49 protein-coding genes are annotated in these 48226 nt (G+C 64.5%); 22 read left to right on the top strand and 27 right to left on the bottom strand.

All coding sequences use genetic code 11. The annotated features are described in order from the left end of the window. Positions 1 to 85: 85 nt before the first annotated feature. Positions 86 to 1684: a phosphoglycerate dehydrogenase gene (gene serA / locus ACFWPX_RS12680; protein WP_378927546.1), complete on the bottom strand. Its 1599-nt coding sequence runs from the start codon at positions 1682 to 1684 to the stop codon at positions 86 to 88. A gap of 135 nt (positions 1685 to 1819) precedes the next feature. Between serA and ACFWPX_RS12675 the strand changes: the two genes are divergently transcribed. Continuing rightward, complete coding sequence (locus ACFWPX_RS12675) at positions 1820 to 2623, top strand: DNA polymerase beta superfamily protein (RefSeq protein ID WP_378927545.1); 804 nt, start codon at positions 1820 to 1822, stop codon at positions 2621 to 2623. 76 nt (positions 2624 to 2699) lie between these two features. Here the strand turns inward: ACFWPX_RS12675 and ACFWPX_RS12670 are convergent, their stop codons facing one another. Then, entirely contained in the window at positions 2700 to 2903 is a 204-nt protein-coding gene (locus tag ACFWPX_RS12670; RefSeq protein ID WP_056812000.1) for a cold-shock protein, read from the bottom strand. A 417-nt stretch (positions 2904 to 3320) separates the two neighbouring features. On the opposite strand from ACFWPX_RS12670, the gene ACFWPX_RS12665 reads away from it, so the two are divergent. Together ACFWPX_RS12665 and ACFWPX_RS12660 are read left to right on the top strand one after the other, a co-directional pair. Beyond that, the gene (locus ACFWPX_RS12665; protein WP_378912473.1) at positions 3321 to 4103 is read left to right on the top strand and encodes an MHYT domain-containing protein; all 783 of its coding nucleotides are present in this window, start codon (positions 3321 to 3323) and stop codon (positions 4101 to 4103) included. 46 nt (positions 4104 to 4149) lie between these two features. Further along, positions 4150 to 4458: a hypothetical protein gene (locus tag ACFWPX_RS12660; RefSeq protein ID WP_378927544.1), complete on the top strand. Its 309-nt coding sequence runs from the start codon at positions 4150 to 4152 to the stop codon at positions 4456 to 4458. Here the strand turns inward: ACFWPX_RS12660 and ACFWPX_RS12655 are convergent, their stop codons facing one another. Further along, positions 4459 to 4662 (bottom strand): cold-shock protein, encoded by a 204-nt coding sequence (locus tag ACFWPX_RS12655; RefSeq protein WP_378927543.1) that lies wholly within the window; start codon positions 4660 to 4662, stop codon positions 4459 to 4461. It lies immediately after the preceding gene. A 170-nt stretch (positions 4663 to 4832) separates the two neighbouring features. Here ACFWPX_RS12655 and ACFWPX_RS12650 point away from each other — a divergent pair, with 170 nt between their 5' ends. Continuing rightward, positions 4833 to 6128, top strand: coding sequence for a hypothetical protein (locus ACFWPX_RS12650; RefSeq protein WP_378927542.1), 1296 nt, complete (start codon positions 4833 to 4835; stop codon positions 6126 to 6128). Here the strand turns inward: ACFWPX_RS12650 and ACFWPX_RS12645 are convergent. Further along, positions 6118 to 6561 carry an NUDIX domain-containing protein gene (locus tag ACFWPX_RS12645; protein ID WP_378927541.1) on the bottom strand — a complete coding sequence of 148 codons (444 nt, stop codon included), beginning with the start codon at positions 6559 to 6561 and terminating at the stop codon, positions 6118 to 6120. The genes ACFWPX_RS12650 and ACFWPX_RS12645 overlap by 11 nt on opposite strands. A gap of 76 nt (positions 6562 to 6637) precedes the next feature. Between ACFWPX_RS12645 and ACFWPX_RS12640 the strand changes: the two genes are divergently transcribed. Continuing rightward, a complete protein-coding gene (locus tag ACFWPX_RS12640) occupies positions 6638 to 7285 on the top strand; it encodes a hypothetical protein (RefSeq protein WP_378927540.1) in 648 nt (215 codons plus the stop codon). Between the two features lie 57 nt (positions 7286 to 7342). Here ACFWPX_RS12640 and ACFWPX_RS12635 read toward each other — a convergent pair whose 3' ends face one another. Next, entirely contained in the window at positions 7343 to 7633 is a 291-nt protein-coding gene (locus ACFWPX_RS12635) for a hypothetical protein (protein WP_378927539.1), read from the bottom strand. Positions 7634 to 7804: 171 nt separating this feature from the next. On the opposite strand from ACFWPX_RS12635, the gene ACFWPX_RS12630 reads away from it, so the two are divergent. Then, entirely contained in the window at positions 7805 to 8323 is a 519-nt protein-coding gene (locus ACFWPX_RS12630) for a hemerythrin domain-containing protein (RefSeq protein WP_378927538.1), read from the top strand. 56 nt (positions 8324 to 8379) lie between these two features. Here the strand turns inward: ACFWPX_RS12630 and ACFWPX_RS12625 are convergent, their stop codons facing one another. Beyond that, the gene (locus ACFWPX_RS12625; protein WP_378927537.1) at positions 8380 to 9144 is read right to left on the bottom strand and encodes a hypothetical protein; all 765 of its coding nucleotides are present in this window, start codon (positions 9142 to 9144) and stop codon (positions 8380 to 8382) included. Between the two features lie 126 nt (positions 9145 to 9270). Between ACFWPX_RS12625 and ACFWPX_RS12620 the strand changes: the two genes are divergently transcribed. Beyond that, positions 9271 to 9921 (top strand): Uma2 family endonuclease, encoded by a 651-nt coding sequence (locus ACFWPX_RS12620; protein WP_378912484.1) that lies wholly within the window; start codon positions 9271 to 9273, stop codon positions 9919 to 9921. A 247-nt stretch (positions 9922 to 10168) separates the two neighbouring features. Here ACFWPX_RS12620 and ACFWPX_RS12615 read toward each other — a convergent pair whose 3' ends face one another. After that, positions 10169 to 10393 carry a hypothetical protein gene (locus tag ACFWPX_RS12615; RefSeq protein WP_378927536.1) on the bottom strand — a complete coding sequence of 75 codons (225 nt, stop codon included), beginning with the start codon at positions 10391 to 10393 and terminating at the stop codon, positions 10169 to 10171. A 345-nt stretch (positions 10394 to 10738) separates the two neighbouring features. Between ACFWPX_RS12615 and ACFWPX_RS12610 the strand changes: the two genes are divergently transcribed. Beyond that, positions 10739 to 11311 (top strand): HD domain-containing protein, encoded by a 573-nt coding sequence (locus ACFWPX_RS12610; protein ID WP_378927554.1) that lies wholly within the window; start codon positions 10739 to 10741, stop codon positions 11309 to 11311. Here the strand turns inward: ACFWPX_RS12610 and ACFWPX_RS12605 are convergent. Next, the gene (locus ACFWPX_RS12605) at positions 11293 to 11760 is read right to left on the bottom strand and encodes an NUDIX hydrolase (protein ID WP_378927535.1); all 468 of its coding nucleotides are present in this window, start codon (positions 11758 to 11760) and stop codon (positions 11293 to 11295) included. The genes ACFWPX_RS12610 and ACFWPX_RS12605 overlap by 19 nt on opposite strands. Positions 11761 to 11770: 10 nt before the next feature. Beyond that, positions 11771 to 12508 carry an XRE family transcriptional regulator gene (locus ACFWPX_RS12600; RefSeq protein ID WP_378927534.1) on the bottom strand — a complete coding sequence of 246 codons (738 nt, stop codon included), beginning with the start codon at positions 12506 to 12508 and terminating at the stop codon, positions 11771 to 11773. Between the two features lie 158 nt (positions 12509 to 12666). Between ACFWPX_RS12600 and ACFWPX_RS12595 the strand changes: the two genes are divergently transcribed. The 4 genes from ACFWPX_RS12595 (at position 12667) to ACFWPX_RS12580 (ending at position 15333) form a co-directional block, all read left to right on the top strand. Further along, positions 12667 to 13560, top strand: a complete 894-nt coding sequence (locus ACFWPX_RS12595) for a radical SAM protein (RefSeq protein ID WP_378912490.1) — start codon at positions 12667 to 12669, stop codon at positions 13558 to 13560. A 163-nt stretch (positions 13561 to 13723) separates the two neighbouring features. Then, entirely contained in the window at positions 13724 to 14176 is a 453-nt protein-coding gene (locus tag ACFWPX_RS12590; protein WP_378927533.1) for a hypothetical protein, read from the top strand. After that, on the top strand, positions 14109 to 14789 hold the full coding sequence (locus ACFWPX_RS12585) for a class I SAM-dependent methyltransferase (protein WP_378927532.1): 681 nt from the start codon (positions 14109 to 14111) through the stop codon (positions 14787 to 14789). Before ACFWPX_RS12590 ends, ACFWPX_RS12585 begins: the two co-directional genes overlap by 68 nt. After that, a complete protein-coding gene (locus tag ACFWPX_RS12580; protein WP_378927531.1) occupies positions 14779 to 15333 on the top strand; it encodes a class IV adenylate cyclase in 555 nt (184 codons plus the stop codon). The genes ACFWPX_RS12585 and ACFWPX_RS12580 overlap by 11 nt, the downstream gene beginning before the upstream one ends. A gap of 121 nt (positions 15334 to 15454) precedes the next feature. Here the strand turns inward: ACFWPX_RS12580 and ACFWPX_RS12575 are convergent, their stop codons facing one another. The 4 genes from ACFWPX_RS12575 to ACFWPX_RS12560 all read right to left on the bottom strand — a co-directional run bounded on the left by ACFWPX_RS12575 (position 15455) and on the right by ACFWPX_RS12560 (position 19902). Beyond that, complete coding sequence (locus tag ACFWPX_RS12575; protein ID WP_378927530.1) at positions 15455 to 16066, bottom strand: hypothetical protein; 612 nt, start codon at positions 16064 to 16066, stop codon at positions 15455 to 15457. Positions 16067 to 16117: 51 nt separating this feature from the next. Beyond that, on the bottom strand, positions 16118 to 17503 hold the full coding sequence (locus ACFWPX_RS12570; protein WP_378927529.1) for a PIN-like domain-containing protein: 1386 nt from the start codon (positions 17501 to 17503) through the stop codon (positions 16118 to 16120). Between the two features lie 159 nt (positions 17504 to 17662). Continuing rightward, positions 17663 to 19033 (bottom strand): DNA cytosine methyltransferase, encoded by a 1371-nt coding sequence (locus ACFWPX_RS12565; protein WP_378927528.1) that lies wholly within the window; start codon positions 19031 to 19033, stop codon positions 17663 to 17665. 185 nt (positions 19034 to 19218) lie between these two features. Continuing rightward, entirely contained in the window at positions 19219 to 19902 is a 684-nt protein-coding gene (locus ACFWPX_RS12560; RefSeq protein ID WP_378927527.1) for a hypothetical protein, read from the bottom strand. 146 nt (positions 19903 to 20048) lie between these two features. On the opposite strand from ACFWPX_RS12560, the gene ACFWPX_RS12555 reads away from it, so the two are divergent. From ACFWPX_RS12555 to ACFWPX_RS12545, 3 genes are read left to right on the top strand one after another with little or no spacing between them, the layout of a single operon-like run. Continuing rightward, entirely contained in the window at positions 20049 to 21458 is a 1410-nt protein-coding gene (locus tag ACFWPX_RS12555) for a hypothetical protein (protein ID WP_378927526.1), read from the top strand. Next, a complete protein-coding gene (locus ACFWPX_RS12550; RefSeq protein ID WP_378927525.1) occupies positions 21455 to 23284 on the top strand; it encodes a DEAD/DEAH box helicase in 1830 nt (609 codons plus the stop codon). The genes ACFWPX_RS12555 and ACFWPX_RS12550 overlap by 4 nt, the downstream gene beginning before the upstream one ends. Then, the gene (locus ACFWPX_RS12545; RefSeq protein WP_378927524.1) at positions 23268 to 24113 is read left to right on the top strand and encodes a protein NO VEIN domain-containing protein; all 846 of its coding nucleotides are present in this window, start codon (positions 23268 to 23270) and stop codon (positions 24111 to 24113) included. The genes ACFWPX_RS12550 and ACFWPX_RS12545 overlap by 17 nt, the downstream gene beginning before the upstream one ends. A 42-nt stretch (positions 24114 to 24155) precedes the next feature. Here the strand turns inward: ACFWPX_RS12545 and ACFWPX_RS12540 are convergent, their stop codons facing one another. The 4 genes from ACFWPX_RS12540 to ACFWPX_RS12525 all read right to left on the bottom strand — a co-directional run bounded on the left by ACFWPX_RS12540 (position 24156) and on the right by ACFWPX_RS12525 (position 28556). Next, on the bottom strand, positions 24156 to 25325 hold the full coding sequence (locus ACFWPX_RS12540) for a DUF262 domain-containing protein (RefSeq protein ID WP_378927523.1): 1170 nt from the start codon (positions 25323 to 25325) through the stop codon (positions 24156 to 24158). Between the two features lie 976 nt (positions 25326 to 26301). After that, a complete protein-coding gene (locus ACFWPX_RS12535) occupies positions 26302 to 26643 on the bottom strand; it encodes a hypothetical protein (protein ID WP_378927522.1) in 342 nt (113 codons plus the stop codon). Between the two features lie 257 nt (positions 26644 to 26900). Next, a complete protein-coding gene (locus ACFWPX_RS12530; protein ID WP_378927521.1) occupies positions 26901 to 27896 on the bottom strand; it encodes a type IV toxin-antitoxin system AbiEi family antitoxin in 996 nt (331 codons plus the stop codon). A 159-nt stretch (positions 27897 to 28055) separates the two neighbouring features. Further along, positions 28056 to 28556 carry a hypothetical protein gene (locus ACFWPX_RS12525; RefSeq protein ID WP_378927520.1) on the bottom strand — a complete coding sequence of 167 codons (501 nt, stop codon included), beginning with the start codon at positions 28554 to 28556 and terminating at the stop codon, positions 28056 to 28058. Between ACFWPX_RS12525 and ACFWPX_RS12520 the strand changes: the two genes are divergently transcribed. After that, positions 28539 to 29681 carry a hypothetical protein gene (locus tag ACFWPX_RS12520; protein WP_378927519.1) on the top strand — a complete coding sequence of 381 codons (1143 nt, stop codon included), beginning with the start codon at positions 28539 to 28541 and terminating at the stop codon, positions 29679 to 29681. The two genes, ACFWPX_RS12525 and ACFWPX_RS12520, sit on opposite strands and share 18 nt — an antisense overlap. A gap of 32 nt (positions 29682 to 29713) precedes the next feature. On the opposite strand, the gene ACFWPX_RS12515 is transcribed toward ACFWPX_RS12520, so the two are convergent. Further along, a complete protein-coding gene (locus ACFWPX_RS12515) occupies positions 29714 to 30670 on the bottom strand; it encodes a helix-turn-helix transcriptional regulator (protein WP_378927518.1) in 957 nt (318 codons plus the stop codon). 89 nt (positions 30671 to 30759) lie between these two features. On the opposite strand from ACFWPX_RS12515, the gene ACFWPX_RS12510 reads away from it, so the two are divergent. Then, positions 30760 to 31287 carry a DinB family protein gene (locus ACFWPX_RS12510; protein ID WP_378927517.1) on the top strand — a complete coding sequence of 176 codons (528 nt, stop codon included), beginning with the start codon at positions 30760 to 30762 and terminating at the stop codon, positions 31285 to 31287. On the opposite strand, the gene ACFWPX_RS12505 is transcribed toward ACFWPX_RS12510, so the two are convergent. Further along, positions 31247 to 33736, bottom strand: a complete 2490-nt coding sequence (locus tag ACFWPX_RS12505) for a tetratricopeptide repeat protein (protein WP_378927516.1) — start codon at positions 33734 to 33736, stop codon at positions 31247 to 31249. The two genes, ACFWPX_RS12510 and ACFWPX_RS12505, sit on opposite strands and share 41 nt — an antisense overlap. A 177-nt stretch (positions 33737 to 33913) precedes the next feature. Here ACFWPX_RS12505 and ACFWPX_RS12500 point away from each other — a divergent pair, with 177 nt between their 5' ends. Both ACFWPX_RS12500 and ACFWPX_RS12495 read left to right on the top strand, forming a co-directional pair. Continuing rightward, positions 33914 to 34369: a carboxymuconolactone decarboxylase family protein gene (locus tag ACFWPX_RS12500; protein WP_378912507.1), complete on the top strand. Its 456-nt coding sequence runs from the start codon at positions 33914 to 33916 to the stop codon at positions 34367 to 34369. Positions 34370 to 34397: 28 nt separating this feature from the next. Then, complete coding sequence (locus ACFWPX_RS12495) at positions 34398 to 34853, top strand: nitroreductase family deazaflavin-dependent oxidoreductase (protein WP_378927515.1); 456 nt, start codon at positions 34398 to 34400, stop codon at positions 34851 to 34853. A gap of 35 nt (positions 34854 to 34888) precedes the next feature. On the opposite strand, the gene ACFWPX_RS12490 is transcribed toward ACFWPX_RS12495, so the two are convergent. Genes ACFWPX_RS12490 through ACFWPX_RS12480 form a run of 3 tightly spaced genes read right to left on the bottom strand, consistent with a single transcriptional unit; the run spans position 34889 to position 37887 of the window. Then, complete coding sequence (locus ACFWPX_RS12490; RefSeq protein ID WP_378927514.1) at positions 34889 to 36268, bottom strand: VWA domain-containing protein; 1380 nt, start codon at positions 36266 to 36268, stop codon at positions 34889 to 34891. Continuing rightward, entirely contained in the window at positions 36265 to 37152 is an 888-nt protein-coding gene (locus ACFWPX_RS12485; RefSeq protein WP_378912510.1) for an AAA family ATPase, read from the bottom strand. The genes ACFWPX_RS12490 and ACFWPX_RS12485 overlap by 4 nt, the downstream gene beginning before the upstream one ends. A gap of 21 nt (positions 37153 to 37173) precedes the next feature. After that, positions 37174 to 37887: a TetR/AcrR family transcriptional regulator C-terminal domain-containing protein gene (locus tag ACFWPX_RS12480; protein ID WP_378927513.1), complete on the bottom strand. Its 714-nt coding sequence runs from the start codon at positions 37885 to 37887 to the stop codon at positions 37174 to 37176. 103 nt (positions 37888 to 37990) lie between these two features. Here ACFWPX_RS12480 and ACFWPX_RS12475 point away from each other — a divergent pair, with 103 nt between their 5' ends. Continuing rightward, the gene (locus ACFWPX_RS12475; RefSeq protein WP_378927512.1) at positions 37991 to 38653 is read left to right on the top strand and encodes a hypothetical protein; all 663 of its coding nucleotides are present in this window, start codon (positions 37991 to 37993) and stop codon (positions 38651 to 38653) included. On the opposite strand, the gene ACFWPX_RS12470 is transcribed toward ACFWPX_RS12475, so the two are convergent. The 5 genes from ACFWPX_RS12470 to ACFWPX_RS12450 all read right to left on the bottom strand — a co-directional run bounded on the left by ACFWPX_RS12470 (position 38623) and on the right by ACFWPX_RS12450 (position 44884). Beyond that, on the bottom strand, positions 38623 to 39981 hold the full coding sequence (locus ACFWPX_RS12470; RefSeq protein WP_378927511.1) for a DUF2252 domain-containing protein: 1359 nt from the start codon (positions 39979 to 39981) through the stop codon (positions 38623 to 38625). The genes ACFWPX_RS12475 and ACFWPX_RS12470 overlap by 31 nt on opposite strands. A 140-nt stretch (positions 39982 to 40121) precedes the next feature. Then, positions 40122 to 41201, bottom strand: a complete 1080-nt coding sequence (locus ACFWPX_RS12465; RefSeq protein ID WP_378927510.1) for a DUF4185 domain-containing protein — start codon at positions 41199 to 41201, stop codon at positions 40122 to 40124. Positions 41202 to 41361: 160 nt separating this feature from the next. Continuing rightward, positions 41362 to 42363 (bottom strand): ketol-acid reductoisomerase, encoded by a 1002-nt coding sequence (gene ilvC / locus ACFWPX_RS12460; RefSeq protein ID WP_174551969.1) that lies wholly within the window; start codon positions 42361 to 42363, stop codon positions 41362 to 41364. Between the two features lie 74 nt (positions 42364 to 42437). Further along, positions 42438 to 42941: an acetolactate synthase small subunit gene (ilvN, locus tag ACFWPX_RS12455; protein ID WP_019048314.1), complete on the bottom strand. Its 504-nt coding sequence runs from the start codon at positions 42939 to 42941 to the stop codon at positions 42438 to 42440. Then, entirely contained in the window at positions 42938 to 44884 is a 1947-nt protein-coding gene (locus ACFWPX_RS12450) for an acetolactate synthase large subunit (RefSeq protein WP_378912515.1), read from the bottom strand. Before ACFWPX_RS12450 ends, ilvN begins: the two co-directional genes overlap by 4 nt. 314 nt (positions 44885 to 45198) lie before the next feature. On the opposite strand from ACFWPX_RS12450, the gene ACFWPX_RS12445 reads away from it, so the two are divergent. After that, positions 45199 to 45969, top strand: a complete 771-nt coding sequence (locus tag ACFWPX_RS12445) for a PH domain-containing protein (RefSeq protein WP_378927509.1) — start codon at positions 45199 to 45201, stop codon at positions 45967 to 45969. Positions 45970 to 46259: 290 nt separating this feature from the next. After that, on the top strand, positions 46260 to 48101 hold the full coding sequence (gene ilvD / locus ACFWPX_RS12440; RefSeq protein WP_378927508.1) for a dihydroxy-acid dehydratase: 1842 nt from the start codon (positions 46260 to 46262) through the stop codon (positions 48099 to 48101). Positions 48102 to 48226: the final 125 nt, after the last annotated feature.

The following is a 48226-nucleotide window of genomic DNA, read 5'->3' as shown; positions in this document are numbered from 1 at the left end:
GCCCCTCGGGGCCGCGACTCGAGCGCGCCAGCGCTCCAATAAACACAGCGTCAAACCTGCCTGGGACGCTGGGCGCTTCGAGTCTTTAAGCCAGATCGACCAGCACAACCTTCGACGCACCAACAGCCTCGGCGATCGCGGTCTGCACCTCGGCCGCAACCTCGGCGTTGACGCGCAGCACCACGGTGGCGCCTTCGGCGTCGACGTCCTGGCTCAGCTGCGCGGCCAGGATGTCGATCTCCGCCTCGCCCAGCTTGGTGCCGATCTTGCCGAGCGCGCCCGGCTTGTCGCTGTAGTTCAGCACGGCCAGGTTCAGGCCCTCGGCGCGCATGTCGTAGTTGCGGCCGTTGATGTTGACGATCTTCTCGACCAGGTTCGGCTCGGTCAGCGTGCCCGCCACGTTCAGGGTCGAGCCGTCGCCGAACACGGCGCGCAGGTCGACGACGCTGCGGTGGTTCGGGCTCTCGGTGGCGGTGGTGACGGTGGCGGTGATGCCGCGCTCCTTGGCCAGCGCCGGGGCGTTGACGAAGGTGACCTGGTCCTCGACCAGCGCCGAGAACACACCGCGCAGCGCGGACAGCTCCAGCACGGCCACGTCTTGCGAGGCCAGCTCGCCGCGCACCTGCACCTCGACGCTGACGGGCAGCTCGTTGGCGATGGCGCCGAGCAGGGCGCCCTGCTTGCGCACCACGTCGAGCCACGGCGCGACGACGTCGTTGACGGCGCCACCGGTGACGTTCACCGCACCGGGCACGAACTCACCGGCCAGCGCCAGCAGCACCGACTTGGCGACATCGGTGCCCGCGCGGTCCTGGGCCTCCGAGGTGGAGGCGCCCAGGTGCGGGGTCACGACGACCTCGGGCAGGTCGAACAGCGGGCTGTCGGTGCACGGCTCGGTCTCGAACACGTCCAGACCGGCGGCACGCACGTGGCCGGACTTGATGGCGTCGGCGAGCGCCTGCTCGTCGATCAGGCCACCGCGCGCGGCGTTGACGATGATGACGCCCGGCTTGGTCTTGGCCAGCGTCTCGGCGTTGAGCATGCCCTTGGTCTCGGGCGTCTTCGGCAGGTGGATCGAGATGAAGTCGGCGCGCTCGAGCACCTCCTCCAGGGTCAGCAGTTCGATGCCGAGCTGGGCGGCGCGGGCCGGCGAGGTGTAGGGGTCGTAGGCGACGATCTTGGTCTCGAACGCGGCGAGGCGCTGCGCGAACAGCTGGCCGATCCGGCCGAGGCCGATGACGCCGACGGTCTTGCCGAGGATCTCGACACCGTTGAACTTGCTGCGCTTCCAGGTCTTCTCACGCAGGGTGGCATCGGCGGCCGGGATCTGTCGCGCGGCCGAGAGCAGCAGCGTGACAGCGTGCTCGGCGGCGGTGTGGATGTTGGAGGTCGGCGCGTTGACGACCATCACGCCACGCTCGGTGGCGGCGGGCACGTCGACATTGTCGAGGCCGACACCGGCACGGGCGACGATCTGCAGCTTCTTGCCCGCGTCGAGCACCTCGGCGTCGACGGTGGTGGCGGAGCGCACGAGAATCGCGTCGGCGTCGGGGACCGCGGCGAGCAGCGCCGGGCGGTCGGGTCCGTCGACCCAGCGAACCTCGACACCGTCACCGAGTGCGTCGACGGTCGACTGGGCGAGCTTGTCGGCGATCAGAACTACAGGACGGCCTGCTTGGCTCACTGTGGGGTACTCCTGGGGAAGAATGGGGGTCGGCAGTTACCGCGAACCAGAATAGTCGCCCGAACTTCGGCTGCCCTTACCCCCCTGCCCGAAAACCGGGTGAACCCTGCGCACCGTCGCCTCTAACATCACCACATGTCATTGCGCACCGTCCCCGAATCGATGGACCCGGCTGTGGTGGCCGCCGTCGACGCAGAGCTCGACAAGGTGGCGGCCGAGCACAACGTATCCATCCGTCTCGCTATCGAAAGCGGCAGCCGTGCTTGGGGTTTCCCCTCGCCGGACTCCGACTACGACTGCCGCTTCGTCTACGTGGCAGGCCTGGACACCTACCTGTCCCCGTGGCGCACCCGCGATGTGATCGAAACACCGTTGATCGGTCTGCTCGATGTGAACGGCTGGGATCTGGCGAAGGCGCTGCGCCTGCTGGTGGCGGGCAACGCGGTGCTCGTCGAATGGTTGATGTCGCCGATCGTCTACCGCGGCGACGAGGCGTTTCGCACCCGGCTGCGCGAGGTGGCGACGGAGGTGGCCGATCGCGACCGGATCGCCCGGCACTACCTGCACCTGGGCGCGCGCCAGTGGGCGCTGTTCGAGCGCAACGGCGGCTTGAAGAAGGTGTTCTACGCGCTGCGACCCGCGATGGCGCTGCGCTGGTTGCGTGAGCACCCCGGCGCCGCGGTGGCGCCGATGCACCTGCCCACGCTGCTCGCCGACTGCGAGCTGCCCGCCGACCTCGTGGCGGCGATCACCGAGCTGACAGATCTCAAGTCGAAGACCAGGGAGATGGGTTCGGCCGCCCCGCCCACGCTGATCACGACGTTCATCGACGCCGAATTCGAGCAGGCCACGACGGAATTCGACTCCCGCGGGCCGCGCGATCTCACCGCGCCGATGGCGATCACGGGTGAGTTCTTCCGCGCCGAAGCGCTGAGATAGCAGAGGACCTGTAGATAGCAGAAACTCCGCACCATCCGGTGCGGAGCTTCACATTCGTACGCTGGTCAGCGCAGAATCAGATGGCGCGAACGTCCTGAGCCTGGGGGCCCTTCTGACCCTGACCGACCTCGAACTCCACGCGCTGGCCCTCTTCGAGGGACTTGAAGCCGGAGCCGCCGATCGCGGAGTAGTGAACGAAGACGTCCGGGCCGCCTCCGTCTTGGGCGATGAAGCCGAAGCCCTTTTCGCCGTTGAACCACTTAACAACACCCTGTGCCATTTCAAAAACCTTCTGTAGATGAGCTAGGTCCTAATAGTCCGGTCCTGGTCTCGGTGTCCACCATGCCATGATCCGACGAATTCGGCCACATCCCACCGTGCAAAGTGTGCGAACTGTGAGGAAGGCAACCCCCGGGTGCTGCCGGGTGCTGCCGTCACGGACGTGACGCAGCCCGCCTTCCGGTGGATGCTCAGCGTATGCCGACGTAGTTGCTCAACGGATGCCGGATTAGCCGGACACACGCATCAAACCGACTGGCACCCTTCACCATCGAGAACTCTATGCATTAGGGACGTGCCACCGTCAGCAACCCTAGACATTTTCGAGAAACCCAGTACGGCAAATTCTCTACCAGCGTATTTTCCGAGATTGTGAGGGATCGCACGCCTCGCCGGGAAATCACGCTAGGAGCAGAAGGTGCTGGATATCAACCATTTCACTTACGGCTGGGTGACCCCCCTGCTGGCCTATGCCATGTCGGTCATCGGGTCGATGCTGGCGCTGCGTTGCATGGTTCGCTCGCGCGCTTCCGGCATGCACGGCGGCTGGCTCACCGCGGCCGCGATCGCACTCGGTGGCACCGGTATCTGGGTCATGCATTTCATCGCGATGCTCGGTTTTTCGGTACGCGGGGTGACCATCCGCTACAACGTTCCCATCACCTTGTTCAGCGCCGCTGTCGCCATGGGTGTGGTGTGGCTCGGATTGTCCATCGTGGTGCGTCGCAGCTGGGACAGCGCCGCGTTACCGGTCGGCGGCACGATCACCGGACTCGGCGTCGGGGCCATGCACTACGCGGGCATGTACGCGATGAAAACCGACGCCGAGATCATCTACGACCCCGTCGTGGTCGCCGCGTCGCTCGCCATCGCGGTAGTTGCCTCGATCGCGGCGCTGTGGTTCGCCCTGCACATCCACGGCATCGTCGCCACCATGGGCGCCGCCCTGCTGATGGGTGTGGCCGTCACCGGCATGCACTACACCGGCATGTTCTCGATGAGCGCGCACACCAGCGCCCACGTCGCCCATGCCAGCGGCGCCACCGCCGCCCAGCTGCTCACTCCGCTGATCATCGGCATCAGCATGGTGACCATGATCCTGTTGATGCAGGTCGGCATCACCGAAGCCGAGGACCCCAACCTCACCCGCCCGGTCCACAATCAGAACGCGAGCCGCTTCTGGCCGAGCGGGCAGAACTGAAACCTGTCGGACCCCGGTGAGACAATAAGGAGGTAGCAACACCGGCATGAGCTGCGGCTATGCCGAATTCACGGGGGAGTTCCAGATGCCGTTTGTCATTGCCGTCACCGTAATCTGCGCGGTCACCGGCGCACTCAGTCTCTTCGCCGCCACCGTCGCCGAAACCCGTGCGAACCGCGCGTTGCACGACTCTCGGTCCTGCTTCGTGGGCGACGGCAACCCCACGAACTCCTTTTTCGCACACCGCGCCCGGCACGACCGGCTGCACCGCCTCAACACTGCGCTGCTGATCCTGAGCGCGGTCGTCTCGCTGGCGGCTACGGGTTTCGCCGTCTACGCGGTGGCTGTCTTCTGATCACCCGGCCTGCACATCGTGCGCTTCGGGTCCGCGCCGAGTCTCGGTGACGGTGTATTCCACGCGCTGACCGTCGCGCAGCGTGCGGAACCCCTCGCCGATCAGCGCGGTGTACTCGACGAACACATCGGGCCCACCGGCGTCGGGGGTGATGAATCCGAAACCCTTGCCGCTGTCGAACCAGGTCACGACCCCGCTTGGCATCAACCGACCTTCCGACTCCTGTGCCCACCAGCCTGATTCGTCAATCGTCGCACGCCGGCGCCCGCGACACGAAGGGCTTTCGGCTCGAGGAGCCGATCGGGCTGTGACGAAATGGCTATGCTCCGGACACGGTCCGCCCGGACCGGGTCAGCCGCGAGAACGGGGATTCGGTGCAGCCTTCGACCGTTCGCTGCGCGGCCGAAACCGTCACGATCTTCGTCGCCACCTCGGTCGCGGCGCTCGCGATCATGCTGCCGATCAGTTTCGCCTCGCTGGCCGCGTCGCTGCATGTCGACCTGCTGGTGTTCAACGTTCCGCGGGCGATGACCGGTGCCGCGTTCATGGCGGTGATCACCGCCGCCGTCACCGTGGCCATCGGCAGCGTGCGAACGGCCCGCTGGACCGCGCTGCTCGCCCTGCTCGGCGTCCTGGTGAACCATCTGGCCTTCATCCCGGACAGCTCGGACGGTCACCTCGACAGCCTGTCACTGCCCACCTTGAACTTCATCGACGCGCTGCTCGCGGGTGTCGTCATCGGCGCCCTCGCGGTGGCGGTCTGGAACGAACCGCTGCTGCGAACCGTCTATCTGTTCGGCGCGCTCGGCGGCACCATTCTCGGCGACCTGACCCAGTCGCCCACCGACCCGGATGCCGACGGTTTCAGCGGCGCGGTCGGCGGCGCACTGCCCCTGTGGTTCATCGGGGCCACCGTGCTCGCCCTCGCCTACTTCGCGTTCACCACGGCGGCCCCGGCCCGCTCGACCATCGAAACCGCCATCCCACTGGCGCCCGTGTTCGCCGCCGTCGTCGCCTTCACGACGACCATCGTCACCGCGCTCGCCGTGGCGTCCGACAAGACCAGCGCCTCCTATCTGATCATCGCCTCGATCGTCGCCATCGCTGCCGCGGTCGGCGCCGCGCTGATCCTGCCGGGACGCGAGGGCATCCTGGTCCTGTTGATGAGCAGTTTCTCCGTCGCGGGCAGCCTCGTCACCACGCTGCCGCGCTCGGGCTGGATCGACCTCGCCACCCTCGCCGCCACCGCCGCCGGCCTGCTGATCGGCATCCGCACACCACGTCCGGTGGTGGCCGCGGCGAGCGTGCTCGCCCTGGCCTGCTTCGTCCTCGCCACCGATGTCTTCGCCCCGAACGCCACTCTCACCGCCGCCTTCGGCTGCCTTTCCCTAGGCGCGGTCGCCGGGTACTGCCTCGGCACTTCGGTTCCGCAGAGCCCCACGTCCGGGACCGTCGGCCTGGCGATCCTGTTCGTGCCCTCGATCGGAGTCGCCCTGAGCGACAGCGATTTCGGTCACCTCGCCTATTCGTCATCCTGGTACCGCACCGCGGACGTGGATCGCGGCATGGGCCCCGGCGTGGTCGCGATCGCCGTCGCCCTCGGCTGCGCGATCGCCGTCCTGGCCCTGATGCGCCTCCGGGCCGCGCCACCGAAGATCGTCAGCCCCTAACCGATTCCCACCCGTATTCCGAAAACGCCTGTCCCGCCATCACCTTGCCGATGCCCACCCTGCAGTAGTCGACGATCTCGTCGGGCAACCCCGCGGGCTCGAACCAGCCCAGTTCCGAGCACTTTTCGGGCTCGCGGTTGGTGACCAGGCCAGTCCAGCGGCGCACAGTGAAGAACATCTGCACCCGCTCATCGCTGTGCAACACATGCGCGAATTCCACATCCCGAGCATCGATCTCGACCCCCACCTCCTCGCGCGCCTCCCTGATCAACCCAGCCACCGCCGACTCCCCCGCCTCCAGATGTCCCGCGGGCACATGAAACAACCCGTCCCCGAACCCCGTGTTCAGCCTGCGCCCCAACAACACCCGCCCCTGCACATCGACCAACACCAGATGAACCCCCACGAGCACCCGATACTTCTCCACCGTCACCCCTCCTGATCGAAGTTCCCACCCTAGAACTTCGAGACAGTGCCTGCCGCAGATGTTTTCGGGGTATACCCACATCATGAGTTTCCCGGTGTCCTTCGGGTTCGCCCAGGTCGGTCTCCTGGCCCTGATCGCCCTCGCTGTCCTGCTCCTGGTCACGGCCGGACTGGCCGCCACCCGCCGCCGCGGCCCCAAGGCCGTGCTCGGCCGCGCGGTCCCCGGCGCGGCCCTGCTCCTGGTCGCGGTCCTCCTGCTCTGGATCGCCACCCTCCTGCAGACCTACCTCGGCCTCACCGGCGAAATCAAAGCCGCCCACGTAGTCGCCAAACCCGTTGCGGGCCAAGAACACCAACTCGACGTCGTACTCACCCAGTTCAACGAAGACGGCACCGCGGGCCAGCCGACAACCCATCGCATCGAAGGCGACCTGTGGGCCCTACAGTCCAACATCGTCGAACTCGAACCATGGGTCAACGCCCTCGGCTTCCACTCCGGCTACAAGATCAGCCGCCTGTTCGGCCAACGCCTCGACGGCAAATCCCCCGCCCAAGACCACATCTTCTTCAACGGCGGCGACCGCGACTTCTTCGAAGACATGAACGAAAACCGCTGGTACACCAACCCCTTCATCCGCTCCGCCTACGGCAACGCCACCATAGCCACCCCCGGCGAATACGACGTCTACATCTCCCGCGACGCCATCAAAGTCCGCCAGACCGAGGGCTAGAGCACCCCGAAACCCCGCCGATATACCCGCCGAAGGCGTCGCGAACGCGGCCGACGGTCAAGACTTTTCGGAAGCAGCCTCGGCCAGAAGTTCCGCACCGTCCTCAGCCGAAATCGGCTGTCCCGCGTTCGGAAACCCCCTTCCCGCCGCCATCCGCATCGACACCTCCGCGAAGCGCTTGAGCGCGTTCGCGAAATCGCTGTACGCAACGAGCCGCCGGTCATCCCACCGACTGCGCTGAGTTCGCCGCCACTTCGACCGCTCGGTCAACGCCGCCCCTGCAAACGTCGCGCCCGCCCCGAGAAGAACTCCGACCACGGTAATCAATTGCTGCACAACGGGTTTCATCCACTCATTGTGAAGGCGATTCTGTCAGCGCACCAGCGATCCGGAAGCACACTCGAGCGATCCGGAGACGCTCACGTATGGAATTGGGCGAATGAACGATGTTCTGCCTCATCCTGCGCGGATGTAATTGGTCCATGAGGCGGATCACCCGCATGACGAAAGGTCAGTCAGATGTCTGAACGCGATCTAGCCATGATGTACGCAGCACATGACGCATTCCGGCGCGATCTCCTGGCGCTCGCCGCCGCTCCGGATCGTGAACGCTGGACCCAGTTTCGTACCCAACTTTCCGTCCACCACACTGCGGAGGACGTCGCGCTCTGGCCGAGTCTGCGCCGCCGCGGCGTGGACGCGCGGCTGGTCGAGGCGATGGCCGCTGAACACGACCGGATCGATCCGCTCCTTGCCCAGGTGAACCGGGCCTTCGATACCGCGGGACCGGTCGCCGCGCGACCAATACTCGTGGCACTGTCCGAGCTATTGCACAACCACCTGCGGCACGAAGAGCAAGAAACGCTGCCATTGATCAACGATCGAGAATGGTCGCTACTCGACCGAGAGATGCGCCGTCGCATCGGACTCCGCGGACTTCGGGCCTATTACTCGTGGCTGCTGCGGGATGTGGAGGGTGAACGCCGCCGCAGGGTACTGGCTACGATTCCCGGCCCACTCCGCTTGGTGATCTCGTAGACGGTTGGTCCGGCAACCAACCCTGCCGTTCGGACACCCAGACGGCAGGCTGGAACTCAGCCGAAGAGCTCTCCCGCGCGGGTCGCGGTCGCCGCTTGCAACAACCACGCGTTGAGTTGATCAACGTCGGTGGTGTCGGCGAGCAGCTTTCGCTGGGCTGCGGAGAGTTCGATTCCACGACCGGTCAGCACGGTCAGCACCGAACGTGCGACTCCCCGACCAAGTCCCTGCTCCAGGCCCTGTTCCAAGCCCTGTTCGAACCCTTGCTCACGCCCCTGAGCACGGAGCCGCTGAGCGGATTCCGAACGGAAGAATGACCGCTCCGTGTCCATTTTGTCCCTCCAGAGCTGGGCGGCGTCGGTGTCGGCGAGAACCTCCGCTGGATCAGTGATCGCAGGCACGTTATGCGGGCCGAGGACCAGCGGCTGCAGAGTGAAGCTGGTCCAGCTCCTGTCCGTGAGGGTCATCGGTTTGCCCGCCCAGGTCGCGGTCGCCTTGTCGTGGCAGACCACCACCAACACGACCGGCAACTCGTACTTGTTGTGCAGAAAGGTTACGTAGAACGACCACGCGGCGAACCTCGTGACATCTCTGTTCGACTGCGCCTCGACGATCAGCAGGAACTCGTCGTTGACGGTCGTGACCCGCAGGATCGTGTCCGCACGCCGTTCAACCGGCGTCGTCGCGGTGAGGTCGACCGAGATCTGTTCCACTGCAATCGGTTCAGGAAAAGGAAGATCAAGAACGCGGAAAGCATGACCGACTGCGGCGGCATCATGAGTGAAGATCCCGTGCATCGCCTCATGCGATGAGCTGATCATGCAGCGACGCTATCAAGGTTCGCCAGACCAGCTGACCCTGGACGCGCTCGAGTGTCGGCGGCGCTCGCAACGCCTGCGAGACCTCTCTCGCCCGCGCCGTGAGCTGGGCATAGGTAGCATGAACGAATGCCTGTGCCCAGCATCGAGCGCCCAGATCTTCCAGAACATATGACCTGGGAAGAGCTGGAAGACCTGCCTGTGGAGATCGCCTCGCAGATCGAGCTGTGGGAGGGACGGGTGGTATGGGTGCGGCGCGGCCCGGGCGAGCACCAGATGGCGATGCGTCGGCTGACCGAGCAGATAGAACGGTGCGCTCGAGATGACATGTCGGCTGTTTCCGAACGATGCTGGCGAGCCAACCTCGAAACGAATGTGTTCTTCGGTAGTGCGGGAAAGTCCGACTTCGTAACCCCCGACTTCCTGGTGCATCGCTGTCTGCCGCCCTTCGCCGACGTCCGTGCTACCGATACTGTGCTGGTCGGCGAAGTCCTTTCGCCGTCGAACACGCCGATCGACATAGAAGCCAAACGCGCGCGATACGCGAGCGGCGGCATCCCGTGGTATTGGGAAGTCAGCCTGCAGCGAGACACCGGCGCGATCGGCACGGTCCGGGTCTACGGACTCGACATCGGCCACGCCGAACTCCCCGAGGGAGTCCGCCCGTTACGCCCAGCAAACTATGTTCTCGCAGGTGAATGGACCTCAGCCGAAGGCGGGAATGTTTCGTTCCCCTCTCCGTTCGCCCTCGACATCCCGTGGTCCTCACTGACCTTCTGATCGCTAGAGCTCCCGAAGTCCTCCAACCCCAGCGAACCCTTGGCGAGCTCGAACTGCACCTGATCGATCTGCTCTGGATCGCCACCTCCTACAGACCTACCTCGGCCTCACCGGCGAAACAGAAGGTCTGGCGGCGGCAGAGTTTCCTGGTCAGGCCCGTACCTCTGGGCGCAGAGTCTCCGCTTGCTCCACCGCCGACGTGGGCTTGGGCGGGACGGGTTCGGGCAGCGTGCGGAACAGCAGCCACTCAGGGCGGGCACAAGGACCAACGGGTCAGCGCGGTTCGTAGGGAGGTTCCGTCGGCGATGCCGCCGATGAGGGGCGTGGCCAGGCCGCCGATGCTGACGGTCAGTCCAGGAGTGATGCCACTGGCGGTGCCCGCTCGCGTGGGCAGATAGTCGCAATGGCGCACCTGTGCGGCTGGTCCTCGGCCAGCGCGTTCATCGACGTCTTCCGCCGCACCTTCGGACACACCCCGGAATGCGCAAACCATGCTGATAGATGCCCTATTCGGTCGCGCTGGGCAACGGCGTCCATCTAGCGATCAGCAACCCTTGCTTCGATATCTGGCTCGTCTTTCACCGCCGTGAGCATCGAGCTCAGCCACAGTGGCGTCTGTCCTCGATGATTCGCAATCGCGGCATCGGCACCGCGATCCCGGAGCAAGCGAACGACTTCGAGTGTCCGCCCAGCCCGATCGCGCATAATGCGCAACGGCTGCTTCTTCTACAAAAGTCCGCTCTCCCTGCCGGTGGGTCGGCTCGGAATCAACTGGTCGACCACATTTCCGAACAGCACTCCGGTAGCTTCCTGTCCTGTGGCTTGTCGCATCGACATCGAGTGGGCCCACGCCGTCGCACGGTCAGAGTTGCAGCATGCGTTGCCGCGTCGCTGGTCGCACTCCCAAGGGGTCGCACGAGCAGCCGGAGCTCTGGCCGGGATCGTGGGCGACGACGCGGAACTATTGTGGGCCGCCGCCGTTCTTCACGATGTCGGCTACTCCCCTGACCTGGCACTAACCGGCTTTCACCCGCTCGATGGCGCTCGATTTCTGCGCGACCAGCACGGCGCCGATGAACAGCTGACACGGTTGGTCGCCAACCACAGTTGCGCCCTACTCGAGGCAGAGGAGCGCGGACTCCGCCGCGAGTTGGAGGCCGAGTTCCCACCCCACGACAATGACCTCCTGATAGACGCACTGATCTACGCAGACATGACCACAACCCCCGCCGGAAATCCGACCACCCCGTCCGCCAGGATCGCCGAGATCATCGGCCGCTACGGACCGGACACATTGGTGGGCAGATTCATTCAACGCGCAGAACCGGAAATCATGGCCGCTGCGACAAGAATCGAACAAGCGAAGACGAATCAGCCGAGATACGGATAGCTTCCGGACAGGAAGTCACCGATCTGTTGCCGCATGCTCGGGTGAATGTCGTAGTCGCCCAGCTCATCGGGAGCTGCGAACACGACTCCATCGGCTTCGTCATTGATCGTCGGTTCGCCCGACACCGGCCGCCCGATGTAGGTGTTCTCATACTGCTGCCGCACCTCACCGTCGGTGTAGGCAACGATGTGGTGCGGATTGCTGTAAATCCCTAGGAATCCAGTGATTTCAGCCGTGATGCCCGTTTCCTCGCGGCATTCCCGGATCGCACACTCGGCCGCAGTTTCGCCGAAGTCCATGGCTCCGCCGGGCAGCGCCCACTGCCCGGTATCACGCCGACGCTGCAACAGGATTGCCCCTGCCCCATCAGCTACCAGCAGATTGCACGCCACCACAAGCGAATTCGGCTTCGGTGCCTTCGGATCGTGGTAGTACTCGATTCTGCCCATGGTCGACCCCTCAATCTGGAATCCAGGGCTGCGCGTCAGCCCAGATCGCGTCGAAACTCTCGGCATAGTTGTCGAACCAGCCGACATCATTGACCCGCCGGAGTTGAAAGACGGGATTAGCGCTGGCTGGCTGACCCCAGATGTGGGGATTGACCAGCAGAGTGTCGTCGTAGCGAAACAACGAGTTGTACAGGGTTGTCCCGTGCAGGCGCACCTCGCACCGATCGGCCGATAGGAGCGGGCGGTAGTAGGTGAGCGAAGCTCGGATCTTCGCGGCTAACGTGTCCGGGCCGAGGCCCTCTTCGCTACCACGGTCGATTACCGCCCTGCTGCCCGGATTGCCGAAACACATCCGGATCCGCGCACCTTGCCGTGCTCGTTCGATAAGCGTGTGGGCGACCCGCGGGTTGGATTGAGCAAAGAAGGTGCCCGAGAACACGAGCACATCGATCTGCTCAGTTGCGTTGCCCAACAACGATAGCCATGTTTCGCGAGGTACCTCAGCACGGTTGTGATAGGTGGCGACGAGTTCGACATTCGTCGGTGCGGCTCGCTCATCCACGACCGGCGGCCAGAGGAATCTTTCCTCGACCCGCAGGTGATGTGCGACCCGTCGTCGGTGACGCGGGTGAGGTACCCGACCACCGAGCCAGCGCCCGACCGTCTTCGGATCGACCTCACAGACAACGGCCAGCGACTCGGGTGCGATCCCCCGCTGGTGGAGCACGGTCTGAAGCCGGACATTCACGCCTCCAATAGAAGCCGATGTGACGGGGTCGAGCAAGCACACACGGACGTGACCGCGAAAACGTCCTGGGACGTCCCCGCCTACGTCCCAAACGCGGTTACGCAGTCCGATTGCCGACAGCCACGATGTTGACCTCACCAAACCCCAAGGGAGCCAACATGATCACCGAGCGAACCGGCATCCACAGCATCCGACGGCTGTACCTGCAGTTGCTCTATCGCTGCAACTTCGAGTGCCTGCACTGTTTCCACGGCGAGCGGCTTCGACATTCCGATGCCTTCACCGTCGCGCAGGCCTGCAACCTCATCGGACGTATGCAACGCGAGTACGCCACAGAAGAGGTGGTCCTGCTGGGCGGTGAGCCGTTCGTCTACAAGGATCTGCCACGGGTGGCGCGCTACGCCAAGCACACGCTGGGATTGAAGGTCGAAATCTGCACAAACGGATACCGGATCGGCCGACAGCTGCGCGAGATCGCACCCTGTATCGACCTGCTGCGGATTTCGCTCGAAGGGATCGGTGCGACCAACGATCGCATCCGTAATGCAGGAAGCTACGACGCTGCGATGGAATCCATCTCTCTCGCGAACGCTCTCGGCGTACCGACCGGCGCGACCCTCACCGTGAACCGATACAACATCGATGAAGTAGTACACCTCGCGGAGACTCTCCAATCGCGCGGAGTGATGCAACTCAAACTGCACCAACTCCGAGCGGTCGGGAACGCGAAGAAGCACACCGACATGCTGATCACCGATTCCGCTGCCTACACCCGGCTCCGCCGTCAACTCGCCGAGTCCGGACTCGGAATCGAAGTGATCCTCGACGACGACCTCAACGAAGAGCCCGCCTGCGCGTACTCGGCCATCAACGACACCATCGACCGTATCGAGTCAGACCCCCGCGGCGCACTCACGATGTCATGCAAGGCAGTGGGCAAGGACTCACACGCCTTCTGGTACGACAAGGCTGCTGACCGCATCGAATACCGGCCCTCTGCGCACGACGAGATCGCTCTCGGAATTCCCGACGTGGTGTACGGCCGTGTCTGATCGCCGACTCTTCGAGAGCATCGAGGGAATCGCCGGGACCGGTAAGACAACAGTCGCACCCCTGCTTGCGGAGGCCCGCCAGGCCGTCTTGGTCCCAACAGTCCCTCCGAACTTCCAGTCCCTACGCCGGGAACTGGACCACACAAGCAGTCCAGACGCGCGCATGTGTCTGTTCCTATCCGCGCTCTTCACCGCGACCGACCAGATAGTCCGCTACCTCGATGCAGGTATCCCCGTCGTTGTCGAAAGCTACTTCGCCCGCTGCCTCACCACCCACCGGGCGTTCGGCGCCCGACTCGGCATCGCCCTCCCCTCCGACCTCCCCGAGCCGGTGACCTATCAGCTGACATGTGCGCCTAACGAACGACTTCGTCGGCTGGCGCAGCGTGACAGCGCGATGACCAAATGGGACATTCTGGCCGAACAGAGTGCCCAGAGCCTCACCGAAGCAACCGATACGTGGACCACTCACCACATCGACACCACGGCGACCAATCCCGCAGATGTTGTACGAACCATCTTGTCCCTCAACACAAGTGAGGCCGAATATGCCTACCACCAGCCTTTGGGAGCAGACCCTGACGTTCTTTCCACAGTTCGTACGCGAACTGAATGATCGCTGCGACCCCGGCGCAACAGTGACCGTAATCGGAGCCAGCGACGGCAAATTCGTCTTACCGCTCGCGGCTGCGGGCTACCGTGTCATCGCAGTCGAGAACGATCCGCAAGCGCTGCACGGTGGCGATGTGCTCCTGCCTGTCGCCGGTCTCGCCTACGCGCCCAGCCTGGCCGAACGCGTGGCGGAAGCCGGGCTGACCAGTCAGGTGCGGATCGAACCGCACGACTTCTTCGACGCCGCTCTGGCAGAAATGCAAGCCGACGCAGTCTGGACGAGTTGCTCATGGCACTACAGCGCCAACCACCGCCGTCCGCTCCGCGAATTCATCGGACGAATGCAAGATCTCCTCGAGCCGGGCGGGCTTCTCGGCGCCGAATTCATGATGCCGGTCGAGGACCACCACTACATCATCGAGCACTACACGACGCCGGACAAGCTGTTCCGCCGCTTCCCCTGTGACACTTGGGAAGTACTGCTCACCCTGCGCACCGACCCCTTCATCGAACGACCGCACGTCGGCCAGCTCCACGACCACACGCACCGCATGGGTGTATTTTTCGCTGCAAAGCGCGAACACCTCGACGAAGGGCGCGAGCTCGATGAAGCATGAATATGAAGCGACCTTCTTGGCGATCGACGTCCAAGCGGTCAGGGCAAAACTGGCTGCACTCGGCGCCATCCAGGCCTTCCCTCGAACCCTGCTGACCCGCAAGATCTTCGACGGCGACGCACTCCCCATCGGCGCGTGGGTCCGCCTACGAGACGAGGGCACGCAAACAACGTTGACGCTCAAACACGTCACCGATTCCACCACCATCGATGGCACCACCGAGATCGAGACCGTCGTCGGCGATCTCGACTCGATGGCCGAATTTCTCGTCACCATCGGGCTGAGGGAGGTCCGCTACCAGGAGAACTACCGCGAAGAATGGCGTCTCTGCGACATAGTCTTCGATCTGGACACCTGGCCGGACCTGCCCACCCTCCTCGAGATCGAGGGGCCCGACGAGTCTTCGGTCCGCCAAGCCGCAGCAGACCTCGGACTCGACTACAGCCAGGCGAAGTTCGGCAGCGTCGACACCATCTACCGAGTCGAGACAGGCCGCGACATCCTCGCGGAGCCGACCCTGCTGTTCAAGGACTTCGGCGAGTAGGTACCCGACGACTGTTTCCCGCGCAGTATTGAGCAACTCCTCGTCCTGCGCCGGCTGTCCATGTCATGGCTGACGCACCTTCATTAGATGCGCTGCTGGAGCACTTGGCGAGCTGCGACTATCAATCGTTCACACCTAGAATTGCGAGATACTCACGGCGCTTTGACACTACAAGCCCCTTGTCGCCCTTGATCTTATTTGCAACCAGCGAGGCGCACATCTGAAAATCAAGATCAAGAGAGTTGAGTTTGTATTTCGAAATGGATTTTGTGGTCTTCCATGTTATATCGAACCCCAATTCCCTGAGTTCGCGAAGTCGACGTTCGGCATGAACAGAATCTGCGGTGACCAGGCGGAGAATATCCGCCTCAACCTCAACCCCTTGATGGCGGATCAAAGTGGCGAATAGATCGACGTGTACGTCCGACCGATATTTAACACGCAAGTACTTCTCCGGGATGGCGTGTGCGTAGCGCCGCCGCACCTCAGCTGCAATACGTTGATGCAGAGCATCGAAGGTCTCTCGATGCTCTGCAGTAGTCAATGAGCAAATCGCAGACTTCATAGCCCGCGCAAGGTTTTGCTTCGCGAATACATATTCGTCGATCAGCTGACCAGGAGCCAATCGTTCTTTTTCGAGCGCAACGGTTAACTGCTTCGAGAAATCGTGGGCGTCCGATCGCACCTTGTTCCATTTACGGTCGAATTCGGTTTCGTCACCATCGGGCTGCATTACCGTATTCCTTTACAATTAAGCTATTGCGTTCATTGCAGGTACTTGCCGCTATGCATTCAGTTGACGCACAGCATAGTTTCGAAGCCGCTGAGCCTCATCTACCGGCATCGACTCAAGTATGTCCGTTAGCCAATTAGACACCCATAGCGACGAACGCTCCGGCCAGTGCCCAACCGGGGAGTCGCGGGCGTGCACCCAACCTGATCCTGGAGAGTCGACGGATCGCTGCAGTGCGTCGATATCTACCTCCCGCTCTGCTTCGTCCGCAGTGCGCTTACCTAGTTGAGCTGTCATGCCAACCAGCCACCACGACAAGATCGCAAGGTCTCGGGAGGATATCCCCTTCTGATCAAGCCGCGACACAGAAGGAAGATCTATGCAAGCAAGCACCTCCACAACTAGGTCTCCCGGAATATGCATCGCATACGCGTTGTCAACAGTGACTGTCGACTGCTTTTGAGACGCCCGATCGATTTCCTTGAGCGTGGCCGCATCAAAGTCTGCTCCTAAGAATTCCTTTACACCCTCAAAGAACTGAACAGTCGTCTCGATACAAAGATCAGCTTGAGCGCGTTGACGCAACTCATCGTGTAGCCACGGCCACGGCCTGCTCTTAAGGGGACCATGCCTGGTCGTTTCGTACCAATCCTCCTTTTCGTCATTCGATACAAAAAGGATTTGCACAGGCTTGCCACCAGATCGCGACGATGCCATATCGATTACTTCTTCCCAGATAAGGAAATCGCCAGCATTCGTGAGCGGATTTCCTTTACTGTCAGCGAAGCCGGGAGGAATCAAATTTGGGAAACGGAATTTCTCAGCTGTTTCCACACGCTGACGGATTGTTTCGAATCCCGGCGATTCCGCTATACGATTTCCGTACAGTATCGCGACCCGCTCAAGAACCGTGTCACTGGAAAGATCGGTCATTTTCGATACTTCATTATCGCGCAACGAGTCTATATATTCGACCATCTTCGGCCTCAGCCAGTTCGCAAGCTCGTCGAATTTTTCATCTACCAAAGACTTTAGCTCATCTGCCGCCGACCTGTCGTCGGCGTACTTCCTGAGCAAATCCTCGACGTATTTACTAGCCTTATTTGTGGAAGTTTTAATCGCCGCAATATGCCGGTTCAGATCACGATTCGAATCTTTAATTGCCCTGTTACGTTCAAGGATTACGGCGTGGCGTCTGCGAACAAATTCAAGGCCGACTTGATGTGGTAGCCATAGACGGTCCCCGAGCTTCTCCAACGCTCGGAACACATCGTCCCGCGTCGCTTGCTTGAACTCGTACAAGCTGAGCAGAACGTTGGTGTCGAGAACAACGACGGCGTTCTCGTAGAACTCACGTCGCTCCTCCTGCGACGTACCAACTGTCGACAACCAGGCCGCATACCTACGAAACATCACGACTTCGTCGTGCGCATCCATCTGCCCCGAACCACCCCAACTTCGATCAACGCTGACGGTTGATCTTGCACTGAAACATGGTTGCAGTCAACAGGATTCGACGACCTAACCCGACCCGACTCTCGTCACATCTGGCTCGTGACCAAGCCCTGGCGACCGACGGCGGGCTGCTGCGCGCACTCAGCTAATGCGCGACCGCGCCGTCCGGTAGTGCTCATGCCGCAAGTGATCGTCCTGCCCGGTGAACGCGCGGAATTCGCCCAGCTTGTACACGGGTTCGCTGCCTCGTGCCCGCTCGCGGATCTCGAAATCCCTTGATAACAAGTTGATCCGGTGCCTGATCTCCAGGTCAGTCAAGGCAAGGCCGGATTCGCTAGCGATCTCCGGTACTGATAGGTACGTCCCGGACTTGATCAACGCCCGATAGACCGGATCGGTCTCGCCATCGACCTCTCGACCGATGACGTCACCTTCCATTCGGAGCGCGCGAGCGATGGACGTGCCTATTGCACGTGCGACAGGGGGAGGAAAAGCATTGCCGATCTGTCGGTAACGCGAGGTCTTTCGCCCCTCGAACTTCCAGCGGTACTCGAGATTCGCGCTCGGATCGTCCGCGGCTTCCTTCTCGACTTGCTGCTGGTGGCCCTTCTTCATATGGTCGATGAATACCCAGCCTTGGAGCCGCGCCACCATCTCCACGGTAAGTTTCGGGCCGAGCGGGGTCATCGGCCGCTTGTCATACGGTGGCTTGTCGTACGGTGGTGGAACGTCGTGCACGCCTTTTGCATCGACGCCCATTTCCGCCCACGCGCGCTTCGCCCGTGTCGGGCCGAGATCAGCGCCCCCGTGCTTCTTCGAGCCGCCCACGATAGTCGGGGCGATGCCGGTCGCAGCGGCGGCCCATGCATCGGCACCCTTCCATTTGTCGCGGCCCATGATGGTACGGAGGGTCTCGCCTACGGTAAGAGGCGGTGCTGACGCTCTTTCCGGCCACTGGAAGAACTTGAACTCGTCGGGGTGCATCGCTACGAGCACGAACCGAGGGCGGAGCTGCGGCACGCCATAGTCGGAAGCATTAATCAACCTCCACTCAGCGTGGTAACCAAGCTGGTCGAGTCGGTCGAGTACGTGCTGGCGGTAGCCGGCGAACCTGGGCATGCTGAGTCCTCGAACGTTCTCCAAGAGGAGCGCCCGAGGTTGGATGATCTCGACCTGTTCGACCGCCCAGGCGAAGAGATCACGCTCGTCGTTCGCACCGAGCTGTTTCCCTGCAATCGAGAAGGGCGGGCACGGAACACCGCCTGCTACCAGATCGATCGGCGGGAGATGTTCGGCAGCTCGCCGTTCGGGGGCAAAGTCCGCTGGATCGAATACGGAGAGGTCCGCCACATCACCAGTCCGGACGTCACAGTCTGGCATGTTGAGACGAAGAGTATCTGCAGCAGTTTTGTCGAGTTCCACCGCGACCTCATGCTGGAAGCCCGCCAAGTGGAGTCCCAAAGCTTGGCCGCCAGCGCCGGCGCAGATCTCGATGACACTGAGGCTACTCACGTAGGGCCTTCCGGGAGTTGGTGAACGGGACGGTTCGGGGCGGTGAGTATCCTCCCGGACATCCAGGACAACGACTCGACCGGGGCAACTACCAGAGCCGCTCCATGCTGATCCGAACATATGAGCGATGCTAAACGATGGCGCCCCTTCCAGCTGGCAGCGCGGCCGAACGATCCTTCTGGCTCCTACTCAGCCAATCGACTTGCGATCTCAGATTTTGCTTCCGAGGGGAGTCGCAGCACGGCGTTCCAGGCACGGTCAAGATCGCTGATGTTGCGCTGCCCCGCAGCAAGCCAACTCGCCAGCTGCTGGAGGTCGCGGACATCGAGCTTGTCGATCTGACTCACGACTTCATCGACAGACGTCCGACGGCCCCGGGACCCGGTGTGGCACCGCTTGCACTCGGTCGTCAGACGGACGATTTCGCTCCCGCCAGAGAGGCGGACCTGTCTGCGTGCGACGGTCAGTACCGCGGTGAGATTGGAATCGTCGACGTAGGGCTCACCGCCGGCGATTCCGCACACCGTGCACATGTAGCCGTCGCGGGACAGAACATTCTGCCGATCTGTCGCAGGCAAGGTCATCTGTTGGTCGGCCGCGCGACGGGCGGCGTTGTCCCATACCGGGACTCCGCGCTTGTTGAAACGTTGTTCTTCCAGTGTCAGGCTGGCGTCCTCAGAACTGGTGAGGATCTCCCAGCCGTACTTGCGGAGATCCCGGACGCGGCGATCGATCTGTGACACGGCGGGGAAGGCGTCACGCAACTGGTTCTTCGTGAACTCGTTGCCCTCGCCTACCACCTGTTCCAACCACAGCGCGCTACGAACCATGGTGCCGCCGGAGTACGTCTGCCAGTCTGGTTCCGTCATTGTGTTCCAATCTCGTCGGTGTGGGGCCGAGCCTACGTAGCCCATCCGACAGGTTCTGCCGATCGGCGCGGACTCCAAGTCGGCTGTCGGTGAGCCGTGCGAAGATTGGCTCAAGATCGGCAACTTGATTTGCGGAGGCACAGGGGATGACAGCGCAGGACACGATTCCGCCGAACGGCGAAGAGGTCCGCACCATGGTGAAGGCGCGGCTCGCGGAGGCTCAGGCCGAGTCCGGAGCGAAGGTGACAGTCACCTGGCGGAATAACCAGAAACACCTGGATGTGATTTCGATGCCGGTGAATCTGCTCCGGCTGAATCCCGAAACCCATCGGATCCGAGCGCAACGATCCGTCGACCCTGTGCGGGACCAGCAGCTGACAGCGAATCCATGGTCCCCGGAGAGTCAGGAGTACCTCCGGTTCCTGCTCAGCAGCAAGCCTTCGAACCCAGATCAGACCGACCCCGATTTCATCACGCTCACCGAAGAGCTCAAGGAGTCGGGCCAGCGCGAGCCCGGGATTATCAGCCCGGATGGCATCCTCGTAGACGGCAACACTCGGTGCATCGCCCTACGCGAGCTCGGTCTTCAGGAGATCTTGGTCGGTGTCCTGCCTGGCGACACGACATGGCAAGACATCAACTCTGTCGAGCTCCGGCTGCAGCTGCGCAAGGACAAGCGGCGTGACTACACCTACATCAACCGGCTGATCGCCATCGATGAACAGCTGCGGAATGGACGGCTGGCCGAGCAGGTAGCCAACGATTTCAACATCAAGCTGAAGACGCTCGAGGGCGACCAGTGGGTGTATGCGGTAGTTCGCGAAGCAATCGAGCGCAGCGCTGACGGTGACGTGCGACTTCGCCTGATCGACTTCGAAGAGCATCAGGAGAAGCTGCGTGAGCTCTGGAGAGACTTCGACAAGGCCCACAAGACCGATCCCGACGCGGCTGAACGCTTGAAGGAGTCTCGCCTGCAGGCGATTCTGCTGGGTCACGCGAAAACAACCGTGCGCCTTATCGAGCAGGACTTTCACGTGCGCTATGTGGAATCGCGGCTGCCCGTTGACCTGCAGACAAAGCAGGATTCGGACTCGGACGAGATAGCAGTTCCCGGGCTCGACGTCACAGTCGACGACGTATCCGGCACCGTCAAAGCCGCAAAAGCGCTGACCGACAAGCTCTTGCGGGCAAAAGCCGTGACCGCTCCCGGAGCTGGCGCCTCGGCTGCCCAGGCCAAAGCAGCCGAAGACACCATCCGCAAGGCGGTTGACGTTTTCGAAGTGGCGACCCACCTGGCAGGCAAGAACGACCAGCTCAAGAAGCGCCAAATTGCGGTGCCGCAACGTATCTCAGATGCCGCAGAAGACATCCAGCAGTGTGTTGCGGAGTACGCCCAAGCCAAGGCCCAACGGGCGCTGGACGAAGATGCGCTCGACGACGCGCTGCTCGAGCTGCGAGCCCAGATGCAACGGCTTGCAAAACTTGCCGCACGCGGAGGCAATCCGCCGGGCGAAGGTATTGCGTGGCTCCTCGATATCGTTCGGGATCGCGTATGACGGCTGAAGGAACCGCGAGTCTCTTCCTCGGCTTCGCCGACCGGGTCACCTGGACACGGCTGGTCGCAGGCGAGGGTCATGAAGAGAATTTGCGGAACTTCGCGCTCAAATTCCGCACTGCAGTTCAGCGCTCCCGTTCCATCGTCGAGGTCGAGGTCGACGAGTTGCTGGCAAATCTGAACGTTCTCAGCACGTGGCACGAACGGGCCACGGTCGTCTGGGATCCGCCTCTGAAGACTCTCGCAGAGGATTCAGCGAAAGCTGCTCGGTCGGTGGCAAGAACGCTGCAGAGCGATGGTGCCGAACCGATGGAAATCGATCCTGAATCGGTGGCAACCATGCTCGGCGAACAGTGGATCGGTGAACTCACCGATTTCCAACGCAGGGACATCGCTAAACTGCTGTCGCTCAAGCACGGCGCGAACTTCTCGGTGCCCGGCGCCGGGAAAACCCGCGTGGGTCTTGCCACGTTCCAAGGGTTCCACCAAGCGGGCGAAGTTGAGCGACTGCTGATCGTTGCGCCGAAATCGGCGTACGACTCTTGGCAGTACGAAAACGCCGTGTGTCTGGAAGTCCCGCTGCGCATGGGCATAGTTGGCCAGCCGTCGGTTCGTGGCAACGATGCCTTGATTGTCAACTACGAACGCCTCGACAACAGTTTGGAGCAACTGGGCCGGTGGATAACCGAGCGCCCGACCATGCTTCTCCTTGACGAGGCGCATCGAATGAAGGCTGGAGCCAGCGGAATCTATGGATCCGCCTGTCTCGCATTGGGTCCGCGCGCGCGGCGTCGTCTCGTTCTGACCGGAACCCCCGCGCCCAACAGCGCGAAGGATCTGGAGAACCTCTTCGGTTTCGTCTGGCCGGGATACGGTCGCCGACAGGTTGTCCAAGCCGTGGCGGGCGGCAATCTGGCTCAAGCGAGCAAGGCGCTGAAACCGCTGTTCGTCCGGACGACCAAGCGGGAGTTGAAGCTACCTCCTGTCACCCCACAGATCGTCCGGGTCCCGGTGCCACCCTTGCACCAAGAGATCTACGACGCGCTGATCGGGCAATACACTGCCCGGGCATCCGCGGCCGAGGCTGACTTCCAAAGGCTGGGTAGCACAGTGGTGTACCTGCTGATGGCGGCAACAAGTCCGGCATTGCTCTCCGTAGGAACGACGAAGTACGACCCGCTGCCGTACCAGGTTCCGCCTCTGCCGGTCCATGAAGGCTCGTCGCTGCTCGATCTGATGCGGGATCTGCCAGTGTACGAGATGTCGCCGAAGTACCAGGAAACGTTGGCTATTGTTGCGGCCAACGCCAAGCAAGGGCGCAAGACCCTCGTCTGGTCGACATTTGTTCGTAGCCTGCTCACACTCGAGCGCCTTCTCGGCGAATTTCACCCCGCCGTGGTGCACGGCGGGACTGAGGATCGCGCAGCCGAGATCGACCGGTTCCGAAACGATCCGGATTGCTATGTGCTGCTGTCGAATCCGGCAACGTTAGGCGAAGGCATCAGCCTCCATCACGAATGCCATGACGCTGTGTACGTGGACCGGGACTTCGCGGCCGGCAAGTTCATGCAGAGCCTGGACCGGATTCACCGACTCGGCCTTGCCCCCGACACCGAGACACGAATCACGGTGCTGTCTGCCGAAGGCACCATCGACGAGGTCGTGAACCAGCGACTCGGTGACAAGGTGAGCTTCATGGGTGCGATTCTCGATGATCCCGCAGTTCAGGAACTCGCGGACCTGGATGAAGCCCCGTCGGTCGGCGGCGGGCTCGACGCCAGAGACCTGGCGGCGCTGATGGGATATCTTCATGCCCGCGCCGCCTAAACCGATCCTTCAAGCGGCAGTTCGGTGGCTGGATGTTCTCCGGAACTCCGACCACAACGTGGCGCGAACACTATTTGTGACTGCGGAACGATACGCGGACCTGACACCCACCCAGTACGACGTCGCGTACATTTGGCTGAAAAGTGTTGGTCTACTGGATGATGCGGACGTATCGACGCCGATTGCCGACCAAGTCTTCGATGCTGCAATCTTGCACAGCGATGCGCTTTGGCTCGCAGACGCCGACAGCCTCATTCAAGCACCGGAGGAGCTTCCGGCGGACGTTCACGCCGTCGCCGAAGCCCTGGGAATCGAGGACATTTCGGCATTTCAGCGCGTGCACCAGGTGTGGGGAAAGGTTGACCTCGTAGAGCGGAAGCGCATCGGTGATGCAGGGGAATTCGCCCTCATCGGCCTACTCTCGGAAGCCGCGGCATCACACGATATCGACCATGTCGCGCTGCGTGCGGACGGCTTCGGATACGACATCGCATACCGGCGTTGCGGCGAAGCCCGCAACTTCGAGGTCAAGACAACAACGCGCCGAACCCGAACGGTCCTCTACCTCAGCCGCCACGAGTACCGAACGATGATGAACGACCCCAATTGGCATCTCGTGGTTGTCCGACTCGACGGCGACTTGGAACCGATCGAGGTCGGGCGGGTGCCGCAGGACTGGATCAGCAGCAATGTTCCTGTAGATACGAGCACCAACGGCAGGTGGGAGTCCTGCCGGATGACGGTGCCCGAAGACGTTCTCGTTCCGGGCGTTCCGGTCGAGATCGAGCGACCCGACGGAGTGGCTGGACGACTCCTCAGCGGCTGGTAGAAACCTGCCGGTTGCACGCATACGCCGGGCTGCTCCGTTCATCTACTGGATAAAGTTCGCTAGCGCGATCCGCAGACGACCTTCGACGCTCTTTCGGTGGGACGTGCTGGCGGTGGTGAACTGCACATACTCCGCGTTCTCATTAGTCAATTTCATAGCGCGCCGCACCTGATCGACGCTCAGCTCGCTGTTCCAGCGGATCGCCAGGGTGAGCGCGGCAAGGATCGAGTCTGCGCGGGCGGCGTTGATAGTGCGCACCCGCCGCAACGCCGCGTCGCCTTCCGCAGCGATCAGCAGTCGACATGCATGTGAAAACTCCTCAGCCTCGGCCTTTTTCGAAGACGCCGGAATCACCTTGTTCTGGTCGAGATACTTCGTCATGAAGGCCGACATCGGCGGCTTGAACTCGACCGAATCGGGCGAGCCGGAATCGAGCATGGACTCGGCGACAGATTTCAGCGCCAAGTATCGAAGGATGAGTTCCTGATCTCGGCCGTCCCGGTGCGCCGGGGTTCCGAACAGCGTGCGCCAGTTCGGATCGGAATTCATTTTGCGGGCAAGCTGCGTGGCGTCACCACCAGCGAACAGCGCGACCCGGATCTGCTGCGGAGTCAGTTTCGTGCCGCCGCTGTTGATGCGCTCGAACAGGGCGTAGATGGCCATGGGTCCGTCCTCACCCTGAGGGACGGTGATGGTGGCCTGAATCATCGCGTTGTTGAGCTTGCGCTGGGCGGCACCGTCGAGAGTGTCGTACAGGTGACCCTTGAACTGTTCGCTGACGTGGTCCAACTCGAACGCCTTGCCGTCCGGCGTCAGGCCCTTATAGAAGGATGCGAGGGTCGTGAGCCGCTGCTGGCCATCCAGCACGACGTATCTACGGGACTCCAGCTCTACCAGGAAAATGCCCGGGACCGGGTAACCGAGCAGAACGGATTCGATGAAGCGGTCCATCTGCCGCTTCGTCCAAACGAAATTGCGCTGGAACCCCTCGTAACCATGGTCTTCGGATTCATCGACGCGAGGATCGAACCGCGGCACGATCAGTTCATGCCGGTCGAATCGACGCACCAGACCTTCGACATCGAAGTCGACGCCGAAGTATCGCAGAGCCTCATCGGCAGACGGGGGCTCGAGGACAATTTCCTCGTTCTGCTCAGGATCCTCGACAACGGTCTCCTCGTCGCCGAAATGGGCAGTCCCTGCGATGTTCACGGTTTCCTTCCGAGATCCCGCCGACGAATCTGCGCCGACGACCTATTTGCACCCCTACGCGAATCATGCTGGACGCGTGAGGGATAAGCCTACTTGGACGGCACGGATCAGTCAGCGATGTCGCTGATCAGATGCTGCGCCCAGAGATCAGCGACGCACGCGCCGCCGAGCCTGCCGGTCTTCGATGCCTCGGCCTCGGCATACTTGACGCCGTGACCGAATGGGTGCCGACACGGTATGTCTCGCCAGATGAGCTGATCGCCAACCAGACACCGAAGGGTGGGTTCACTCAAGCCGCGCTGGCAAGCTGGGGTGTGCCGTGGCCGCCGCCGAAGGGGTGGAAAAGGGCTGTGTCGGACCAGAATCGGTGGTCTGAGGATTTGACGACTTTTCTTGGATAGCCGACGGCTATGGTACGGTCGGCGCACAAGTCAGGCCCCGGTGGTGCTACGAACACCGCCGAGGCCCTGGGCGAGAATCTGGTATCAGCAGACTCACCGCCGTAGGCGGGAAGCCTACCGATGATTCTGGCGTCTCCGCCAACCTCCCCCTTGCCGCTGTGCGCCCGGGCGAGTTGTGCGGGTGATGCGCCTTGCTCGCGCAGTCGTCGCCCGTCAGAGGGGCCGCTGCAACCATTCCGATGACACAGAGTCGGCTGGTAAAGGCGGACTCGGACGGCTCCACCGTGGTTGGTGGCATGGATACCAGGGCTTCCCTGGGTGTTCCTGGCTCTGTGCAGAATCCCAGTCCCGGCCCTTGCCGAGTAATGCCCGGCGGGCGTGCATCACCAAACGACCGTAGCGACGACCGACCGGCGGACCTCGCGTCAAGGGTGCATCCGTACCTTGCGGTACCGGGGTGCCCCTGCCTCCCCCGCTCTCCCACTCCCAGCGGGAGTTTCGAGCACTCACCGAACAAGCCGATCTTGTAGCGCCGGAGTCGGCCGGGGGCAGTGTTCTTCGGTGACCGACGGCGCTCATGCAGAGGCAATGTTCACGTGCTTGCGGATCAGAGAAGCGAGTCTGGATGGCGGTTGGTTCAGCAGCAACGAACGGTTGACCCTTCCCCTGTCGAGCATCACGAGTAGCCGCGCGAGAGCTCGGGTCGTGTCCAGGCGGACGCCGATGAGTGGTGATCGGTCGAGAGCCCATAGAGACAACGAGGCCCGATGCGCATTGACAATTTCGAACAGCGACGCGATATCGACGAGGTCTTTGTCGGCACGCCGTGACTGCCACGCCAACGCCTTGAGGACCACAGCAGCCTCGACGTCTGGAACCAGGATCGTGAACTCGAGAGACTGGCCTGTGTCGAGCATGCGTACGACGACGTCGACTTGCAGAGGGGCGGCAAGTAACGCCAAGCCCAAGCCAGGTCCGGGATCGAATCCACGGCCGCCGATCGTGACCGTGCGCTGCGGCCCGAAGGAGGGAACAAGTGTCCGCCGATGACACGCCAATCCGACTCTCCCAGATCGACGGCTGCCGCTGCGACGTCGGCCAAGGCCCAGTATCCGAGATCTGAGGCGTTGCTGGTCGACGCGATGGAGATTCGGGCGGTTATCGGCGCCACCGGCTACCTCGCCCGATGCTTTTCGATCGCTGTTCGCACCACGTGAGCTGCCTCCGTCGAAGTCGGGTCGGTGCTGCTGTGCAGTAGATCCCACGTGATGATCGCCGGGTCGGCGACAACGTGGCCATCGACGGGGACCTCCCCGTGGACGTGAGATGCCACGGTTCGGATCGACCGATCGTCCGGGATGACGACTGTCATGGTCGCATCGCCAGGATCTGCGGGTGAAAATCCAGCCGCAGTGAAGTCGATGATCTCGTCAACGTACAGCCTGACCGAAGACGGCAACATCCAGGGCGCATAGCGATCGGCCGCCAAGTCTCCGGAAAGCACCGAGCCAACCGTCAACTCGCTCAACAATTCCCGGGCCGCACGGTATTGCTCTGCGGGCGCATCGAGACCGAACCAGTGCGTCTGTGTTCCGCGCGGGCCGGGGTACTCACGAAGCCACACGTCCAGCAACTCCGGGGTGCCGATCCAACCATCGGTCGGCGTGTGGGTGATGTGTTCATTCGCCCGCATCGCCGTCGAGACGGCCTGCTGACTCGCCCCGACCACGGCGGCGATTTCGTGCTGGGTCATCGGTTGTTCCCAGATCGCCAGAACGCGCTCGACGGCAAGTCGCTGCCAGGCAACACGGTGGTGCTGGTCGGACCGTCGCGGTGGCGACTCATCCAACAGCACTGCCCCGTTGATGATGACCATCGGTGGATCTGCCAGCACGAGGTCGAACTCGCCGGCCTCAGCGGCGACAATGACTGGCGCAGCTGCCTCATTGGCTGCGAACAACGCCGCCACTGAAGCGGGAAACTTGCGGTGTTGCTCACGCAGGCGTCGAAGCACGGCGGGAGTCAGGCGTGCGCGGGTCTGAAACTTCAGCGCGGTGGGTCTACTGGTGCCGTCCGGCGCAGTAAGGAGAAGGTCCGGTTCGCCACTCGCAACCCTGACTCCTGCGCGCTGCAGCAATCGCAGCAGGTCACGCCGTATATCCGGCTCCACGCCTGCCTCCTAGTACATTTAGGAAGAAAAATCAAACAACCGACTTCAATCCATCATACATTTGCTTGTGCAATAGCCTTTGCATCTGCGGCAGCCGCGCACCGCGCCGTACGGGAGTATCCCAACACTCTCCACTCCCAGCAGGTGTGCCGTCACGCGTCACTCAAAGTGGTACGTCGGTTCACATGTACCTGTGCTGCGGTTTTCGTTGTCATGCACAGTGATTCGGCGAAGTTCTGGCGCGTGGCAGCGGAAGGGGGGACCCTCGGAGTAGAGGATCGCGTTACCCAGGAGCCGCATGACTGTCAGAAGTGACCGTGAAGGTGGCTTGCCGGAGACTTTGCCTGCGTTGGAGCAGTTGCCGGCTGATGAGGCTCGGGATCTGTTCGAGTTGATGAGGGCCGCGAGTACGTTCGAGGCGGCCGCGTTGGACAAGTCCATCGATTCGATGGTCTCTGCGTTGCCTCGGCCGTTGCGCCGGGTGACGAAGAAGATCATGTTCGGCGGCAGATGACGGACCTGACTACTCGGGCGCAGTTGATTCTGCTGGCTCGCACGTTGCATGTTCATCCGCAGCGGTTGGATCACCTGCGGTATCTGGGGGCCGATCGGCTGCATGCGCTGAATCAGCAGATTTCGGGGGTGTTGTTCGATCAGCACACGGAGACGTTTCGGCGGATCAGTGCGCTGGTGCCGTTCATTCCGCTGACGATCTCGATTCCGTTGGTGCAGAAGCTGGTTCCGCCGATGATGACCGGTCGGGCGGCGGGGTCGGTGGGGCTGGATCATCCGGGCAAGGCGGCGGAGACGTTGACGATGCTCGATGCGGGGTATGCGGCCGATTGTGCGCCCTATCTGGATCCGCGGGCCATCGAGCAGCTGGCCGATCAGATGGCGCCGGGGCCGATCGTCGAGATCGTCAACGAGTTGCTGCGGCGGCGCGATTATGTGACGGCTGGTCCGTTCTTGGCATGTGCCACAACGGAAGTGATCGCCGCGGTCGAGGCGGGGGTGCGCGATGACGCCGGGCTGATCTTCTCGGCGGCGTTCTCCTATGACGTCGAGGTACTCAGCGCGGTGGTTCGTCAGCTGCTCGATGGGCCGCACCGGCGGGTTCCGCGGATGACACAGACGGTGCTGACGGGTTCCGCTGACCTGCAACACGCTGCGCTGTCGGTGTTTTCGCGGTGCGCGCCCGATGTGATCCGGCGGGTGGGCGACATTCTGTTCGGGAGTGCGCAGCCCCGTGATGTCGCGCGGCTGGTGCGCACCGCGCTCACCCTCGGCGCGGTGCCCGAATTCCTCACGCTGGCTGGGTATCTCACGCCATTGGGGCTGTGGACGTTGGTCGGCAATCCGATGTTCGGTGATCCGGATGTGGCGGTCGATCTGGTCGCGCCGATGGATGGGCGCGAGGATGCGCAGAGTTGGCGTGGGCTGTTCACGTTGATGTCGCGGATGGACGACAACGTCAGGAGCGCGGTGGGGTACGCGCTCGCGTTGCTCTCGGAGTCGACTGTGGCGGAGTTGCCCGCGCTGGCGACCGAAACTGGTTGCTGGCCTGCGCTACTCGATCTGGTCGCGGTTTCCGGGGAGCGGGGGCAGTCTCGGTTCGGGGCGATCTGGGCGCAGTTGGGGCCGGAGCGGCGGGCCTATCTGCACCGGAGCATCACCGAGCTTCGGTATGACACCAGGTTGGCCGAGATCACGGCGCTGGTCGAGCCGGTGGAGGTGGATCTGCTGTTCTATCAGCGGAGGCAGAAGGGGCGCTACCGCAACGGTTGACGCGACACCGCTGTCCACGGTGATCCAGCTCCCTACGTTGCACGAGTGAAGCGGGTCCCCCATTCCTGGACCAGAGCGATGAGTTCTGGTGGGCCGAGGATAGTGAAGTCCGCCATTGATCTGCCCAGCACCAGGATCGGCCAGTCGAGGCTGTCGACGGTCATTTCTATGTGGGTGCGGTTGGCGGGGAGGGCGGTAGTGGTGCACCAGCGGCCTATTCGGGCGTGGACGTCGGGGGCGGGGGCTGCTATTTCGGCGGTCACGGTGTAGCCGGAGCGGCGGGCGCCGATGGCGTCTCGGACGAAAGTGGCGGCGTCGGGGGCTGGGAGGGTGCGGGGGCGGAAGCGGGTGCCGGTGGTCGCGGAGGCGGTGAGGCGGTCTACGCGGAAGGTGCGCCAGTCGTGGCGGGTGAGGTCGTAGGCGACGAGGTACCAGCGGCGGCCCTGGGAGACGAGGCGGTGGGGTTCTACTTCCCGGATGCTGGTTCGGTCGTCCGCGGCGGTGTAGGTGAAGGTGAGGCGTTCTTCGCGGCGGCAGGTGAGGGCCAGGTCGGTGAGGACGGCCGGGTCTACGTCGGAGACGGGGACGGCGGTCCAGGCGGTGGATTCGGTCATGGCGCGGAGGGCGTCGACGCGGCGGCGTAGGCGGGTGGGCAGGACCGTGACCAATTTGCCGAGTGCGCGGATGGACGGTTCGGCCAAGCCGTCGCCCGCGCCCTGGGATCCTGCTTGCAGGCAGACGGTGATGGCTACGGCTTCGTCGTCGTCGAGGACCAGGGGCGGCAGGGCGGCGCCCGCGGCCAGCTGGTAGCCGCCGTCGACGCCGGGCCTGGCGTCGACGGGGTAGCCGAGTTCGCGCAGCCGGTCGATGTCGCGACGCAGGGTGCGCGCCGAAACACTCAGTCGCTCAGCGAGTTCCGTGCCGGGCCAGTAGCGGTGGGTCTGCAACAGCGACAGCAGGCGGAGGGTGCGTGCGCTCGTATCGGCCATGGTTCGATTATCTCGCAATTGCGGACAGAATCTGACCGCAATGTGCCCTACCTTGGGTTTTACACACCGACAAGCGAAGGGATCAGCACATGACCGCCGACACCGAGATCGATACCGAGCGCACCGACATCCTCGAGATGCTCGCCAAGCACCGGCACTTCCTGCGCTTCACCGTCCGCGATCTCACCGACGAGCAGGCGGGTCTGCGCACGACCGCCAGCGAGCTGTGCTTGGGCGGGCTGATCAAACATGTGGCCGCGGTGGAGGCGAGTTGGGCGAGCTTCATCGTCGACGGGCCCGCGGAAGCCCCCGACTTCGACTCGATGACCGAGGAACAGCTCGCACAGTGGGGCGACGCCTTCCGGATGCTGCCCGGCGAAACGCTCGCGGGCGTCCTGGCCGAATACGAGCAGGTGGCCGCGCGGACCGACGAACTCGTGCGCACCCTCCCCGATCTGAACGTGAGTCAGCCCCTGCCGGAGGCGCCGTGGTTCGAGCCCGGCGGACGCTGGACCGCGCGCCGCGCGCTGATGCACATCATGACCGAGACCGCCCAGCACTCCGGGCACGCCGACATCATTCGGGAATCGCTGGATGGAGCGAAGTCGATGGGGTGATCTCGGCGAAGAGGGACTCGGCTGCCGCGCGGTGTTCGGTGGCGGCAGCGGGGTCCGTGGCGTCGAGGACGTCGGCGATGCCCTGGTGGGCTGTCGCCTCTTCGAACCGGTGGCCCAGTCTCGGCGCGAGGGTGAGGGTTTGGCGGTAGAGGTCTATGGCATCGTCGGACAGCCCTGCGAGGCGGCAGGTTTCGGCGTAGCTGTTGAGGAAGTGGATCTTCCAGTGGTCTTCGAAGACGGCGTCCAGGAGGGCGAAGGCTTCTCGGTGGCTGGCGAGGGCTTCTTCGTAGCGGCCCATGTCGCGCAAGGCGACACCCCGGCAGTTCAGGCACCAGGCTTCGTTGTGCTTGTGGCCGTCCTCGCGGGCGAGGGTGAGGGCGCGGTCCAGGTGGTCGAGGGCTTCTTCGGGTTCGTCGGCCGCGATCGCCACACCGAGGGTGATCTGGGCCTGTAGCGACGGGTTGCCGGTGGGGATGGCGAGGGCTTCGCGGGCCAGCTGGGCGGCCTGTTCGCGGTGGCCGAGCTGGAGCATGGCCCAGGCTTCGCCGGCGATGGCGTCGGCGGCGCTGGTCGGGCAACCGCCGGCGGTGTAGAGGTCGCGGGCTTGGCGGAACAGTTCCAGTGGTTCTTCGATACTGCCTTCGTCCCACCGTAATTGGGCGCAGCGCATCGTCAGTTCGGCTCGGGGTAGCGGGTCGCCCGCTGCGGCGACCAGAGGTGCGGCGGCGGCGTAGGCGGCGGCCGCTTCGGTCATGCGGCCCGCGTTGTAGCGGGCGAAGCCGAGGTCGCTGTGGGCTTCGGCGAGCTGGCGTGGGTCACCGAGATTCTGTGCGGCGGTGAGGGATTGCTCGAAGAGTGCGTTGAGATGTGTTGTGCCACACCGGCGGGCGAAGAAGGCGCGCATGAAGCGCGGTAGTTCGCAGACGTGGGTGTCGGCGCCTGCTTCGACGGCGGCGTAGAACACGGCCATCAGGTTGGTGTACTCGGAGACGAACCAGAAGAACGCGGGGTCGCGGCCGGGGAAGTGCGGCAGTTCCGCGGGCGGTGCGCCGGCGGAGACGGGGCGGGTCGGCGACAGGAACGGCATGGCGGTGTCGGCGGCGGCCGCGGTGTGGACGTAGTAGTCGAGGATGCGATGCAGGGCGCGTTCGCGGTCGGCGGGGGTGTCTTGTTCGAAGGTGGCGTGGCGGGCGTGCTGGCGCACCAGGTCGTGGAGGCGGTAGCGGCCGTCGGCGGGTTGCTGGACGAGGTGCGCGTCGAGGAGGTCTTCGAGCATGGTGCGGGCGCTGCGCAGCGAGACGTCGGCCACCGCGGCGGCGACGTAGTCGGTGAAGGTGGAGCCGGGGATCAGGCCGAGCAGACGGAACAGGCGGCGCTGATCTCGATTGAGCTGACGGACCGACATGCCGAAGGCGGTGTCGAATTCGCTGGTGCCCTCGGCCATTCGCTCCACCAGGATGCCGACCGACCAGCCCGGTCGATGGCGCAGCCGAGCCGCCGCGAGGCGCAACGCCAAGGGCAGATTGCCGCACAGCCGGAGCACTTCGGCGGTCTGTTCGGGTTCTTTGGCGAGCCGGCCGACGCGCGCGTCGCCGCTGGCCCGCACCAGCAGTTCCGCGCTCTCCTCGGGGGTGAGGACGTCGAGGGTCACCGGCGGGACCTCATCGAGTTCGAGCAACCGGTTGCGGCTGGTGATGATGGCGACCGACTCGCCCGCACCCGGCAACAGCTGACTGACCTGCGCGGCATCGACGACATTGTCCAGCACGACAACAGCGCGCAACCGGGCCAGCTCCGAGCGCCAACAGGCCGCTCGCAGTTCGACTCCCCCGTCCTGCGGCACCCTCTCCGAGGGAACCTGCAACGCGGCCAGCAGCGCGCGAATGGCCGCATCGGGGTCGAGCGGCTGGCGTCCGTCGGTGAAGCCGTGGAGGTCGAGATACAGCTGGGCGTCGGGATATTCGGCGGTGAGCTGATGCGCGGCGTGCACGGCCAGGGAGGTTTTCCCGACGCCTGCCATGCCGTCGATGGCGACCACCCGATCGGAACGGACGGCGGCGATCACATCGGCCAGTGCCTGTTCGCGGCCGGTGAAGTCGGGCACGTCGCGGGGCAGGTCGTTGCGTGGCGGCGGTGGGGCGTCGGCCGGTGGGCTCGGCGGGGCGGGCTGACGGCTGGTCTTCGGCGGGGCGGGCAGCGGGTTGTTGGCGCGCTCCCAGAGGGGACGCAGCGGGCGCGGGTCGCGTTTGACCAGGCGGCACAGCTCGAGGACGGCCGGCCACGGCGGGACCGTCTGGCCGCTGAGGTAGCGCGAGAGCGACGACGAGCTCAGGCCGGTGTCGCGGGCCAGGGCTCGCACGCCGCGGCCGGAAAGCTCCTGGATCAGCCGCAGGCGCGAAGCGAGCTCGTCCTGCGGGTACGCCCGTGCCGTCTGCTGTTGCACAACCACCGTTTTCCACTCCCGTTGTCCCGGCCTGGACCAGAAATCTCACGACCGACAAGCCGGTGGTCAGGGCCGTTTTCAGCTGTCCCACAGTGTCCCACAGCCATTGGAGTTCCAGCGCCGCACGGGCTGTTATTGAGACACACCGCAAGCAGCGGAGAACGAACGAACAAGGAGAACGACATGCAGTCTCGGATGAAGAACCCCGCCATGGTCCTCACCGACGCGATGGGCCCGATCCAGCAGGTACTCAAGGCAGTGGAGACCGGCGGCGTGGACAGCGAGATCCTGGAGCTGGTGCACCTGCGGGTGAGCCAGATCAACGGTTGCGCCGCCTGCGTGCACGGTGGCACCACCACCGCACGCAAAGCGGGCGTCAGCGAAGACCGCCTCGCCACCGTGGTCGCCTGGCGCGAGACCCCGTTCTTCTCCGAGGAGGAGCGCGCCGCCCTCGAGCTCGCCGAGGCCGCCACCCGGATGGCCGACCGTCCCGACGCGGTCACCGACGAGATCTGGGACAGCGCCGCCAGCTACTTCGACGAGAAGCAGCTCGCCTCGATCGTGCTGATGATCGGCGTCACCAACATGTTCAACCGGCTCAACGCCACCACCCGTCAGATCGCCGGCGCCTGGGGCTGAGGCTCCACTCACTGAAAGGAACACTCCGATGTCCACAGATCAGCAGGCAAACAAGGGCCACGGCGGCTTCTCGCGGTGGATGCAGCACAAGATGAATGCTCGGATGAACCGCAAAGTCCGTAGCGGTAAAGGCACTTTCATGGGGATGGATGTGCTGATCCTCCACACGGTCGGCCGCCGCAGCGGCACGCCACGGCAGACACCGATCTCCTGGTTCGCCGACGGTGACGACAACGGCTGGCTGCTGGTGGCATCGGGTGGCAAGAACGGGCACCCGGACTGGCACCTCAACCTGATGGGACACCCCGAGCAGGCCACAGTCGAACTGCCCGGCGAGGAACCCCGCGCCGTGGCCCCGCGAGTCCTCGCCGGCGAGGAACGCGCAAGGGCATGGGACGCGATCACCGCCGCGCAGCCTCGGTACGGCAAGTACCAGGCCAAGAGCGATCACGAGTACGCGGTGGTGCGGCTCAGCCCGCGATGAGTGCCGACGGCGAGCCGCCCGGGTGGCTCGCCGACTCAGGCAGGCAGGAGTCTGCCGATCACCTCGGCCAGCTGGGCGACATTGCGGCATTCGTGCATGGTGACGATGTCGGTGTAGTCCTCGGCGGCCGAGTCACCGGTCGACCATGAGCGCGACGGCTCCGGGTTGAGCCAGTAGACCGCCTTCGCGCGCTCGGTGATCGCCTGCAGGGCAGCGAGATTCGGGTCGGTGCGGTTGGTGCGGGCGTCGCCGAGGATCAGGACGCAGGTGCGGGGGCCGACGGCGTCGAGGTAGTGGTCGACGAAACCCTGGAGCACCTCGCCGTAATTGCTGGATCCGAACCGGGCGACGCCGCCTTCGCGGACGATGTTCTGCGCGAAGCCCGGCGGTGGGGGCTCGCCGGGGGTGAAGTACTGGGTGATCTCGGCGCAGGTGTCGACGAAACCGAAGCTGCGGACCTTGCTGAACTGGTCCTGCAGGGCCTGCACCAATTGCAGGGTGAATTCGGCGAAACCACTGACCGAGCCCGAAACATCCGCCAGCACAACAAGGTCGGGGCGGCCGCGCTTGCGGGCACGCAGTACCGGATCGACGGGGACACCACCGGTGGCCATGGAACGACGCAAGGTGCGGCGCAAGTCGATCTGGCCGCGCACCGCCTTCTTGCGGCGCACCGCCAGCCGGGTGGCGAGCTTGCGGGCCAGCGGATGCACGAGGCGGCGCATCTCGGCGAGGTCCTGTTCGCGGGCGCCGAGGAAATCCGTTCGGTCCGCGGAGTTCTCGACGCCGCGGCGGGCGATGTAGTCGGTGCCGCGCAGTTCGGCTGAGCGCAGGCGCGCCTCGGTTTGCACGTCGGCGCGGAACTGGTCGACGCGGCGGCGGGCCTCGATGGTGCGCACCGCGGTGTCGAACTGTCCTGTGCCACCCATGGTTTGGGCGAGCTGCTCGGAGATCTCGTCCGGGCGTAGCGATTTCATGGTCAGGTACGACGACCAGCCCGCGCCGGAAGCCTGGGTGACCCGGCCAGCGCTCTCGCCCGCACCACCGTAGGCACCGAAGGTGTTGAGCGCTTCGCGTGCCAGTTCGGCGGTGTCTTCCCCTTGGACGAGGATGGCGATCAGGCGCTCACGCAGATCCTCGGGGTTCTCGCTCGGGCGTGCGGGAGGCAGCGAGACGCCGAGGAAGTACAGGTCGAAGAGCTGGTCGAAGACTCTGCGTTGGCCGTTGCGGCGGAGCAGGCAGGCGGCCAGGCCGGAGCGGAGAACGCGGGGGTCGGTGGTGCCGAGTGCCACGATCGCGGCTGCCGCGTCGATGGTTTCGCTGGGGCCCGCGTGAATATTGTGCTCGCGCAACAGGGTGACGAAATCGACGAGCCGATCGCTCGTCGGGGCGAAGCGGTCAGGGGGCGGGCTCATGGCTTCACACTGCCGTCCGGCTGGTCGTCGAGACCGAGCCGGTCGATGGCCACACGATGGTCGGACTGGTATTTCAGCAGGACCCCGAGCGTCGAGCGGACCACACCGCCGGTCAGCGTCCGGGTTCCCAGCGCGACCAAAGTTCTTGCCCAGTCGACGGTTTCGGCGATCGACGGTGCCTTGCGCAACGACAACTGACGCAACGCGCTCACCGTCGCCACCACCGGCTCGGCCAGCGCCGCATCGAGCTCAGGGACTTTGAGCGCGACGATCGCCTTCTCCAATTCCGCTGTCGGATAGTCGATATGCAGATACAGACAGCGACGCTTCAGCGCTTCGGACAGGTCGCGGTGGGCGTTGGAGGTGAGGATGACGAAGGGCTTGCGGACCGCGGTGACGGTACCGAGCTCGGGGATGCTCACCTGGAAGTCGCCGAGGACTTCCAGCAGCAGGCCCTCGAGTTCCACGTCGGCCTTGTCGAGCTCGTCGATGAGCAGGACCGTGGGGTCGGGGTTGCGGATCGCCGCCAGCAGCGGGCGGGCGAGCAGGAATTCGTCGGTGAAGACGTGGTCGCGGGTGCTGTCCCAGTCCTCGCCGGAGGTGGCGGTGATGCGGAGCAGCTGCTTGGCGTGGTTCCACTCGTACAGGGCACGGGCTTCGTCGACGCCCTCGTAGCACTGCAGGCGGATGAGCTCGGCACTCACCGCGGCGGCGACCGCCTTGGCGAGCTCGGTCTTGCCGACACCGGCGGGACCCTCGATCAGCAGCGGTTTGCCGAGGCGGTCGGCGAGGAAGACCGCGGTCGCGATATCGAGGGACGGTAGGTAGCCGGCGGCTGTCAGCCGGTCGGTCACCTGGTCCACCGAGGAAAAGAAGTTACTCATCGGTAACCAGTATATCGAGTCTCACCCGCGCCCGGCGATCGCGGCGGCGACTCCGTCGAGAACGAGGTCGAGGCCGAAGGTGAAATCGCCGTCCGCCGATTCCTCGTCCGGGGGGACGTCGGCGAAAGCCCGGTAGGCGAAGAGGGCGGCGATCTCCGGGTATTGCGACAGGTCGAGGGTCGACACCTCGCGCTGGTACGCGTCGAGAGATTGCGCCTCGCTGCGCTGTTCGGTGCCGCGCCGCTCGGCCATGTGCCGATCGGTGACGAAGGACTGCCGGACATAGCCGCCGACCACGGTGATCGCGCCGATCTTGGCGCCCCAGTCCAGGCCGGTGTCGCGCAGGGCGGCGAGGCCGGCGTTCATCCAGGCGAGGGCGTTCAGGCCGCGCGGCGGGCCGGTGATGGGGATCTGGGTCAGCCAGGGATGGCGCGCGAACACGGCTCGCTGACCGGTCGCCCACTCGCGCAGGGCGGGGCGCCAGGCGGGACCGATGATCGGGGGCGGGCCGAAGGCGGTGTCGGCCATCAGGTCGGTGAGGCCGTCTTTCGAGCCGATGTGGCGGTAGAGCGACATCGGTGTGACATCCAGTGCGGCAGCCACTTTCGTCAGCGACGCGGCGCGTAGACCGTCGCGGTCGGCCAGCGTGATGGCTGTCGCCACGATGCGTTCCGCGTCGAGTTCGGCTGGACGGCCGACGCGCGGCCGAGCCGGATCGGGCTGCTTGCTGGTCACCGTCTCCTCGTTCGTTCGGGGTTCCCTCAACTTAACATAGGGGTTATAGTTTAATCCTTATACTAATTGCGATCGGGCGGGAAGGCACGAAGGAGAAGGGCGAATGACCATGGACATCAACAAGATTCAGCGAATCACCGGAGCGGCCGCCTTCGCGGGTGCAGGATGCACGCTGATCGAACTACCGCTGTACTTCGTCTACGCGGGGGCGCCGCCGGACGCCAATGTGCTCACCCGATGCCTGCTCGGGCTGGTCGGGATCACCCTGTTCATCGTGTTCATGAGCGGGCTCGCCTATGTGGTGAGACAGCGTGACCCGGAACGCGAATGGTTCGGGTCGCTGGCCGCCAGGGCCGGAACAGCATGGCTCACGGTCGTCACGGTCTCGACCGGGCTCGAGGTCGGTGCCGTGATCGCCGCACCCGAGCCGATCGATCCCACGATCACCGTCACCGGCACCTACATCCTGTACGGGACCGTCTCGCGACTGCTGGAAGGGCTGTTCCTGGTGGCTTTCGCGATCGCGGCCGCACGGCTGCTGCCCCGCTGGTGCATCGTGTCCAGCTGGGCTCTGGCGGCGGTGAACTTCGCGTTCGTGCCGTCGTTGTTCTTCGGCAACACTCCGGCCGAGTTCTACGCCGCCAACGGGTGGGGCACCACCGCGACCGTCGGCGGGCTCACCATGCTGTGGTTGTTCGCGATCGGGATCGCGCTGTATCGGTCGGCCCCGGCCGATCAGTACGCGTTGTCGGCCACTTCCACCTGACCGTCCTCGATCGCGGCCAGCAGCAATCGGTAGTCGGCCATGGTCTGATCCGAATACGACATCGCGAAATCGCGCATTCCCTTGTCGAACTTGTCGCTGCCGCCGATATAGGTGTTGATGGCGATCGGGTCGCCCGAGCGGCAGTGGGCGCGGGCCAGCACACCACCGCACAGCCCGCCGTAGTTGGAGAGCTGGTGGTGGGTCATGTTCTCGATGTCGGCCGAGCCCTTCATGTCGCGGAACTGACGCCAGTAGTAGTCCACGCCCTTCGGACCGGTGGCCCAGCCGAGGAAGATGTCACTGGCCGCCTGCATCAGCCGCTGACCTGCGACGACGCGATGTCCCTGCTGCTGGTATCTGCTCGGCTTCTGATACGGCGCCAGCACCGAGGTATCGGCCTCCTTCATCTGCAGGAACAGCGGAGCGCCGGACTCCTTGTCCATCATCAGCGCGATGAAGCACCGGGTGCCCACGCTGCCGACCCCGACGACCTTCACGGCGGTGTCGACCAGGGTGTAGCGATTGAGCAGTACGCGCATCTGATCGGGCAGGCTGCGCCGGTACTCGGCGAGCACGGATTTGACGGTCGTCTCGTCGGGCAGGGTGATGGGCACCAGCAGCGGTGGCTGATTCTTGATCCGCGGAATGCCGTCGGCATCGGGTTCGGTGAGCTTTTCCAGTGCCTGCAGGCTGGTGCGCTTCCTGGCCGAGGCGACCGTCTTCTCTGCCTTCTTGCGGAACTTCTTCTTCGGGATCTGCGCGATGACCTGCTCGGCGTCCACTCGGTCGTACCAGATGTCGAGGCTGTTCTGCTGCGTCATCTCCTCGATGCCCTCGCGATAGCCGCGGGCGGTCGCCTCTGCCGCCGATGCCGCGTCCTCATCGGAACAGCCATTGCCGAGCGCGGCGACCGCGACACTGGCGACCAGGCGCTTGACGTCCCACTCGAACGGGCCGGGCAGTGTCTCGTCGAAATCGTTGACGTCGAAGACGAGATTGCGTTCCGGCGTAGCGAAAAGCCCGAAATTCGCCAGGTGCGCGTCGCCGCACAGTTGCGCGATGAGCCCGGTGCCGGGGCTACTGCCCAGGTCATAGGCCATCACCGCCGCGGCACCACGCAGGAAGGCGAACGGCGACTCCGCCATGCGCGCCATCCTGATCGGCACCAGACTCTGCACCCGCTTCGCGTTCTGTTTCAGCAGAATCGCCACCGGGTCCTCCCGACCCGGCTCCGCCTTCCACTCCCCCAGCGCGGATCGTGAAACCCGCTGCCGCGCCGCTTTACCGACCTCAGCCGCCTGCCGATCGAAATCCTCAACCGTCGTCATCGAGCAAGTCTGGCGCTACCGGACCACCACGGCAAGGACCAGCGGAGAACCATGTGGTGACAGGGCGCGTCACCGATCAGCAAACACGAATGGCTCATTCAGAAGTCTCCCGCTATCGACCGCCGACAGCAGGGGTGAGGCTACCTACCGGGCCGCCTGAGCCACTCGTCGATTCGGCGGACGAGCTCCTGCCACCAGGTCCGATGCGGGTCCGGTGGCGGAGTCGGCTGTGGCTCGGGAGTCGGTTCGGGGTCGGGTACCGGGACCAGCACCTTCCGGCGAATCCCGGTACAGGTGAATTGGGTCGCCCGATAGGGGTTCCCGTTCTCCGCCCACTCGGACACGATGAGGGTGAACTTGCCGTCCTCGAGCCTGCTGTAGGGGTGGATGTAGCCGCCGTACAGGCGCGGGACCGTGTCGACACCGCGCGGCATCCCGGTCATCGGCCGGTGTGTGTGGGTCGTGATCCAGTTGGTGTTGTCGATGCGGTCGCCGACCTTGACGAAGATCGAGTAGTCCCCCTCGTCGAATCCGGAGATCACGGCCCTGTTCTCGACATAGCGCAGGCAGATCTCGCCGAATCGCCAACCGGGCAGGATCGGCGTGGGCTCACGGTTCCAGCCCCAGTTGTCGCCGTCCCAGCCCCAGCCCTGCCAGGCGTGTGGATCGGCCAGGCCTTCGACCGTCGCGCGCCACAGCAGCATGTCCTTGTTCCTGGCCAGGCCGCCGGTGGAGATGATGTGCACCCAGTCGCTGTGCGGGTCCTTCGCCCAGGAGATCATGACCCGCTTGCCCCCGAAGGCGCCGCACCAGAACTTCGAACCGCTGCGCTCCCAGGTGATGCCGCTGTCGTCGGATGTCCATACCTCGCACCACTTCTCGTTGCCGAGGCCCTGGGTGTACATCACCCACAGGTAGATCCGGCCGTCGATGGTCATCGCGTCGCACGGCAGGACGGTGGAGTATTCGGCGTTGTCGTGCTGGTAGTCCCACAGCTGGCGACCGTCGGTGCTCGGCGAGGTGGCCATGACGATCGGCTCGGCGGGGTCGCGCTGCGACGTGCGAGTGATGATGGGGGAACGCCAGTTTCCGATATTGCCCATCGGTGGGCCATACGGGCCGTCCCCGGAGAACGAGTCGCCCCAGATGAAGCCGACGTCGCCGTTGGGCAGCTCGAACGGAATCGCGAGATCGCCGCCACCGAGGTCAGCAGAGGGCACAGGGTTCAGATCCGTGACGCGGATGACACACACCCCCCGGTCGGCTCGAGCCAAAATCGTTGGGCTGGTGTCGCTTCCGTCACCGTTTCAGGCTACCCGGAGAATGACACAGGGCCCGGTCGCGTGATGCGAACGGGCCCTGCGGGGGAAACTGCGGAGATTACGCGGTTTCGGTGATCGGGCGGTCGACCCAGCTCATCAGGCCGCGCAGCTTGGCGCCGGTGACCTCGATGGGGTGCTCGGCGTTCTCCTTGCGCAGGCCCTCGAGCTCCTTGTTGCCGCCTTCGACGTTGGCGACGAGGCGCTTGACGAAGGTGCCGTCCTGGATGTCGGTCAGGATCGCCTTCATGCGCTCCTTGGTGCCCGCGTCGATGACGCGGGGGCCCGACAGGTAGCCACCGAACTCGGCGGTGTCGGAGACCGAGTAGTTCATGCGGGCGATGCCGCCTTCGTACATCAGGTCGACGATCAGCTTGAGCTCGTGCAGGACCTCGAAGTAGGCCATCTCGGGGGCGTAGCCCGCCTCGACCATGACCTCGAAACCGATCTTGACCAGTTCCTCGGTGCCACCGCAGAGCACGGCCTGCTCACCGAAGAGGTCGGTCTCGGTCTCTTCCTTGAAGGTGGTCTTGATGACGCCCGCGCGGGTGCCGCCGATGCCCTTGGCGTAGGACAGCGCCAGCGCCTGGCCCTCGCCGGTCGGGTCCTGATCGACAGCGATCAGGGCGGGAACGCCCTTGCCGTCGACGAACTGACGACGCACCAGGTGGCCGGGGCCCTTCGGGGCGACCATGGCGACGGTGACGCCGGCCGGAGCCTTCACCAGACCGAAGTGGATGTTGAGGCCGTGGCCGAAGAACAGCGCGTCGCCGTCCTTCAGGTTGGGCTCGATGTCGTTGGTGAAGATCGACGCCTGCGCGGTGTCGGGGGCGAGCACCATGATCACGTCGGCCCACGCGGAGACCTCGGCGGGGGTGCCGACGGTCAGACCGGCCTCTTCGGCCTTCGGGCGAGACTTCGAACCCTCGGCCAGGCCGACGCGGACGTCGACGCCGGAGTCGCGCAGGCTCAGCGAGTGCGCGTGGCCCTGGCTGCCGTAACCGATCACGGCGACCTTGCGGCCCTGGATGATCGACAGGTCAGCGTCGTCGTCGTAGAACATCTCGACTGCCACTTTGGTTGGTCCCTTCTCGAATGCGGTTAGGAAAAGTTATCGCGGAGGTTGCTGAGGGAGGTTCAGCGGGTCGCGGTGATCGACTTGGGGCCGCGGCCGACGGCCACGACACCGGACTGCACGATCTCGCGGATGCCATAGGGCTCGACCATGCGCAGCAGTGCGTCGAGCTTGGAACGGGTACCGGTCGCTTCGATGGTCAGCGCGTCGGGCGAGACGTCGATCACCTTGGCGCGGAACAACTGCACGGCCTCGATCACCTGCGTGCGCACCGACGCGTCGGCCCGCACCTTCACCAGGATCAGCTCGCGGGCCACCGACGCGTCGGCGTCCTGCTCCACGATCTTGATGACGTTGATCAGCTTGTTGAGCTGCTTGGTGACCTGCTCGAGGGGCAGATCGTCGACGGTCACGACGATCGTCATGCGCGAGATCTCGGGGATCTCGGTGCCACCGACGGCGAGGGATTCGATATTGAAGCCACGGCGCGAGAACAGGCTCGCGACTCGGGCCAGCACGCCGGGCTTGTCCTCGACGAGAACGCTCAGCGTATGGGTCGTGCTCATGCTTCAGTACCCTTCTGGGGTGCGTCCTGCTCGATGAATGCGGCCTGCTCGCGTTCCATCGCCTCGTGGATGATCGCCGGTTCGGAAACCGACTCGTCCTCGTCGAAGAGCGGACGGATGCCGCGGGCGAACATGATCTCGTCGTTGCTGGTGCCGGAGGCGACCATCGGCCACACCTGGGCGTCCTTGCCGACGATGAAGTCGATCACGACCGGGCGATCGGTGATCGCCTGGGCCTGCCGGATCGCGTCCTCGACCTCGGACTCCTTCTCCACCCGGATGCCGACGCAACCCAGCGCCTCGGCCAGCTTCACGAAGTCGGGGATGCGCAGGGTGTGCGTGCCGAGATCGGTGTTGGAGTAGCGCTGTTCGTAGAACAGGGTCTGCCACTGGCGGACCATGCCCAGGTTGCCGTTGTTGATCAGGGCAACCTTGATCGGCACGCCCTCGATCGCGCAGGTGGCCAGTTCCTGATTGGTCATCTGGAAGCAGCCGTCACCGTCGACCGCCCAGACTTCCTTCTCCGGCGCGCCCATCTTGGCGCCCATGGCCGCGGGAACCGCGTAACCCATGGTGCCGAGGCCGCCCGAGTTGAGCCAGGTGCGCGGGTTCTCGTACTTGATGAACTGCGCGGCCCACATCTGGTGCTGGCCGACGCCCGCGCAGTAGACGGCCTCTGGGCCTGCGAGGCGGCCGAGGGTCTCGATGACGTACTCCGGCGAGACCGAGCCGTCGCTGGGGGTCTTCCAGCCCAGCGGGTAGTTCTCGCGGATGCCGCTGAGGTAGGCCCACCATTCGGTGAGGTTCAGCAACGGCGCCGCACCGAACTGCGGGTCGGCCTTGAGGGTCTCGATCAGCTCGACGATCACCTCACGCGCGTCGCCGACGATCGGGACGTCGGCGTGGCGGTTCTTGCCGATCTCGGCCGGGTCGATGTCGGCGTGGATGACCTTCGCGTCGGGCGCGAAGGAGTCCAGCTGACCGGTGACGCGGTCGTCGAACCGGGCGCCGAGGGTGATCAGCAGGTCCGAGCGCTGCAGCGCGGCGACAGCGCCGACGGTGCCGTGCATGCCGGGCATGCCCATGTTCAGCGTGTGGCTGTCGGGGAACGCGCCACGCGCCATCAGGGTGGTGACGACCGGGATGCCGGTGAGTTCGGCCAGCTCGAGCAGTTCGGCCGAGGCGTCGGACTTGATCACGCCGCCACCGACGTAGAGCACCGGCTGCTTGGACTCCATGATCATCCTGGCGGCCTCGCGCACCTGCTTGCCGTGCGGCTTGGTGACCGGACGGTAGCCGGGCAGACGCATCTCCGGCGGCCACGAGAACGTGGTCTGGGCCTGCAGGGCGTCCTTGGTGATGTCGACCAGGACCGCGCCGGGGCGACCCGAGGCGGCGAGGTAGAACGCCTCGGCCAGAGTGCGCGGGATCTCGGCGGCGTCCTTGACCAGGAAGTTGTGCTTGGTGATCGGCATGGTGATGCCGGAGATGTCGGCTTCCTGGAACGCGTCGGTACCGACCAGGCTCGACGGCACCTGACCGGTGATCGCCACGATCGGGACCGAGTCCATCTGCGCATCCGCCAGCGGGGTCACCAGGTTGGTGGCGCCGGGACCGGATGTGGCCATACACACACCGACCTTGCCCGAGGCCTGCGCGTAACCGGTCGCCGCGTGACCGGCGCCCTGCTCGTGGCGCACCAGGACGTGGCGGACCTTCTTGGAATCGAACAGCGGGTCGTAGACAGGAAGGACCGCGCCGCCGGGAATGCCGAATACCGTGTCGACGTCGAGCTCTTCGAGGGACCGAACCACCGACTGGGCGCCGGTCACGCGCTCGGGCGCGACCTGGCGGCGGGTGGGGTTGGTCGCCGGGCTACCGGGGGTAGCTGAAGGCGCTGACCTGCGGGCCGATGGCCCGGGTCGTGCGGTTGGTGCACTCACCGTCTTCGTTCCTCACTGTCTCGTTCTGACTCGGACTGACCCGACAGGGCCGCTGGCATTCGCCCGAACACAAAAAAGCCCCCGCCCAGCGCATGGCTGTTCGAGGGTGGCGCGTCGCAAACGCGAGCTGACGTATTGACTAGGTGTCAGGCTCAGCGCTGGACGCGCCGGCCGATTACGAGCTCGTTTCGAATCACACGTACGACGTTAGGCGCGCGTACTGCGTCGAGTCAAACAGGCTTTCCGCTCCGGTCCCATTCTGTGGGACTCGAGTGGTTGCGTGGGTCCGTGTACCAAGATGCGAGGATAGGAGGGTGTCATCACCGCATCAGTCCGTGCCACCGGCTAAATCGTCCCACACCACCGACGAGGGAACCGATACGGGTCGCCCGTCGCGACCCGGCGGCCTGCGGTCGGCCGGTCCGGGGCGGCTCGCGGCGATCGCAGCGGTGGTACTGGCGTACCTGATCGTTGTCGTCGTCGGCACCGTGCAGGACTGGTCGCTGGGGGTGCGGGTCGGGTTGATCGTGCCCGTCGCGGTGATCGTCTGGCTGCTGGTGCCGCGCAAGGCGAACACACCGACCCCGGGTGTGCACGTGATCGGCGTTCCCCGGCTGGCCTATATCGGCGTGCTGGTGCTGGCGTTCTGCGTGTTCTTCCCGTTCGTCGGGTGGCCCCTCCTGCTGTGGCCGCTGCTGCTGGCCCCGGTGGTCGCTGTGTGGTGGGTGATCCGCACGCACACGACCGTGTCCGAGGGCGGGCTCGAGCTGAGTTCGATGTTCGGGAAGAAGCATCTCGATTGGGCGCAGGTCAAGGGCATCAGTATTCCCAAGCGGGGATACGTGCGGGCTCGGCTCGACGATGATTCCGAGGTGCGGTTGCCCGCGGTCGGTTATGACCGGTTGCGCGAGCTGATCGAGGCATCCGGGGGTCGTCTGCCCGATGTGTTCGCTTCGGCGGAAGCCGCCGAGGCGGAGCGGATCGCGGCCGAGCGGGCAGCGGCGAAGACGGAAGCGGAGTCCGAAGCCGGTGCGCCGTCCGAGGCGAAGGCCGAGCCGGAAGCCGAGCCCAAGTCCGAGCAGTGACCGTCGGCACTGTGGGAATCAGCACACGGCGTCGGCCGTTGTAGCGGTAAGCTGACGGCGACCGGGCAACCCCGCGCCGACGGCACCACCGCGGCGACACCTCACGGAGCGACACTCCCGCCTCGAGCCCCGGTTCCATCACTCCCGCACGTCACCACCGGCGCGACGCGACCATCGCCCGCCGGAGTAACGTGACGGGCTGCCGGACGCATCGCGTACTCGCACGTGCCACGCAGGTCAGCCCCCTGCTCGCACGCTTGCCACGCACCCAGCGACACACGAGGATTTCAATGCCACCGCTTCGTTCACGCACCACCACCATCGGCCGCAATGCCGCGGGCGCGCGCTCGCTCTGGCGCGCGACCGGCATGACCGATTCCGACTTCGGCAAGCCGATCATCGCGATCGCGAACTCGTATACGCAGTTCGTTCCGGGTCACGTGCACCTCAAGAACATGGGCGACATCGTCGCCGAAGCCGTCCGCGCCGCCGGTGGGGTGCCGCGCGAGTTCCACACCATCGCCGTCGACGACGGTATCGCCATGGGCCACGGCGGCATGCTCTACTCGCTGCCCTCGCGCGAGATCATCGCCGACTCCGTGGAGTACATGGCCAACGCCCACACCGCCGACGCGCTGGTGTGTATCTCCAACTGCGACAAGATCACTCCCGGCATGCTCAATGCCGCGATGCGCCTCAATATCCCGGCCGTGTTCGTCTCCGGCGGGCCGATGGAAGCGGGCAAGGCCGTGATCGCCGACGGTGTCGCGCACGCGCCGCTCGATCTGGTCAGCGCGATCTCCGCGAGCGCGAGCCAGGAGGTGTCCGACGAAGGCCTCGACGAGGTCGAGCGGTCCGCCTGCCCGACCTGTGGTTCGTGTTCGGGCATGTTCACCGCGAACTCGATGAACTGCCTGACCGAGGCGCTCGGCCTCGCGCTGCCGGGCAACGGTTCCACCCTCGCCACCCACTCCGCGCGTCGTGCGCTGTTCGAGCGGGCGGGCACGGTGATCGTCGATATCGCCAAGCGCTGGTACTCCGACGACGACGCCTCGGTGCTGCCGCGAAACGTGGCCAACGCCAAGGCTTTCCGCAACGCGATGGCACTCGACGTCGCCATGGGCGGCTCGACCAACACCGTGCTGCACACCCTCGCCGCCGCGCTGGAAGGCGAGATCGACTTCGATCTGCAGAGCATCGACGAGATCAGCCGCCGGGTGCCGTGCCTGTCGAAGGTGTCGCCGAACTCGGATTACCACATGGAAGACGTGCACCGCGCCGGTGGCATCCCCGCCATCCTCGGCGAGCTGCGTCGTGGTGGCCTGCTCGAAACTGATGTGACCACTGTGCATACCGCCTCGTTCGAGGAATACCTCGATACCTGGGATGTGCGCTCGGGCAAGGCTTCCGACGAAGCGCTGGAGCTGTTCCACGCAGCCCCCGGTGGGGTGCGCACGGTCGAACCGTTCTCCACCAGCAACCGCTGGTCCTCGCTGGACACCGACGCCGCCGGTGGCTGCATCCGCGATATGGAGCACGCCTACACCGTCGAAGGCGGGCTGTGCGTGCTGCGCGGCAATATCGCTCCCGACGGCGCGATCCTCAAGACCGCCGGCATCGACGAGGACCTGTTCACCTTCGAAGGCCCGGCCGTGGTGGTCGAGTCGCAGGAGGAAGCGGTGTCGATGATCCTTGGCAAGAAGATCCAGCCCGGCGATGTGGTCGTCGTCCGCTACGAAGGCCCCGCGGGCGGTCCGGGCATGCAGGAGATGCTGCACCCGACCTCGTTCCTCAAGGGCCTCGGCCTCGGCAAGGTGTGCGCGCTGATCACCGACGGCCGCTTCTCCGGTGGCACCTCGGGTCTGTCGATCGGCCACGTCTCCCCCGAAGCCGCGTCCGGCGGTGTCATCGGCTTGGTCGAGAACGGTGACCGCATCCGCATCGATGTGCACACCCGCGCGCTGGAAGTCCTTGTCTCCGACGAGGTCCTCGCCGAGCGCCGCGCGAAGATGGAAGCCTCGGAACGCCCCTGGCAGCCGCTGAACCGCGAACGCACGGTCACCACCGCCCTGCGCGCCTACGCGGCGCTCGCCACCTCAGCCGACAAGGGCGCGGTCCGGCGCGTGCTGTAACCGCCTCTCCGCGTATTTTGGCCAGACTCAGGTGCGGCGGCGCGGCGGGGTGTGGGAGGCCGGCGCGGGGGGCGGGGGGGGGGGCCGGGGGGCCCCCCGGGGACCCAGTAGTTGTCTATACGAGG

The organism is Nocardia sp. NPDC058518 (assembly GCF_042719655.1).
Lineage (GTDB): Bacteria > Actinomycetota > Actinomycetes > Mycobacteriales > Mycobacteriaceae > Nocardia.
This window is presented reverse-complemented; position numbering and strand designations above follow the sequence as displayed.

Bases quoted from the DNA above. Each gene is read 5' to 3' on its own strand.
- ACFWPX_RS12625 (WP_378927537.1), bottom strand. From the start codon at position 9,144: ATGATCAGCTCATCGCATGAGGCGATGCACGGGATCTTCACTCATGAT.
- ACFWPX_RS12545 (WP_378927524.1), top strand. From the start codon at position 23,268: ATGCCCGCGCCGCCTAAACCGATCCTTCAAGCGGCAGTTCGGTGGCTG.
- ACFWPX_RS12555 (WP_378927526.1), top strand. From the start codon at position 20,049: ATGACAGCGCAGGACACGATTCCGCCGAACGGCGAAGAGGTCCGCACC.
- ACFWPX_RS12670 (WP_056812000.1), bottom strand. From the start codon at position 2,903: ATGGCACAGGGTGTTGTTAAGTGGTTCAACGGCGAAAAGGGCTTCGGC.
- ACFWPX_RS12560 (WP_378927527.1), bottom strand. From the start codon at position 19,902: ATGACGGAACCAGACTGGCAGACGTACTCCGGCGGCACCATGGTTCGT.
- ACFWPX_RS12550 (WP_378927525.1), top strand. From the start codon at position 21,455: ATGACGGCTGAAGGAACCGCGAGTCTCTTCCTCGGCTTCGCCGACCGG.
- ACFWPX_RS12605 (WP_378927535.1), bottom strand. From the start codon at position 11,760: ATGGGCAGAATCGAGTACTACCACGATCCGAAGGCACCGAAGCCGAAT.
- ACFWPX_RS12500 (WP_378912507.1), top strand. From the start codon at position 33,914: ATGCAGTCTCGGATGAAGAACCCCGCCATGGTCCTCACCGACGCGATG.
- ACFWPX_RS12595 (WP_378912490.1), top strand. From the start codon at position 12,667: ATGATCACCGAGCGAACCGGCATCCACAGCATCCGACGGCTGTACCTG.
- ACFWPX_RS12470 (WP_378927511.1), bottom strand. From the start codon at position 39,981: ATGACGACGGTTGAGGATTTCGATCGGCAGGCGGCTGAGGTCGGTAAA.
- ACFWPX_RS12475 (WP_378927512.1), top strand. From the start codon at position 37,991: ATGACCATGGACATCAACAAGATTCAGCGAATCACCGGAGCGGCCGCC.
- ilvD (WP_378927508.1), top strand. From the start codon at position 46,260: ATGCCACCGCTTCGTTCACGCACCACCACCATCGGCCGCAATGCCGCG.
- ACFWPX_RS12655 (WP_378927543.1), bottom strand. From the start codon at position 4,662: ATGCCAAGCGGGGTCGTGACCTGGTTCGACAGCGGCAAGGGTTTCGGA.
- ACFWPX_RS12510 (WP_378927517.1), top strand. From the start codon at position 30,760: ATGACCGCCGACACCGAGATCGATACCGAGCGCACCGACATCCTCGAG.
- ACFWPX_RS12590 (WP_378927533.1), top strand. From the start codon at position 13,724: ATGTGTCTGTTCCTATCCGCGCTCTTCACCGCGACCGACCAGATAGTC.
- ACFWPX_RS12490 (WP_378927514.1), bottom strand. From the start codon at position 36,268: ATGAGCCCGCCCCCTGACCGCTTCGCCCCGACGAGCGATCGGCTCGTC.
- ACFWPX_RS12675 (WP_378927545.1), top strand. From the start codon at position 1,820: ATGTCATTGCGCACCGTCCCCGAATCGATGGACCCGGCTGTGGTGGCC.
- ilvN (WP_019048314.1), bottom strand. From the start codon at position 42,941: ATGAGCACGACCCATACGCTGAGCGTTCTCGTCGAGGACAAGCCCGGC.
- ACFWPX_RS12635 (WP_378927539.1), bottom strand. From the start codon at position 7,633: ATGAAACCCGTTGTGCAGCAATTGATTACCGTGGTCGGAGTTCTTCTC.
- ACFWPX_RS12575 (WP_378927530.1), bottom strand. From the start codon at position 16,066: ATGCAGCCCGATGGTGACGAAACCGAATTCGACCGTAAATGGAACAAG.
- ACFWPX_RS12660 (WP_378927544.1), top strand. From the start codon at position 4,150: ATGAGCTGCGGCTATGCCGAATTCACGGGGGAGTTCCAGATGCCGTTT.
- ACFWPX_RS12585 (WP_378927532.1), top strand. From the start codon at position 14,109: ATGCCTACCACCAGCCTTTGGGAGCAGACCCTGACGTTCTTTCCACAG.
- ACFWPX_RS12495 (WP_378927515.1), top strand. From the start codon at position 34,398: ATGTCCACAGATCAGCAGGCAAACAAGGGCCACGGCGGCTTCTCGCGG.
- ACFWPX_RS12535 (WP_378927522.1), bottom strand. From the start codon at position 26,643: ATGCTCGACACAGGCCAGTCTCTCGAGTTCACGATCCTGGTTCCAGAC.
- ACFWPX_RS12620 (WP_378912484.1), top strand. From the start codon at position 9,271: ATGCCTGTGCCCAGCATCGAGCGCCCAGATCTTCCAGAACATATGACC.
- ACFWPX_RS12570 (WP_378927529.1), bottom strand. From the start codon at position 17,503: ATGGATGCGCACGACGAAGTCGTGATGTTTCGTAGGTATGCGGCCTGG.
- ACFWPX_RS12580 (WP_378927531.1), top strand. From the start codon at position 14,779: ATGAAGCATGAATATGAAGCGACCTTCTTGGCGATCGACGTCCAAGCG.
- ACFWPX_RS12515 (WP_378927518.1), bottom strand. From the start codon at position 30,670: ATGGCCGATACGAGCGCACGCACCCTCCGCCTGCTGTCGCTGTTGCAG.
- ACFWPX_RS12640 (WP_378927540.1), top strand. From the start codon at position 6,638: ATGAGTTTCCCGGTGTCCTTCGGGTTCGCCCAGGTCGGTCTCCTGGCC.
- ACFWPX_RS12630 (WP_378927538.1), top strand. From the start codon at position 7,805: ATGTCTGAACGCGATCTAGCCATGATGTACGCAGCACATGACGCATTC.
- ACFWPX_RS12485 (WP_378912510.1), bottom strand. From the start codon at position 37,152: ATGAGTAACTTCTTTTCCTCGGTGGACCAGGTGACCGACCGGCTGACA.
- ilvC (WP_174551969.1), bottom strand. From the start codon at position 42,363: ATGTTCTACGACGACGACGCTGACCTGTCGATCATCCAGGGCCGCAAG.